Origin of the sequence: Pseudoxanthobacter sp. (assembly GCF_036822375.1) — a bacterium.
Classification (GTDB): Bacteria; Pseudomonadota; Alphaproteobacteria; order Rhizobiales; family Segnochrobactraceae; genus Pseudoxanthobacter.
The window spans coordinates 6,429-51,642 of sequence record NZ_DAISHT010000004.1 but is presented as its reverse complement, the minus strand read 5'-3'; the positions used below and the strand labels follow the sequence as shown (position 1 = coordinate 51,642).

Annotated in this window: 35 protein-coding genes, 1 tRNA gene and 1 CRISPR repeat array; of the genes, 4 read left to right on the top strand and 32 right to left on the bottom strand. The window is 67.5% G+C overall.

The window, feature by feature from the left end; genetic code table 11:
- Positions 1 to 337: 337 nt before the first annotated feature.
- The 4 genes from purU to V7067_RS01260 all read right to left on the bottom strand — a co-directional run bounded on the left by purU (position 338) and on the right by V7067_RS01260 (position 5,234).
- Positions 338 to 1,285, bottom strand: coding sequence for a formyltetrahydrofolate deformylase (gene purU, locus V7067_RS01275; RefSeq protein ID WP_334174052.1), 948 nt, complete (start codon positions 1,283 to 1,285; stop codon positions 338 to 340).
- 137 nt (positions 1,286 to 1,422) lie between these two features.
- Positions 1,423 to 2,889 (bottom strand): undecaprenyl-phosphate glucose phosphotransferase, encoded by a 1,467-nt coding sequence (locus tag V7067_RS01270; RefSeq protein ID WP_334174051.1) that lies wholly within the window; start codon positions 2,887 to 2,889, stop codon positions 1,423 to 1,425.
- Positions 2,890 to 3,550: 661 nt separating this feature from the next.
- Complete coding sequence (locus V7067_RS01265) at positions 3,551 to 4,819, bottom strand: Hsp70 family protein (protein ID WP_334174055.1); 1,269 nt, start codon at positions 4,817 to 4,819, stop codon at positions 3,551 to 3,553.
- 166 nt (positions 4,820 to 4,985) lie between these two features.
- Positions 4,986 to 5,234 (bottom strand): hypothetical protein, encoded by a 249-nt coding sequence (locus V7067_RS01260; protein WP_334174050.1) that lies wholly within the window; start codon positions 5,232 to 5,234, stop codon positions 4,986 to 4,988.
- A gap of 560 nt (positions 5,235 to 5,794) precedes the next feature.
- Here V7067_RS01260 and V7067_RS01255 point away from each other — a divergent pair.
- Positions 5,795 to 7,615 carry a potassium/proton antiporter gene (locus V7067_RS01255; RefSeq protein WP_334174049.1) on the top strand — a complete coding sequence of 607 codons (1,821 nt, stop codon included), beginning with the start codon at positions 5,795 to 5,797 and terminating at the stop codon, positions 7,613 to 7,615.
- A gap of 242 nt (positions 7,616 to 7,857) precedes the next feature.
- Here V7067_RS01255 and V7067_RS01250 read toward each other — a convergent pair whose 3' ends face one another.
- The 6 genes from V7067_RS01250 to V7067_RS01225 all read right to left on the bottom strand — a co-directional run bounded on the left by V7067_RS01250 (position 7,858) and on the right by V7067_RS01225 (position 13,766).
- Positions 7,858 to 8,838 (bottom strand): phosphotransferase, encoded by a 981-nt coding sequence (locus tag V7067_RS01250; protein ID WP_334174048.1) that lies wholly within the window; start codon positions 8,836 to 8,838, stop codon positions 7,858 to 7,860.
- 88 nt (positions 8,839 to 8,926) lie between these two features.
- A complete protein-coding gene (locus V7067_RS01245; RefSeq protein WP_334174047.1) occupies positions 8,927 to 9,433 on the bottom strand; it encodes a DUF1543 domain-containing protein in 507 nt (168 codons plus the stop codon).
- Positions 9,434 to 9,472: 39 nt separating this feature from the next.
- Positions 9,473 to 9,835, bottom strand: coding sequence for a gamma-glutamylcyclotransferase family protein (locus V7067_RS01240; protein ID WP_334174046.1), 363 nt, complete (start codon positions 9,833 to 9,835; stop codon positions 9,473 to 9,475).
- A 265-nt stretch (positions 9,836 to 10,100) separates the two neighbouring features.
- Complete coding sequence (locus V7067_RS01235; RefSeq protein WP_334174045.1) at positions 10,101 to 10,754, bottom strand: DUF1214 domain-containing protein; 654 nt, start codon at positions 10,752 to 10,754, stop codon at positions 10,101 to 10,103.
- A gap of 316 nt (positions 10,755 to 11,070) precedes the next feature.
- On the bottom strand, positions 11,071 to 12,741 hold the full coding sequence (locus V7067_RS01230; protein ID WP_334174044.1) for an arylsulfatase: 1,671 nt from the start codon (positions 12,739 to 12,741) through the stop codon (positions 11,071 to 11,073).
- Between the two features lie 62 nt (positions 12,742 to 12,803).
- The gene (locus tag V7067_RS01225; protein WP_334174054.1) at positions 12,804 to 13,766 is read right to left on the bottom strand and encodes an HAD family hydrolase; all 963 of its coding nucleotides are present in this window, start codon (positions 13,764 to 13,766) and stop codon (positions 12,804 to 12,806) included.
- 274 nt (positions 13,767 to 14,040) lie between these two features.
- Here V7067_RS01225 and V7067_RS01220 point away from each other — a divergent pair, with 274 nt between their 5' ends.
- On the top strand, positions 14,041 to 15,078 hold the full coding sequence (locus tag V7067_RS01220) for a helix-turn-helix domain-containing protein (protein WP_334174043.1): 1,038 nt from the start codon (positions 14,041 to 14,043) through the stop codon (positions 15,076 to 15,078).
- A gap of 118 nt (positions 15,079 to 15,196) precedes the next feature.
- Here the strand turns inward: V7067_RS01220 and V7067_RS01215 are convergent, their stop codons facing one another.
- From V7067_RS01215 to V7067_RS01205, 3 genes are all read right to left on the bottom strand, one after another.
- On the bottom strand, positions 15,197 to 15,520 hold the full coding sequence (locus V7067_RS01215; protein WP_334174042.1) for a hypothetical protein: 324 nt from the start codon (positions 15,518 to 15,520) through the stop codon (positions 15,197 to 15,199).
- A gap of 51 nt (positions 15,521 to 15,571) precedes the next feature.
- A complete protein-coding gene (locus tag V7067_RS01210; protein WP_334174041.1) occupies positions 15,572 to 16,339 on the bottom strand; it encodes a YoaK family protein in 768 nt (255 codons plus the stop codon).
- A gap of 214 nt (positions 16,340 to 16,553) precedes the next feature.
- Positions 16,554 to 17,687, bottom strand: a complete 1,134-nt coding sequence (locus V7067_RS01205; protein ID WP_334174040.1) for a cupin domain-containing protein — start codon at positions 17,685 to 17,687, stop codon at positions 16,554 to 16,556.
- Between the two features lie 394 nt (positions 17,688 to 18,081).
- Between V7067_RS01205 and V7067_RS01200 the strand changes: the two genes are divergently transcribed.
- Positions 18,082 to 19,248 (top strand): hypothetical protein, encoded by a 1,167-nt coding sequence (locus tag V7067_RS01200; RefSeq protein WP_334174039.1) that lies wholly within the window; start codon positions 18,082 to 18,084, stop codon positions 19,246 to 19,248.
- Positions 19,249 to 19,274: 26 nt separating this feature from the next.
- On the opposite strand, the gene V7067_RS01195 is transcribed toward V7067_RS01200, so the two are convergent.
- From V7067_RS01195 to V7067_RS01145, 11 genes are all read right to left on the bottom strand, one after another.
- Entirely contained in the window at positions 19,275 to 20,333 is a 1,059-nt protein-coding gene (locus tag V7067_RS01195; RefSeq protein WP_334174038.1) for a tartrate dehydrogenase, read from the bottom strand.
- 29 nt (positions 20,334 to 20,362) lie between these two features.
- The gene (locus tag V7067_RS01190; RefSeq protein ID WP_334174037.1) at positions 20,363 to 21,886 is read right to left on the bottom strand and encodes an NAD-dependent succinate-semialdehyde dehydrogenase; all 1,524 of its coding nucleotides are present in this window, start codon (positions 21,884 to 21,886) and stop codon (positions 20,363 to 20,365) included.
- Positions 21,887 to 21,920: 34 nt separating this feature from the next.
- Entirely contained in the window at positions 21,921 to 22,877 is a 957-nt protein-coding gene (locus V7067_RS01185) for a glyoxylate/hydroxypyruvate reductase A (protein WP_334174036.1), read from the bottom strand.
- Entirely contained in the window at positions 22,874 to 24,310 is a 1,437-nt protein-coding gene (locus V7067_RS01180) for an aldehyde dehydrogenase family protein (RefSeq protein ID WP_334174035.1), read from the bottom strand. The genes V7067_RS01185 and V7067_RS01180 overlap by 4 nt, the downstream gene beginning before the upstream one ends.
- Before the next feature lie 25 nt (positions 24,311 to 24,335).
- A complete protein-coding gene (locus V7067_RS01175; protein WP_334174034.1) occupies positions 24,336 to 26,045 on the bottom strand; it encodes a GMC family oxidoreductase N-terminal domain-containing protein in 1,710 nt (569 codons plus the stop codon).
- A gap of 26 nt (positions 26,046 to 26,071) precedes the next feature.
- The gene (locus V7067_RS01170; protein ID WP_334174033.1) at positions 26,072 to 26,872 is read right to left on the bottom strand and encodes an ABC transporter permease; all 801 of its coding nucleotides are present in this window, start codon (positions 26,870 to 26,872) and stop codon (positions 26,072 to 26,074) included.
- A gap of 4 nt (positions 26,873 to 26,876) precedes the next feature.
- Complete coding sequence (locus V7067_RS01165; protein WP_334174053.1) at positions 26,877 to 27,689, bottom strand: ABC transporter permease; 813 nt, start codon at positions 27,687 to 27,689, stop codon at positions 26,877 to 26,879.
- Between the two features lie 138 nt (positions 27,690 to 27,827).
- Positions 27,828 to 28,907, bottom strand: a complete 1,080-nt coding sequence (locus V7067_RS01160) for an ABC transporter substrate-binding protein (protein ID WP_334174032.1) — start codon at positions 28,905 to 28,907, stop codon at positions 27,828 to 27,830.
- Between the two features lie 166 nt (positions 28,908 to 29,073).
- Positions 29,074 to 30,378, bottom strand: coding sequence for an FAD-binding oxidoreductase (locus V7067_RS01155; protein WP_334174031.1), 1,305 nt, complete (start codon positions 30,376 to 30,378; stop codon positions 29,074 to 29,076).
- Between the two features lie 63 nt (positions 30,379 to 30,441).
- A complete protein-coding gene (locus tag V7067_RS01150; RefSeq protein WP_334174030.1) occupies positions 30,442 to 31,170 on the bottom strand; it encodes an HAD-IA family hydrolase in 729 nt (242 codons plus the stop codon).
- 130 nt (positions 31,171 to 31,300) lie between these two features.
- Positions 31,301 to 32,398, bottom strand: a complete 1,098-nt coding sequence (locus V7067_RS01145; RefSeq protein ID WP_334174029.1) for an ABC transporter ATP-binding protein — start codon at positions 32,396 to 32,398, stop codon at positions 31,301 to 31,303.
- 210 nt (positions 32,399 to 32,608) lie between these two features.
- On the opposite strand from V7067_RS01145, the gene V7067_RS01140 reads away from it, so the two are divergent.
- A complete protein-coding gene (locus tag V7067_RS01140; protein ID WP_334174028.1) occupies positions 32,609 to 33,565 on the top strand; it encodes a LysR family transcriptional regulator in 957 nt (318 codons plus the stop codon).
- A gap of 33 nt (positions 33,566 to 33,598) precedes the next feature.
- Positions 33,599 to 35,006: a CRISPR direct-repeat array (repeat unit 28 nt; unit sequence TCTCTCAGCCGCCTACCCGGCGGGGAGC).
- Positions 35,007 to 35,114: 108 nt separating this feature from the next.
- On the opposite strand, the gene V7067_RS01135 is transcribed toward V7067_RS01140, so the two are convergent.
- From V7067_RS01135 to ftsY, 8 genes are all read right to left on the bottom strand, one after another.
- Complete coding sequence (locus V7067_RS01135; RefSeq protein WP_334174027.1) at positions 35,115 to 38,453, bottom strand: HD domain-containing protein; 3,339 nt, start codon at positions 38,451 to 38,453, stop codon at positions 35,115 to 35,117.
- Entirely contained in the window at positions 38,446 to 39,459 is a 1,014-nt protein-coding gene (gene cas1f, locus V7067_RS01130) for a type I-F CRISPR-associated endonuclease Cas1f (RefSeq protein WP_334174026.1), read from the bottom strand. The genes V7067_RS01135 and cas1f overlap by 8 nt, the downstream gene beginning before the upstream one ends.
- A complete protein-coding gene (locus V7067_RS01125; protein ID WP_334174025.1) occupies positions 39,422 to 40,081 on the bottom strand; it encodes a hypothetical protein in 660 nt (219 codons plus the stop codon). Before V7067_RS01125 ends, cas1f begins: the two co-directional genes overlap by 38 nt.
- Entirely contained in the window at positions 40,078 to 41,154 is a 1,077-nt protein-coding gene (gene csy3 / locus V7067_RS01120) for a type I-F CRISPR-associated protein Csy3 (protein ID WP_334174024.1), read from the bottom strand. The genes V7067_RS01125 and csy3 overlap by 4 nt, the downstream gene beginning before the upstream one ends.
- Positions 41,135 to 41,971 (bottom strand): type I-F CRISPR-associated protein Csy2, encoded by an 837-nt coding sequence (locus V7067_RS01115; protein ID WP_334174023.1) that lies wholly within the window; start codon positions 41,969 to 41,971, stop codon positions 41,135 to 41,137. The genes csy3 and V7067_RS01115 overlap by 20 nt, the downstream gene beginning before the upstream one ends.
- Position 41,972: 1 nt before the next feature.
- A complete protein-coding gene (locus tag V7067_RS01110) occupies positions 41,973 to 43,307 on the bottom strand; it encodes a hypothetical protein (protein ID WP_334174022.1) in 1,335 nt (444 codons plus the stop codon).
- A 411-nt stretch (positions 43,308 to 43,718) separates the two neighbouring features.
- Positions 43,719 to 43,794: transfer RNA gene (locus tag V7067_RS01105), tRNA-Glu, on the bottom strand.
- A 330-nt stretch (positions 43,795 to 44,124) separates the two neighbouring features.
- A partial coding sequence (gene ftsY / locus V7067_RS01100) for a signal recognition particle-docking protein FtsY (protein ID WP_334174021.1) occupies positions 44,125 to 45,214 on the bottom strand: 1,090 nt, incomplete at its 5' end.

Sequence of the window (45,214 nt, the reverse complement as noted above, 5' to 3'; positions counted from 1 at the left end):
CCGACGACCTCTTGAATGCCATTCAAGCGCTCTCCCAACTGAGCTATGGCCCCACGTCTTCCGTTCTCCGTCGGTGCCGCTGCGCCGGGCTGGCTTTCGCCACAACCTGCCGCCGGGGCTCTCGGCCGCTGGGGGGCCGACGTCGCCGGGAACGAGGCGGAACCTATGCGGGGAGCGCCCCGGAATCAAGGGGCTTTTTGCGCTTTTCACCGCTCTGCCAGCGAATTTGATTTTCTCTTTTATTTCCGCTGGTTAGCCTGTGGATGCAAACCGGCCGTCTGAAGCGTGCCGCCGCGCGGCCGCCCCCGGTCGCCCGGGCGCGGCCGCAAATCACCCCTCAGTCGGAGAACACCACGGTGCGCTTGCCGTTGAGCAGCACCCGGTCTTCCAGATGCCATGCCAGCGCGCGGGCCAGCACGCGGCGCTCGATGTCGCGCCCCTTGCGCACCAGATCTTCCGGCGTTGCATGGTGCGAGACGCGCTCCACGTCCTGCTCGATGATCGGGCCTTCGTCGAGATCGGACGTGACATAGTGCGCCGTGGCACCGATCAGCTTCACCCCGCGCTCGAACGCCTGATGATAGGGCTTCGCGCCCTTGAAGCCCGGCAGGAACGAGTGGTGGATGTTGATGCAGCGCCCGGAGAGCTTTGCCGCCAGCCCCTCCGACAGCACCTGCATGTAGCGGGCGAGCACCACGACCTCGCTGCGGCTTTCCTGCACGATCTGCCAGACGCGCGCTTCCTGCTCCATCTTGGTTTCGCGCGTCACCGGCAGGTGGTGGAACGGCGTATCGCCGAAGTCGAGGTGGGCATAGACCTCGCGCGGGTGGTTGGAAACGATTGCCGCAATCTCCATCGGAATCTCGCCGATGCGGCCGCGATAGAGAAGGTCGGCAAGGCAGTGGTCGGATTTGGAGGCCAGCAGCATCACGCGCCGCCGCTCGGCGCGCGCGCGCAGCGACCAGTTCATGCCGAACGGGCCGGCAATGGCCGCAAAGCCGTCCTTCAGCGATGCCAGCCCCACGCCCTCGCGCACGGGGTTGAGGGCCACGCGCATGAAGAAGCGGCCGGTTTCGCGATCGTCATACTGGTTGGCATCGAGGATGTTGCAGCCGCTCTCGAACAGGAACGTGGCAACGGCGGCCACGATGCCCGGCCGGTTGGTGCACGACAGGGTGAGGATCAGCGCCTCGCCCCTGGCCTCGCCGCGGTCCGGCGGCGGCAGCGCTCCGGCGGGGCCGGTCTGCCCCTGTGCTGCGGCCTGCCGCTCCAGCTCGGTGATCATTCTGCTTCGCTCCGCCCGTGCCCCGGCGCACCGTGCGCCGGACCTGGCTGCCGGTGCGGCAGCCGTCCCTGCTTGTCTGGCGGCTGTCTATAGCGGCAGAAGGCGGCGCGGGCGAGACGAAACAGCCGGCGGCCGGCTCAATAGGCGTTGGAGCGCTTCAGCACCACGAGAACGGTGGCGAACAGCACCCAGATGTCGAGCCAGATCGACCAGTTGTCGATGTACCAGAGATCGTACTGCACGCGGCGTTCGATCTGGTCGCGGGTGCGCGTTTCGCCCCGCAGGCCGTGGCACTGCGCCCAGCCGGTAATGCCGGGCTTCACGTGGTGGCGGAACGCATAGTTGGAAATGAACTGGGAGAACTCGTCGTCGTGGGCCAGCGCATGGGGCCGCGGCCCCACCAGCGACATCGAGCCGAACAGCACGTTGAAGAGCTGCGGCAGCTCGTCAAGGCTCGTGGCACGCAGCACGCGGCCGACGGCGGTGATGCGCTTGTCGTTGCGGGTCGCCTGCGTCACCTTGTGGCCATCCTCCATCACCGTCATGGAGCGGAACTTGTAAATGGCGAACTTGCGGCCGCCGAAGCCGGAGCGGCGCTGGCGGAAGATGACGGGCCCGGGCGAGGACAGGCGGACGGCAAGGGCGCAGGCCAGCAGCACCGGCGACAGGAAGGCGATGGCCATGGCCGACAGCAGCACATCCAGCGCCCGCTTCTGCGCCCGCTCGAACCGCGTCAGCGGCTCGCGCTGCAGCTCATAGGCAGTCGACTGGCCGATGGTGACCCGCGGGCAGTCGCGCGTGATGCGGTGCAGGGCGGCATCGGGCATCAGCTGGACCGGGATCGGCAGGATGCGCAACTGCTCGCGCAGCCAGGCGAGCCGCTCCTCGTGGGCCCACGACATGGCCAGCAACACCTGATCGGCGCCGTGCTGCTGCACGCAGGCCACCACATCGGCCACCACCGCGGCATCGGCCACGGCGCGCATCGGCGCGTTGAAGGGCGTCGAGAACTCGAACCGCGCCACCTCGTTCAGGCCCGAGCGCAGCAGCACCCGGCGGCCGCTGAGCGCAGCCAGCTCGCGCGGTTCGCCCAGCACCACCGTGCGCGGACCGAGAATGTAGCCGGCGATGAACAGCCGCAGAATGGAGCGCGCCACCAGCGAGCGTTCCAGAAAGACGAGCCCGATGGCCACCGCCGTGAACGCGATCAGGCCGCCGCGGGACATGGTGTCGCTGACTTTGACCAGAAACAGCAGGCACAGATAGAACAGCACCGCCGCCAGCACGCCCCGCACCACGAGGCTGAGCTGCGAGCCGCGACGCAGAATGGGGGCGATGTTGTAACCGCCATTGGCGTGCGCAACGAACACGAAGATGAGACCGCCGATGATGCCGGCGCTCGCCAGCTCCGTCAGGCGGCTGCCGGCCATCACGTCGTCGCCGATGAAATGCAGGTAGAGACCGTTGCCGAGGACGCTGCTGAGCACCATCACGGCGAAATCCAGCACGGCAAGGCTGATCCGCACCGTATCGAGCGGCAGGTGAACGCGGTGGGCAGCCGTGCGCCCATGAGGCGCTGTCCGGGAATAGGGTTCCGTCACCATGCTTGTTCTTCCCCCCGCCACCAGGCCGGCAGGCCCCTCTCAGCGTCCACCGGCATCACCGGCCATGCGCCGGAACAACATGACAGCCGGTGAAAAAACCGGCCCCGGATCGAAAAAAGCCCGCCGGCAACCCCGTGCCCCTCTGGCGGGCCGCTCTGCAGAAAAACCGCAGATCTGCCTGACAATAAGCCGCCGTGCCCGCCCGCCGTGCCCCTGCGCCGCTGCATCCCACCCCTCAGGAATTACCAGCGCCCGGAAATTATCAATGCCCGGATGACACCCGGAAGACGGCTGAACCGCACCACGTCCCCGCCGCTGACGACGGGATCTGATCACACAATATCGTGATCATAGCGAACGATGAGCTTTGTTTCAAGAATGCACAGACGATTTCAAGTCAACGAAAACGGCACTCATTCTGATCTGTTCTAAAAAACGCTTAATATGTTATCATTTAACAATATATAATGCTAATTTCATGCGCATTAGCTTATAATATTGAGTATTATTTTGCTTTCAATGTTACATGAACGCTTAAAAATTCTGCGCATCAAATAAAATTCGCGCCGGCCTGAACAGCATCGCTCTGTTTCTGCTGACAGGATCTCGCGCTGCATTTTTTGTAACGTACCGGACGCTGCCGCGACCGCCGCCCGGCCGCTCAGCCGAAGCGGCGGCGGGCATCAAGACCGAGGCCAAGGCCGACGGCGCCGAACCGGTCGCCGTCCATGGCCCGCGCTCCCGGCACGCAGGCGAGGATCGCCCGCCGCACATGAGGCAGCGAAGTCGAACCGCCGGTCAGAAAAACGGCATCGATCTGGTCGGCGGTCGTTCCGGCGGCGGTCAGGCAGTCGGCGATGCGCGCGGCAATGCCATCGGCCAGCGCCTGCGTGGCCGACACGAAACGGTCGCGGCCGACCGTTTCCGTCAGGCCGCGCTCGATGGCATCGAGCGCCATGGTGGCGGTCAGGGCGTCCGACAAGGTGATCTTGGCCTGCTCGACGATCATCAGCAGACCATGGCCGGCATGTTCGTGCAGAACGTGAATGAGCCGCTCGATCAGCTCCGGCTGGCGCGCCTGCCGCCGCACCCCGGCAAGGCCGGCGATGACGTTCGGCTGATAGAGCAGGTTGATGCGCGACCACGTCGCCAGATCGAAATAATACCAGCTCGGCACATCGAGCCCCTCGCGCAGCAGCGGCGTGCGATAGCCGAGCAGCGGCATCACCGTCGCCAGCGACAGCTTGCTGTCGAAGTCCGTGCCGCCGATGCGCACGCCTTCGTTGGCCAGCACGTCGGCGCCCCGCTCCTCGCGCGCCGCCCGCTGCGGCCCGAGGCGGATCACGGTGAAATCGGAGGTGCCGCCGCCGATGTCGGCCACCAGCGCCAGTTCCTCCCGGTCGAGGCTGCGCTCGTATTCCAGCGCTGCGGCGACCGGCTCGAACTGGAAGGCGATGTTGCGGAAGCCGACCGAGCGGGCGATATCGCCCAGCGCCGCCTCGGCCCGGTCATTGGCCGCCGCATCGTCGGTGACGAACTGCACCGGCCGCCCCAGCACCACATCGCCGAGATCACGCCCGAGATCGGCCTCGGCCCGGCGGCGCACTTCGGCCAGAAAACGGGCGATGACATCGCGGAAGCCGACGCGGTTGCGGCCGATCAGCGTCGTCTCGTCGATCAGTGCCGTGCCCAGCACCGATTTCAGAGCACGCATCAGGCGGCCGTCTTCGCCGTCGAGATAGGCAGCAATGGCCGCGCGGCCGATCCGCGGCGCCGGGTCGGACGGGCGCACGCCATCGCGGGGCCCGAAGAAGGCCGCGCTCGGCAGGGTGACATGGCTGCCTTCAAGGGCTGCAAGGCGCGGGGCGCCATCCGTCACAACGCCGAGGGTCGTGTTCGACGTACCGAAGTCCAGTCCGCAATGCATGATGCCGCTTCGCACCGGCAAAGCCAGCCCTCCCCGCCGATGGTGGGGGCCTGCCGGAAACGATGGGAAGAAGGGGAACGGCGGGGGCGACGCAGATAGCAGCGCCCATCCGGCGCCGCAAGCCCCAAAAAGCCGGCTGCAACCGCGCCGCGGCCGCCGGCCACCGCTTTCAGGACATCTCGTCGATCATCGTCTCGGTGGCCACGATCGCCTGCTCAAGCTCGGCGATGCGGCGGATCAGGCTTTCGCCGGGAAGCATCCGGAGACCCGCAGCCGACAGAATCAGCTGCTGCTGGGCATCCTTGAGCCGCTGGGACAGGGCTTCCAGATCCGCTTTGACCGACTTTTCTGTTTCCATCATCACACGCTTGGCCGAGCCGGCCGGGCGGAGGCGATTCGACCCGCCGTCACCAGCCACTTCCGCAGACCCTGCACGAACCCGCTGCCCCGGCGCTGCCAGGGCAGGCACAGGCCGGCCGGTTCCACATTCAAAATTCCCGATTTACGCCGTGCCGGAGGCAAAAATTGCAGCGGCTACCGTTCAGCAGGAGCACAAAGCCTCATAATCAGCATTTGCAACTCGAAAGCAACCATTGTTAAGTTTTAGCGGCCTCAGATCAGCTCTGTCCCCGGCCGCACGCCCTCGCCGCACCTCCCGGTCCCGTGCGATGCGCCCGTTACGCCCGCGGCCCGCCCCGCCTGTCTTGCCCGTCTGTCTCGCCCGTCTGTCTTGCCAGCCCCGCTTTGCCCGGCTTTTGCCGGCGTGCCCGGCGGCCGGCCGGCAAAAATCGCCGGCGCGGCAAAATGCAGCCCCCGGACCGGGCGCCGGCTGCCGCAGGGAAGGCGTTTTTGTAACCGACAGCAGTCTAATCTGTTCCAACCGGCGCGGCCGCGCCGGCCGGGCATCCCGTTCCGCCCGCCGCCCGCACGGCCCCTTCGCCGCTGCCGTCCGTTCCGCCGCCACGCCGAGAGCCGCCCATGTCCAGCATCAGCTTCATCGATACCGTTCTGATGCTGGCCTCGCTGCTGGTGGCCATCGGCATCCTGTCGTCGCTGGTGGCAACCCGCTTCGGTGCGCCGCTGATTCTGGTGTTCCTCGGCCTCGGCATGCTGATGGGCGAGGACGGGCCCGGCGGCATCCATTTCAGCGACTATCACCTGACTTATCTCATCGGCTCGACCGCGCTGGCGATCATCCTGTTCGACGGCGGCCTGCACACCCGGCTGCGCGCGGCGCGCGGCGCCTTCGCCCCGGCGCTGCTGCTTTCCACCGGCGGCGTTCTGGTCACCGCGGCGCTGACCGGCACGCTGGCTCACTTCCTGCTCGGCATCGGCTGGACGGAGGGCCTGCTGCTGGGCGCCGCCGTTGCTTCCACCGATGCCGCGGCGGTGTTTTTCCTGCTGCGCGCCGGCGGTCTGCAACTGCGCCGCCGCGTCGGGGCCACGCTGGAAATCGAATCCGGCACCAACGATCCGGTCGCCGTGTTCCTCGTCATCCTGCTCGTCGGGCTCATCGCCCGCGACGGCGGGGCATGGGAATGGTCGATTCTCAGCGATCTGGCCCGGCAGGCGGTGCTGGGCACCGGGCTCGGCATCACCGGCGGCTTTGCCATCGTGCTCGCGCTCAACCGGCTCGCCCTGCCGCCCGGCCTGCACGGCGCGCTGGCGGTGACGCTGGCGGTGCTGATCTACAGCCTCACCGCCGCTGCCGGCGGCAGCGGCTTTCTGGCGGTTTATCTCGCCGGTCTGGTCACCGGCAACCGCCCGGTGCGCGGGCTGCCGAACACCATGGTGTTTCTCTCCACCACCACATGGCTCTGCCAGATCGGCATGTTTCTGGTGCTGGGGCTGCTCATCAGCCCGTCGGCACTGGTCGGGGTGTGGCTGCCGGGGCTCACCATCGCGCTGTTCCTCATCGTGGTCGGCCGCCCGGTGGCGGTGTGGCTGTGCCTCACCCCGTTCGGCTTCACCACGCGCGAGAAGTCGTTCGTCGCCTGGGTCGGCCTGCGCGGCGCCGTCAGCATCTTCATGGCGTCCATTCCGATGCTCGCCGGCCTGCCGAATGCCCAGCTCTATTTCAACATCGCGTTCTGCGTGGTGCTGGTGTCGCTGCTGGTTCAGGGCTGGACCATCACCTCCGCCGCCCGCCGGCTGGACATTGCGCTCGCCCGCACCACCCGGCCCGTGACCCGCACGGAACTCGACCTGCCCGGACAGGCCGACCGCGAACTCGTCGGCTATCCGCTGCTGGCCGACAGCCCGGCAGCGGCCGGCGACACCGTGCTGCCCGGCTGGGCCACGCTGGTGCTGGTGGTGCGCGGCGAGGATATCTTCAACCCCATCGATGCCGGCCGTCTGGTGCCGGGCGATTATGCCTATCTGGTCGCTCCGACCACGCGGGTTGCCGAACTCGACCGCCTGTTCCGCCCGTTCGGCGAAACCTCGCTGCGCGAGGCCGCGGCGGTGGGCGAGTTCCGCTTCAACGGCGGCGCGCTGCTCGGCGTGCTGGCCGAGCTTTACGGACTGCCGCTGACGGGCGCACAGATGAGCATGACCGTCGCCGACCTGTTTGCCAGCCGCTTCGACGACGAGCCGGAGGAAAACGATTCCATCGCCTTCGGCGAAGCCACACTGGTCGCCCGCAAGGTTACCAACGGACGTGTGGCCATCGCCGGCCTGCGCCTGCCGCCGGAAGAAGCCAGCCCGGCCCTGCCGCGCACGCTGCGGCAGGCGCTGGCCGCCCGCGTGCCGCTTCACCTCGTCGCCCGCTATCTCGACCGGCTGTCAGCCCGTCGCTGAAGCGGCCGCTCGGACCGGCGCGCGGGCGCACCGGCAAAGAATTCCGCCTCCGGGCGGGAAAGGCCCGGTGGCCGGCATCGCCCCCGACAAGGCGTTCCGCCATCCGGCGGCATCGTTCCGAAGCCGCGGCCGGACCGGCGCCAACGGGAAAGCGGGGCCGGACCGGAGCGGCCGGACCAGCGGAGCCCCGCCGGCACGCTCTTCGTCCGTGCGCTTCCGGCCCGTCCGTTATCGCCCGTGCGTTATGGCCGCCCCTCCAGCCAGCGCCGCCCTTCGGCAACTGTCGCAGCCGTGAAGCCGGCGCCCAGCGCCTGCGGTTCCGGGGCATCGGCGTGGCTGGCGATCCAGCCGACGAGCTGCAGCCGGCGCAGCAGCACGAACATCGGCAGCAGCGCCTCGTCTTCTGCCGGCAGCGGCGCAACCCGGCGATAGCCGGCCACCCAGTGCGGCTGCAGCACCCGCACCGTCTCCGCATCCATGAAGCTGGTGGCGGCGGCAAAATCATAGAGCAGCCAGCCGAAACCGCAGTCGTCGAAGTCGATGACCGCCAGCCGGTCGCCGTCGACCAGCAGGTTGGCGGCGCGCATGTCGCCATGGATCAGGCCGAAACGCGCCGGCCCGCGGCCGCAGCCGTCGCAGGCGGCCGCAAGACCGGTCTCCACCGCCTCCAGAACGGCCCGGCCGGCGGCATCGAGGCCGATGCCGGCGCGCCAGTCGCCCCAGTCGGCCCGCGGGCCGCAGATGGCCTCGAAATCCCACGTCCGCCGCGTGAAGCCCTCCGGCCGCACCCAGTCGCGGGCATGGGCGTGAAGCCGTGCGGTGATTTCACCAAGCCGGCCATACCACAGCGTCCGGTCGCAGCCCTCGTCCGGGGCGGTGCCGGCGATGAAGGCAAACCCGACCGCGCGCAGTTGCAGCCCCCGGCAGGCGAGAGGCACGATGGCGCGCCCGTCGCGGGCGGCAATGTGGACCGGCGTTTCCGCCACCCCGGCCGCGCGCAGCGCCCCCATCCACAGCAGTTCGGAGGCGATGGCCGCATCGCTGTTGTAGCCCGGCCGGTGCACGCGCACGACAAGGCCGCCGGGGGCCGCGCCGGCCAGCCAGGTGGCATTTTCGGAAATATTGAGCAGCCGCAGCGCCGCCGTCTCCGGCACGCCCCAGCACGGCAGGGCGGACCGCAGCGCCGCTTCCATGGCGGCAAGAAAGGCATCGGTATAAAGCATGGCCCCTCAGGCTGCCGCAGGCGCTGCCGGTCGCAGCTCTCAAGCCCGCTTAACCGCCTGCGGCGCGCCGCGAAAGAGGGGGCGGCCGTTATTCCCCAATGGGCACGTAGGTGCAGGTGAACGAGAAGGCCACCGTCGCGGCTGCGGGAACGAGGTGGATATACCAGCCCCGGCCCTCCACCGCGGACGCCACGTCCACCGCCTTCTCGATGGCGAACAGGTTGTCCCGGTGGGGCAGGCTCCAGTGCTGAACGGTGGAAAGCGCGCGGGCCTTGGCGGTGGCGGCATCCGGGGCGACCAGCAGCACGTTGCGGTGCAGCTCGGCAAACTCGTCCGGATCGTAGCCGCCGAGATTGACGAAGAACAGCCGGTCCCCGCCCGCCGGCGGCTCGCGCCGCAGCACGATGTCGTGGCCGTCGGCCTGCCGCAGTTCGCCCCAGCAATCGAGATGCAGGCTGGCCGGTTCGCCCCACCACTGCGCGCGCAGATCGGGATAGCAGTCCTCGGCGCATTCGCCGGCCGAGAAGCGGACATCGTGCAGCTCGATGTTCGCATTCCTGAAGTCGCCGCCGATGCTGAACATGAAGAGTTTCATGATGCCCTTCCGGAAAACAGGTCTGCCGCCGGCACGCCCTCAGGCGCCGACATAGACGAAGGCGCGCAGGCCCGAGCGCAGAGTGACCTCAATGCGCCGGTAGTCCGACACTTCATAGCGGTCGGCCGCCGCCAGTTCCTCCGGCGTGATGCTGAACACCCGGCCCTCGACGGCATCGGACGGATTGCCGGAGGGCACCACCACCGGATGAAAGCGCGCGCCGGAGGCGGCCAGCACATCGGGATCGGTAATCTCCAGCCACTCCTGCCGGTAGCCGGGCATGGCATCGGCCTCGCCTTCCAGCAGCCGGCCGAAGGACGAAAGCTGCACACTCTCAAGCTGCAGCGTGCCATAGGAAAAAAGACGGATCGTCGCCTGTGCGGACGTCGCCTGTGCGGACATGGACGGCACCTTGCGAAGCAGAAACCGGGCGGGACAAAGCGGGCGGAGCGGGAATCGGGCGCCGGCAGAACAGCAACCGCCATTCTTGCTACCGCGCGCCGGCCGGCCGCGCCAGCCTCGCCGCGCCGGAGTACGGGCGGTCGGGCTCAGACGGACGGGCACCGGCGGGCGCCGCTCCGGTGCGCTGCCGCCCCGCCCTCCCGCACTTTGCCGGCGAGCGGACGATCAGGGCGGCTGCGTGATCTCGCCCGGCCGCCAGCGACCGTTAAACCACGGCGCCAGCAGGCCATAGAGCCCGACGGATGGTGAACCAGCCCCGGCCGGGCAGAGAGTTGTGCTCCCGACCGGCCGGCGCCGCGGGGCCGAACCACACGTCGACCGCCCCGGCGGCGTTGACCTTCACGTCCCTGCTCTGACCGGAGACGCCCGGTGCACTCCGGCTGGTCTGCAGCATCAAGCGGGTCTGCGTGTCGCAGACGATGACCGACCAGAGGTCCTTCACCGGGATATCCGGCGGCAGGCGGAGCCGGCAGGTATTGCCGCCGTCGAACGGCCTGCCGGTGGAATCGAGCGCCGTCCACGGATATTGCGACCCCTGACCGACCATCTTCTCGGCCATTGCCGGGGTCACGCCCGTTGCGATCTCACAGAAGAAGATCGCCCCGCCGGGATTGCTCACCCCCGGTGCCGTCTCGAATTTGTATCCGCCGAAGAATGGCTTGCGCCAGTCGCTGCCGGCACAGAGGAAGGCATCGTCGTCGCGGATCCTGCAGGCGATCGCGCCCACCGTCACAGCGCCGATATCGGCGGCATCGGTCAGGATCGCCTTCGTCCGCGCATCGGCGGCAGGATCAGATATCTGCCGCCCTTGCCGCCGTCCGCACCGGGGAGGCCGATATCGGCCACCCAGCGATACCACACGTCGTCGATGAGCCCGGGCACCCGCGGCGGCCGGAGCCGGATCGTCGGCCGCAGCCGGACAGGGCGCACAGAACCAGCGCCGCGGCGATGGGAGACCTGTTCATGCAGCCCTCCTCCGCAGGGCCTTCATCCGTGCCGCGTGCCCGGTTGCCGCGGCCGGCGGCACCGCGCAACAGATGGCAGCCGGAAGATCTCCCCGGAAGAAGACGTTCCCGTGAAGAAGAACATGGCGACGGGGCAGATCGCCGCTGCGCCCCGCCCCGTCACCGTCCTTGCCGCAGTTAACCGGCCTTGCTCAGTCAGCCGGCCTTGCCTCAGTTGCCGCTCGGCAGCGACAGCGTGAAGCCCTGCTCCTCCAGCGCATCGCGGACGAACTTGAAGCGCTCGTACTGCGACAGCGTGATGGGGCCGGAATAGGACTCGCTCTGCACCTTGCGCGGCGGATACTTCACATAGGTCTTCATCAGGCTGTGCACCGCCTCGTTGGCCGGCACCAGCGCCCACGTGCTCTCCGTGAAGTTGTTCATGAAGATGTCGTAGCGCTCCTGCGGATCGCTCATCAGGTCGAACACCTGCGGCACGGTCGCCGCATATTTCTCGGCGCCCTTCCAGCCAAGGTTGGTATCCACCGAAAGGCCGCCGGTGGGCGCACCGTCATCGCCGCGCAGGTTGAAGACATACTTGAAGTTGCCGACGCGGACGGCGCCGGGGGTCAGCTCGTTCTCGGTGAAATAGAACCAGTCCGGGCGCGGGTCCTCGCCCTTGCCGAGCCACACCGGCGTCATGTCATAGCTGTCGAAGATGATCGGCTTGCCCTCGCGGTCATTCGCCGGCAGCTTGACGCCGGCAACGGATGCGAACGTGGCCATCAGATCGAGGCCGCCCATGATGTCGTCGCTCTTGCTGGCCGGCTTGATCCTGCCGGGCCAGCGCGCCATCGAGGGCACGAGATTGCCGCCCTCGCGCACGGTGCCCTTGGTGCCGCGGAACGGCGTATAGCCGGCATCCGGATAGACATCCTGCCAGGCGCCGTTATCGACCGTGTAGACCACCAGCGTGTTGTCGGCGAAGCCGAGCTGATCGAGCTTCTTCAGCACATTGCCGATGCGGGCATCGAGTTCCACCACCGAGTCGGCATATTTGGACTTGGAGGTGGACTTGCCGATGAACTCCGGCGCCGGCAGATTCGGCTGGTGGTTCTTCATGAAGTTCACACTGATGAAGAACGGCGTATCGGGCGTCTTGGCCGCATCTTCCAGGAACTCCTCGGCGGCCTTCTCGACATATTTGTCGAGGAAGGGAATGCCGACGACGCCCTTGTCCGGCGTATCGACATATTCGCCGTTGACCTTGAAGTCTTCCTTCGCCGCTTCACCGGCCTTGCCGGACAAAGCACCCTTGGTCGCGGCCGCGAACATCTTCCGCAGCTCGGGGCTCATGGCCGGGAACCACTTCGGATCGCCGTAGGTGTAGGCGTTCAGGTGGTAGAGGAAGGTGTATTTCATCACGTCGTAGCCCTGAGCGTTGGGCAGCGCGTAATCTGCCTCGCCAAGATGCCACTTGCCGGTGAAATAGGTCTTGTAGCCACCCTGCTTGAGCACGGAGGCGAGCGTCCATTCCGCCTTCGGCAGACCGCCGCCCTGCCCCTGGAAGGCCACCGTGGTCATGCCCGACCGGTTGGGGATGCGCCCGGTCTGGATGGCGGCGCGGCCGGGCGTGCAGCTCGGCTGGCCATAGAAATTGGTGAACACCATGCCGCCGCCCGCCAGCTCATCGAGATTGGGGGTGGGCATGCCCCGGCGCTTGCCGCCGAGAAAGGCACCGAGATCGCCCCAGCCGGTATCGTCGGAGACGATCAGCAGGATGTTCGGCTTCTTTGCCGGCACCGCGGCGGGGGCATCGCTCTGGGCGAAGGCCGTACCGCCCCAGCCCAGCAATGTCACCGTGACGGCAGCGGTCAGCGTGGTCGAAAGAGCCGCTTTCATCGTCTTCTCCAGTGCATTCGGAGACATCAAAAAGAACCGGGGTGCGCTCCGCAGAAACGCGCTCATCCGGCCGGTGGGAAAATGGTCTTCCAGTCGTTCTTCATGTCCACCACGGTCCACCCGTTCGCGGGGGCCGCGTCCAGCGCCTTGTCGAGGCGGCCGAAGGACGATTGGCGGTCATAGGCGTATTCACGCTCGCCATCGGTGTGATGCACGATCAGCCCGAGGCGGGCGCCCTCGCCGGCGGTGGTCCACTCCAGCATCTGCAGGTCGCCGTCGGAATTGCCGAAGGCGGCGATCGGACGCTGCCCGATGTGCTGGTTGATGCCCACCGGCTTGCCGGCGCCGTCGTCGATGAAGTTCAGGGCCGGCTGGCGCACCAGCACCGGCTTGCCGTCCACCATCTCGAACTTCGTCACGATGCTTGAGCCGACCACCTGTGCCGGCAGCACACCATAGACTTTCTCCGACCATGGCCGCATGAATTCGATGCCGCCGCCGGAAACGATATAAGTCGTGAAGCCGTTTTCGCGCAGATAAGCCATCAGCTCCAGCATCGGCTGATAGACGAGTTCGGTATAGGGCTTGCGGAAACGCGGATGTTCGGCCCGGGCCAGCCAGTCGGTGACGATCTGCTGAAATTCGTCCGGCGTCATGCCGGCATGGGTGACCATCACCAGTTCCAGAAGCCCCTTGTCGCCGGCGGCGGCCAGGGTCTTCAGGTCGCCGTCGATGGCGGCCTTAAGCGTCGGGTTCGCCTGCCATTCGGGGTGCGACGGCGCCAGTTCCCTCACCCGGTCCAGCGCAAAGGCAAGCTGGGTGTACATGGGCTGCTCGACCCACAGGGTGCCGTCATTGTCGAAGACGGCAATGCGCTCTTCCGGCCGAACGAAGTCCGCGCTCGCCGGATCGGTCACACGGGCAACAAAAGTCTCGATGCTCGATTTCGCAGCCCCGTCGTTCCACGATGGCAGCGGGTCTGCCAGTCCTGCTGCAGGCAAAAGCAGGGAAAGAAAGCTGAGCATCAGGGCACGAACGATGAAGCGCATCCCGGATCCGCCTTTTCTTTTTAGCCGGAGAATCTATACAAGAAAGCGTGGACATCATCTGAGAAGCGAAACGATAACCTCTCCGGCCAGCCCCGCGCAGCCTTGGCGCTCAACAATTCCCCGCGGCGCTCCCTTCTTCGTGAAGCGCCGGTCGCTCTGTCCGGTCTGTCAAAAAAAACAGTCCGTCCGCTTGATTTAGACGATCCGATGGCGATGCTCTTATCACTTTACGTCACCCGGCGAGGTTTCGATGGGCGTTTCCGCTGCAACCGTCCTCGTGCGTGCAAAGGGCTTCGGCGCCCTGCCTGAGATGATCGAGGAACAGGCCGGCGAACGGGTGCTCGCGGACATCTTCGCGCGCGAGCACCTGCCGCTGGCGCTGCGGGAGACCCCGGGCCTGCCCATGCCGCTGCGGGCCATGACGGGCCTGTTTGCCCGCGGCGCCGCCGCGCTGGAGAGCCGCACGTTCGGGCTGGATGTCGGCGAGCGCATGACCTGCCGCGGCTACGGGCTGTGGGTGGAGCATGCCGTTGGCGCCGCCACGTTCGGCGAAGCGCTCCGCCGCACGGTGAGCACGAGCTGGGCCCACCAGAGCGGCGCGCGGCTGGAACTGGTGCGCGACGGCGATCACCGGGTTCTGCGCTTTGCCACGCCGGCGTTCGATGTGAGCCGGACCCAGCACTGCGACCACCTGCTGCCCCCCATGCTCTCCCTTGCCCGGCTTTTTCTCGGCGCTGCGTGGCGACCCGACTGGATGGAGGCGGAATATCCCCGCGACCCCGGCGCATCGCAGGTGGAGGACAGGCTGCAGGCGGACCTGCACTGCGGCCGGCCGGGAACCGGCATTGCCGTGAAAGAAACCGAACTCAGCCGGAGGCGGAGCAGCGAAGCCATGGAGACCGCTCGTGTCGTCACCCTGCGGGACGTGCTGGCCGACGTGATCCTGGCCGATGCACCGGAGCCCGCCCGCGCCCTTTCCGCCATTGTGGCGCTGCGCCTTCTCGATGGCCGGAGCGACATCGAAGGCGCCGCCTGCCTCATCGGCCTCAGCGTTCAGGGATTGCAGCGCCGGCTGCGCCAGAAGGGGTTCACCTATCGCGAGATCGTCGAGGAGGCCCGCCGCGCCCGCGCCATCCGCCTGCTCATCGAAACGCCGATGTCGATTCTGGCGATCTCGCTGTCGCTGGGCTACGAAACCCACGCCAGTTTCACCCGCGCCTTCGTCCGCTGGGAGGGGTGCACCCCGTCGGAATACCGGCGCGGACGCGAGGCCGGCCGGCTGTCCTAGGCTGCGCCGCGCCCTTCCGCCACCGCGGGCAAACCGGCACGAAAAAGGCCACCGCCCGCAAGCGGACGGTGGCCGGCTGCGGCCTGCGGGGCCGCCGGTGGAGTTGGCGCAGACGGTCTCAGACCTTCAGGCGGCAGCTGTCGGCGACGACCTGTCCGTCGCCGCCATAGTCGTTCGCCTTGGCGAGCCAGTTGTGGCACGCCTGCCGGGTGGGGAAGCAGGCTTCGACATTGCGGCCCGTTTCACCGAAGCCGTCGCCCGATTTGGCGACGTAGACCCCATGCCACTTATTCGCGGGCTTTCCGCACGACTTCTCGTCACGCACCGTCTCATAATTGGCGTTGATGAGGCTTTCGGCGGAGGCCACCTTCTGCTGGCTGACGCAGCCGGCAGTCAGCAGGGCGGCCGGCAGGATTGCGATCAGAACGGCTTTGCGGATCATTCCCATTTCTCCTCGATGATTCCGGATTGCGGACAGGCTTTGCGGAACCGGTTACGCGAACGAACCGCCGGCAGTGGGGTCGACCGCGCCGTTCTGACGGGCATCCCGGAGCGCCACGATGCCGATGATGAGCGCGATGACCGCCGGCAGCAGGACAGCGCCGCTTTCCAGCACATAGTCACCGATGATGAAGCCGATGCCGCCGCCCGAGGCGAAGCCGAGCAGGACGAGGAAGAACAGCCCCGACCAGTAGAGGTTCGGCTCGCCGTTGATCCCCTGCTTCCTGAAAAGCCCCTGAATCAGGAAGTTGAAAGCCATCTGCACGACAAACGTCACGGCAACATTGCCGTAGAGCATTCCGTGATCTTTATGGAACGCATTACCCTGCATGCCGGCCACAAAGCTGATCGCATAGGCCAGATAATGAGGATTGATGGCTGCGGTCGGGTCCTGAACCTTCAGATGCGCGAGATACCACAGCACCACGAGCATCGCCGCCTGCAGGAACAGGATGAACGGCGTGAAGACGACGCGCCGGCGCAGCAGGGTGGTCATCAGAATGCCGCAGAAGGCAGAACCGAGGCCGAAGGCAATGACCGACAGGAAGGGGAACGTAAATTTCTCCCAGTCGCCCTGCGCCAGCCAGTAACCGCTCTGAACGACGTTACCGGACTGGACAGTCGCAAAGGTTTGCGCATTCGGCAACGTCCAGGCATTCATCGATCCCGCCATGAAAGCCAGCAGGAAGCCGATAAAAGGACGCTCGACAAGCGGATAGCGGATCTTTTCCGGATGGTCGTTGATAACACTGGACGCCATAATTCACTCCCTCGTTGAATGTTCCGAAGGGCACCAGATCTGGAAATGTGTGCGTGTGGTCCGGGGCCCGGAGCGGAGGAGACCGCGGCTCTGCGGGACAGGGATCGCAGATGGCTGACAGCGCTATCGGGTCAGCGCGCGGCGCGCGCGGGGGGCCGCGCTCCGCGGGGGAACCGGCCGGAAGCCCGCAAAAGGGCCCCCGGCCGGCATCGGATCAGCCCTTGACGACGGGCTGGCGCGTCTTGCGAAGGGAGGACAGCAGCGGATCACCGACATCGAGGTGACCTTCGACCAGATGGCGCGGCGTCAGCGCCAGCCACTGGTTGAGCGAAATGTCCTTGTATTCAGCGGTGTGGAAGACGTTCAGCACCCGCACCGGCTCGTCGCCGATATTCTCGATATAATGCGCAAGGGTCTTGGGAACATACCCGACATCGCCCGCCACGAAATCGAAGGTGCGCGCGTTGCTGACCGCGTCGAACACGGTCATGCGGGCCTTGCCGCTGATATAATACTGCAATTCATCGGCATCGGGATGCCAGTGAATTTCACGCATACCGCCCGGCTCAAGGTCGATGAAGAGCGCTGCGAGGTTCGTCACCTCGAAGTTCTTCGCATCGACCACCTGCGTGGCGCCGCCCGGATACTTCGTCGGCGCGATCCGGGAGGCCCGGAAGACATATTTGTCGGTGAAGTTCACGGCGCCCAGATCGCGGCGCACCTCCTCCAGCGGCGGCGGAACCGGCTGGCGGAAGATGTACTTCTCGGAAGCCGGAATGCCGGCAAAGGCGCTTTCCGGCACGCCGAAATTCTTCGCCAGAACCTCGACCGGGGTATGGGCGAACAGTTCCGTCACCAGAAGGGTCTGGTTTTCGGAAAAATTGCCGTCATTGAAGACGAGAACGAATTCCGTTCCTTCCTCAAGACCCTGAATTGCATGGGGAAAGCCCGCCGGCGCCAGCCAGAGGTCGCCCGGCTCCAGATCCTCGATCAGCGTCTGGCGCTGGTCGTCGATCAGATAGAAGCGCACCCGGCCCTTCAGCACGTAGGCCCATTCGGCTTCCTTGTGCCAGTGCATTTCACGCACCACGCCGGACGGCAGGCGCATGTTGACGATGGCCAGTTCCTTGAGTGCGCCGAGTTCGCGCGTGGTGACTTCGCGGGCCCATCCGCCGTCTTCAAGACGGTTATGGGCCATCGCGAAGGGGAACTTGAGGTTCGGAATACCGCCATTGTCGGTCGCCGGCGGGATCAGGATATCGGGGTTCTGCGCCTCGACCTCCGGATTGCGCGGACCGACAATGTCCGCTCCCCGGGTGCCGACAATGGGCTGCTTCAACGCGGCCATCAATTTTTCCCTTTTCCGATAGAGGCAGTCTTGTTTGCCCGCAGGTCAAACCACGGCAGACTAGCTTTCATCGGCCACCTCATCAAGGTACGCCAAATTATTACGCAGTTGTCGTTCATTTATTTTTATTCAGAATGAATGCCCATAACAGGCGCTCACCGGTCGAAAAACACCGTTTCAGAAAACGTTCAGGGCCTCAATATCCCAAACGGGATAAAAGGACAGCCTGTCTGATCTGTCCATGTTCAGCATTTATTGATATGGCGGACCGGTCATCCGGTGGCATTCTGCCTGGCCGGAAGACGCGCAGGGCGTCTGCAACCGCGACAGGCAGGCCTGCTGGCACGGCCGGCGGATCGCCTGAGCGCGCGGGATTTCAGGAACGCAGGATTTCATGCAGGTTTTCAGCGAGACGGTCAGCGCCATCTACGAGGCTGCGGTCCGGCCGGAAAACTGGCCGGCCGCTCTGGAAAAAGTCGGCGCCTGTTTCGATGCCGAAGGCGCCGTGATCATTTTCTACAGCGGCAATTCGGAAACCGATTTCATCCATTCACCGGGACTGCATGACGCGGTAAAGCTCTATCAGGCCGAAGACTGGCACCGGAAAGACCTGCACGCCTTGCGTGCGATGGAACTACACCTGACCGCCGGGGATATCTTCGACGATTTCAGCGTCGCAACCCGGGAGGAAATTGGCCGCCACCCGATCTACACAGATTTTTTCCGGCGTGTCGGCTTTGGCTGGCTGATGTCCTGTGTCGTCCTGCCCGACAGCGACAAGCTGGTCGCCCTCTCCGTGCCGCGGGCCAGCGCAAAGGGCCCGTTCAGCGCCGCGGAAATGGAAACGCTGCGCCTGATCGGCAGCCATGTGGAACAGGCGCTGCGGATCTCGTTGCGGATTGCGGATCTGGATGTGACGACGGCGGCCCTGCACGCGGTGCTCGACAAGATCGATACCGGCGTTCTGCTGCTCGATGCAAAGCGCCGGCTGCTGTTTGCCAATGCCTGCGGTCAGCAAAGCCGCGCGGCCCTTTTCGAAGCGGCCGCCGGGCCGCTGGTCCCCCGCACGCGGAGCGAACGGGCGGTGTTTGCCGCAATGGTCGGGGCGGCCGGCGGGGACGCGGGCGGAATGGAACCGCCCCGCGCCACCGTCCTCACCGCGGCCGACGGCCGCCGGTTCGCCACCCGGGTGCTGCCCGCCTCGGCCGCGCCGCAATGGCAGATCGGCGCGCACGACACCGCCCGCACGTTCATTCTGACCACCCCGCTGGAACAGAACAACGCCACAGACCCGGCCCTTGTGCGCGACCTGTTTCACCTGACGCTGGGCGAAGCGCGGCTGGCGGTTCTGATCGGCAGCGGCGTCGAGGTCCGGGGCGCGGCAAGCCGGCTCGGCATCGCGGAAGGCACGGCGCGCATCGTGCTGAAGCGCATCTTCCGCAAGCTCGGCATCAACCGTCAGGCCGAACTGGTGCTGAAGCTGTCGCGGGTCGCCGGCATCGCGCCGCCCTCCCCCGCGCCGGCACAGGCCGTGACGCGGAACCCGGCGGCGGACCAATAGAGCCGCCGCGCGGGGTGCGGAGGCGGCTAGCGGCCGAGGGCGGCGATCACCGCGCCGGCCACCGCCGCGGTGGTGGCGTTGCCGCCCATGTCGGGCGTCAGCACCGCGGCCGCGGCCGTCACCTGCTCCATGGCGGCGATCACCGCGGCGGCGGCCTCCGCCTCGCCCAGATGCTCCAGCATCAGCGCGCCCGCCCAGATGGTGGCGAGCGGATTGGCGATGCCGCGGCCGGCGATATCCGGCGCCGAACCGTGCACCGGCTCGAACATCGACGGCACGCCGCCGGCCGGATTGACGTTGGCGGAGGCCGCAAAGCCAAGACCGCCCTGCAGGGCGGCGCCGAGATCGGTCAGGATATCGCCGAACAGGTTGGAGGCCACCACCACGTCGAGCGTTTCCGGATGCGTCACGAACCGGGCCGCCATCGCATCGACATGGAAGCGCGTCACCGCCACGTCGGGATATTCGGCCGCAAGCGCCTCCGTCACCTCGTCCCAGAACACCATCGAATATTTCTGGGCATTGGATTTCGTCACCGAGGCCAGCCGGCCGCGCCGCCGCCGCGCCGCCTCGAACCCGTAGCGCAGGATGCGCTCCACGCCGCGGCGGGTGAAGATGGAGGTTTCCACCGCCACCTCGTCCGGCGTGCCCTGATGCACCCGGCCGCCGGCACCGCTGTATTCGCCCTCGGTGTTCTCGCGGATGCAGAGAATGTCGAAGGCCTTGTCGCCGAGCGGGCCCTTCACGCCGGCCAGCAGGCGGTGCGGGCGGGCGTTGACATAAAGGTCGAACGCCTTGCGGATCGGCAGCAGCAGGCCGTGCAGGGAGACGGAATCCGGCACCCGCGCCGGCCAGCCGACCGCCCCGAGATAAATGGCATCGAACGCCGCCAGCGTGGCGATGCCGTCGGCCGGCATCATCGCACCATGGGCCAGATACCAGTCGCACGACCACGGAAACTCCGTGCCCTCCAGCGCAAAGCCGAAGCGGCCGGCCGCCGCCTGCAGCACCGACCAGCTTGCGGCAACGACATCCGCGCCGATGCCGTCGCCCGGCAGCAGGGCAATCCTGTGGGTTCGCGTCATGGCTGTTTCCTCGCTTTTCCCTGCGCCGTTCAGGCCGTCAGGCCGACGTGCATCGTCTTCAGCGCCAGATATTCGTCGATGCCGGTCGGCCCGCCCTCGCGCCCGAGGCCGGATTGCTTGATGCCGCCGAAGGGGGCCACCTCCAGCGAGACCGACCCGGTGTTGAGGCCCACCATGCCGAACGCGAGCTTCTCGCCGACGCGGAACCCGCGGCTCAGGGAGCCCGTGTAATAATAGGCGGCGAGGCCGAACGGCGTGTCGTTGGCAGCCGCGACCGCCTCGTCTTCATCGTCGAAGCGGAACACCGGCGCAACGGGACCGAAAGTCTCTTCCCGCGCGACCCGCATCGCCGCCGTCGCCCCGGTCAGCACCACCGGGCTGACGAAGCGCTGCGGATCGACATCGTCGTTGCGGCCGGTCACGTTCTCGGCCCCGAGGGCCAGCGCATCGGCAATGTGGCCGCCGACCTTCTGCACCGCCGCCGGCGAAATCAGCGGGCCGATGGCAACGCCGGGGGTGAAGCCGTTGCCGATGGTCAGCCCGCGCACCGCCGCCGCCAGCCGCTCCACGAAGCGGTCGTGAATGCCGGCCTGCACGAAGATGCGGTTGGCGCACACGCAGGTCTGCCCGGCATTGCGGAACTTGGAGGCCATGACGCCGGCAATGGCCGCATCGAGATCGGCGTCGTCGAACACGATGAAGGGGGCGTTGCCGCCGAGTTCCAGACTGAGGCGCTTGATGGTGGCCGCGCTTTCGCGCATCAGCAGCGCGCCGACCGCCGTGGAGCCGGTGAACGACAGCTTGCGCACCACCGGACTGGCCGTGAGCGCGGCGCCGATGGCCGGTGCCAGCCCGGTGACGATGTTGATCACCCCGTGCGGAATGCCAGCCCGTTCGGCCAGCGCCACCAGCGCCAGCGCCGAATAGGGCGTCAGCTCCGAAGGCTTGATGACCACGGTGCAGCCGGCGGCCAGAGCCGGCGCCACCTTGCGGGTGATCATGGCGTTGGGGAAGTTCCACGGTGTGATGATGGCACAGACGCCGACCGGCTCCTTCTGCACCAGAATGCGCCGGTCGGCGGTGGGCGCCGGCAGCAGCAGGCCGTCAATGCGCCGCGCCTCGCCGGCGAACCAGCGGATGAAGCCGGCGCCATACGTGATCTCGCCCATGGCCTCGGCCAGCGGCTTGCCCTGCTCGGCCGTCATCAGGCGCGCCAGATCGGCGGCATTCTCCATCATCAGCGCATACCAGCGCTCCAGAAGGTCGGCGCGCTCGGCCGCCGGCCGTGCCCGCCATGCCGGCCAGGCGGCTTCGGCGGCGGCAATGGCGGCTTCCGTTTCCGCCGTGCCGCAGGCCGGAACGGTGCCGATGGCCGCACCGGTCGCCGGATCGTCCACGCTCAGCGTGGCGCCGTTTTCCGCACCGACCCACGCCCCGCCGATGAAGGCCCGCTCGATGAAGAGGCCGGGATCGGCGAGGCGATCGGCAAGGCCGCCGGCGAGCCGGCTGGCAGGAGGTGTCGCGGAGGAGACGGCAGGAGACGGCGCAGACATGACGGGAAACCCTGATTTCGGCAGCGGAATCGGCTCAGTAACCGCGGGCGGGATCGACCCGGCCCTCAACGGGCAGGCCGGCCTCGTGGCGGGCGATGGCCTCCAGAACCTGACGGACGGCAGCTTCCGGATCGGTCTGGGTGGCGATGTGCGGCGTCAGCCACACCGCGGGGTGGCGCCAGAAGGGGTGATCGGGCGGCAGCGGCTCGGGCTCGGTCACATCCAGCACCGCGGCGCGGATGTGACCGGCATCGAGGGCCGCCAGCAGCGCCGGCTGGTCGAGATGGGCGCCGCGGCCGGCATTGACGAGGGCCGCACCGCGCGGCAGGCCGGCGAGAAGGCGATCGTCGATCAGGCCGCGCGTTTCCGGCGTCAGCGGCAGCAGGCAGACGAGAATGTCGGTGCGGGCGAGAAAGGCGGCGCGCCCGGCCTCGCCGGCGAAGGTCTCGATGCCGTCGAGGGCGCGCGGCGTGCGGCTCCAGCCGGCGAGCGGAAAGCCGAACGGCCGCAGCCGCTCCAGCGCCGCCTGCCCGAGACGGCCGAGCCCCATGATGCCGACGCGGCGGCCGGCCGCCGGCACCACGCGGTGTTCCTGCCATTCCGCGCGCCGCTGCTGGGCACCGTAGCGGATGAAATCGCGGTGCAGCGCCAGAACCGCCAGCGTCACATAATCGGCCATTGCCGCGGCAAGGCCGGCTTCCGTCATGCGGATGAGCGGCAGGCCGGCCGGCAGGGCGGCAAGATCGAAATGATCGACGCCGGCGCCGAGCGAGAACACCAGCCGCAGATTGGGAAACTGCGCGGCGAAGTCCGCCGGCGGCTGCCAGACGGCGAGCCACCGCACCTCCTGCGGGCACACATCCTGCGGCAAGCCGGCCTGCGGCCACTGACGGAAGGTGATCTGCGGCGCGGCGCGCTGCAGGCACTGCGCCCAGAGGGCGCCGCGCTCCGGGTCGCCCCTGTAGAGCAGGGTTCCGGTCAGCGCGGTCACGCCGGCTCTCCCTCGTCCCAGCCGACGACGCCCTTCACTTCCAGAAAGGCCTCCAGCCCGAAGGCACCGTATTCGCGCCCGTTGCCGGACTGCTTGTAGCCGCCGAACGGGGCGGCCCCGTCCCATGCCGAGCGGTTGAGGCGCACGGTGCCGGCCCGGAGGCGGCCGGAGAGCGCGCGGGCCTCGGCCGGGTCGCCCTGAATATAGGCCGCCAGACCATAGGGCGTGTCGTTGGCGATGGTCACGGCCTCGTCAAGGCTGTCGTAGCCCATGATGACCAGCACCGGGCCGAACACTTCCTCACGCGCAATGCGCATCGTGCCGGTGACCGGGCCGAACACGGTCGGGCGCACATAATAGCCGCGGCTCAGGCCGTCCGGCCGGCCCGGCCCGCCGGCCACCAGCGGCGCGCCTTCGGCAATGGCGGCTTCGATGAGGCTCTGGATGCGGTTGAACTGCAGCTCGCTCACCACCGGGCCGATATCGGTATCGGCGGCATCGGGCGGGCCGACGCGCACGGCATCCGCCGTTGCGCGGGCAATGGCCAGCGCCTCGGCCATGCGGCCGGCCGGCACCAGCATCCGCGTCGGCGCGTTGCACGACTGGCCGGAATTGTCGACGACCGCACGCACGCCGCGTGCGACCGCTTCCTCAAGACAAGCGCCGGGCAGAATGATGTTCGGCGACTTGCCGCCCAGTTCCTGATGAACCCGCTTCACCGTGTCGGCCGCCGCCCTGGCGACGATCACACCGGCACGGGTGGAGCCGGTGAACGACACCATGTCGACCTCCGGATGGGCGGCCAGCACCTGCCCGACCGCAGGGCCATCGCCCTGCACGAGGTTGAACACCCCCGGCGGCACGCCGGCCTCGTGCAGCAGCTCGGCGAAGAGAACGGCATCGAGGGGGGCGATTTCGGAGGGCTTCAGCACCATGGTGCAGCCGACCGCCAGCGCCGGCGCCACCTTGCAGGCGATCTGGTTCAGCGGCCAGTTCCACGGCGTGATCATGGCGACGACGCCGATGGGCTCGTGCACGATGCGGGTCGTGCCCTGCATCCGCGCAAAGGGAAATTCCTTCAGCGCCCGGATGGTCTGGCGGAAATGGGCCACGCCGATGCCCGCCTGCTCGCGGCAGGCCATGGCCAGCGGCGCCCCCATCTCGCGCGAGATCGTCGCCCCGAACAGGTCGAGACGCTGCGCCAGAAGGGCCTCGATGCGGCAGAGCAGCGCCAGCCGCTCTTCGGGGCTGGTGGCGGCAAAGGCCGGAAAAGCCGCGCGTGCGGCGGCAACCGCCTTGTCCACATCCGCCGCCGATCCCATGGCGATGGTGGCGAACGGGGCCTCGGTAGCCGGATCGATGACGGCGCGCGTCGCCGGAACGGCCGGGTCCACCCATTCGCCGCCGATATAGAACTGAAGCGCGTGATCCATTGGGGGCTCCTGACCGGGCCGGGGCTCAGCGGCCCTGCCGGATGAAATCGGCGATGCGTTCGGCGATCATGATGGTGGGAATGTTGGTGTTGGCGCAGGGAATGGACGGCATCAGCGAGGCATCGCACACCCGCAGCCCGTCCACCCCGCGCACCCGGCCGGTGGGTGTGGTGACCGCCATGGGGTTGTCGTCGGCCCCCATGCGGCAGGTGCCGCTGGCGTGCCAGGTGCCGCCGACATGGCGCTCCACGAACGCGCTCAGCGCCGCATCATCGGCCAGCAGACCGTCGAGCGTGGTGCCGAGGGTGATGGCGCTGTGCACCAGCGCCCCGCGCAGCGGGCCGGCGATATCGAGCAGGCCGGAGAGCAGGCCGCGCTGCACGGCATTGGCCGTGCCCGGCACCGCGATCTTCGCCACACGCGGCGAGTAGCTCGACGGAAACGCGCTCCGTGCAAACGGCGCCATCATCGGATCGCGCAGCACGGCCGCCCCGCGCCGCACGGCCAGTTTCAGCCGCTCAAGGTCGCGGCTGTCGGACAGCATGCGGAAATCGACCGCCGGCTCGGTGCGGGACCCCGCCCCCGCCAGTTCCACGAAGCCGCGGGAATAGGACTTGTTCACCCAGAAGAAGATGGTGCCCAGCCGCAGCCCCACCGAATGCCACCCGGAGCGCGACAGGATCGCACCGTGCATATCGCCCTGCGGCGTGCCGGGCAGGCCGGAGGAAAAGCGCCAGACGCCCTGCTCGTGGTGCTCGGCCGGGTCGCGCACGCGGGCGGCCGGCGGCAGGAAGGCGGCAACCGCAATCGAGGGATGCTCCATGAGATTGCGGCCGACGCCGGGGCTGTCGAACACCGGCACGATGCCGAACGACCGCAGATGCGCCGCCGGCCCGATGCCGGAGCGCATCAGCAGCGCCGGGGAATGGATGCCGCCGGCCGACACGATGACCTCGCCGGCCTCAAGACGCTGCGCGGGCGCCCCGTCCTGCGCGGCGAGCAGCGCGCCGGTCGCCCGCCGGCCGTCGAACAGCACGCGCTCCACCTGCCGGCCGGTCAGAATGGTGAGGTTCGGCCGCGCGCGCACCTGCGGCGTCAGCCAGGCAACCGACGTCGGCATGCGCTCGCCCCGGTCGCTGACACCGATGGTGCCGGCGAACACGCCGTCCTGCCAAGGTCCGTTCTGGTCCGGCAGCCGGGCAAAGCCATGCGCCTCCAGCGTGCGCGACACGGCGTCGACGAACGGCGACATCCGCTCGCGGCTGATGCGGCGCACCGGCAGCGGCCCCTCCCGGCCATGCAGCGGGCCGTCCATTTCGCGGTCGGCCTCAAGGCGGATGAACCACGGCAGGCATTCCGCCCACGACCAGCCGGTCGCGCCCAGCGCCTCCCATTCGTCCCAGTCCGACGGCGCGCCGCGATTGGCCATCAGCGCGTTGATGGCCGAGCCGCCGCCAAGCAGGCGTGCCTGTTCATAGCGCCGCACCGGGCGCGGCGCGTTCTGCCGGCTGCCGCCCATCATCGCCTGCAGCGACGACCAGATGTTGCTGACATCGAGATAGGCGCGGCCGGGATAGCGGCTGCGGATATCGGCCGGCATGGTGGCGGCGGTGATATCGCGGCCGGCTTCCACCAGCACCACGCGGCGCGCCGGGTCTTCCGAAAGCCGGGCGGCCAGAACGCAGCCGGCCGAACCGCCGCCGAGAATGAGATGATCGGTCGGGGGGGCTGTCATCGTGTCGGTCATCGGGGCTGGTGCCTTCAGCGTGCGGATGCGTCGCCGTTCCGGCCGCCTTCGCGGGCATTGAGCGCAATGAGGATGACGAGCAGGAACGACACCGCCGTCAGCAGCGACGAGATCGCGGCAATGGTCGGGTCGATCTCGTCGCGCAGCGCCGTGAACATGCGCTTGGTCAGCGTCTGGTTCTCGCCGCCGGAGATGAACAGCGCCACCACCGTTTCATCGAGGGCGCAGATGAAGGCGAACAGCGCCCCGGAAATGACGCTCGGCCGGATCTGCGGCAGCGTGACGGCAAAGAAGGTGCGCACCCGGTTCATGCCGAGGCTGCGCGAGACCATCTCCTGCGTCGGGTCGAATTTGCGCAGCCCCACCAGAACGGCGGTGATGACATAGGGCATGCCGAGCATGACATCGGCCAGCACCAGCCCCGGCATCGTCGCCAGCAGCCCGGCCTGCGCATAGACGAAGAACACGCCGACCGCAACGATGACGATGGGCGTCACCAGCGGCAGCAGCAGCACCGCCTGCAGCGCCTTCACCGCGCCGGCGGTGGAGTTGTGCAGCCCGTAGGCCGCCGCCGTGCCGATGACGGTGGCGATGGCCGCGCTGATGAACGACACCGTGAGGCTGATGCGCGTGGCATTCATCCACGCCGCGGAGCCGAGATAGGATTCGTACCAGCGCAGCGAATAGCCCGGCGGCGGGAAGGTGAGAAACCGCGCGCTTGAGAACGACATCGGCACGATGATGATGACGGGAACGATCAGGTAGATCAGAACCAGCGCCACGAAGACATAAAGCAGGATGCGGCCGGCCTTCATCGCTTCACCTCATGCCCATCAGTTTTTCGGTCGGGATGATGCGGCTGCCAACCCAGAAGATGGCCGCCACGCACAGGAGAAGAACGACGCTGATCGAGCTTGCCGCGCCCCACTCGTTGTAGACTTCGACATTGCGGCTCACCAGCATGGAGACCATGAAGGCGCGCCCGCCGCCCAGCAGTTCCGGTGTGATGTAGAAGCCGAGCGCGAGCACGAACACCAGCACGGTGCCGGCCACGATGCCGGGCATGGAAAGCGGCAGGAAGACGCGCCGGAACACATGCAGCGGCGCGCCGCCGAGGCTGGCGCCGGCCATGGTGAGTTCGGCCGGAATCTTCTGCATGGTGGCATAGAGAGGCAGCACCATGAACGGCAGCAGGATGTGCACCGTGGCGATGATGGTGCCAAGCTCGTTGTTGGCGAGCGCCAGCGGCGCATCGATGATGCCCAGCCGGCGCAGGCCGGTGTTGATGAGGCCGGTGCGCTGCAACAGGATCATCCACGCATAGGCCCGCACCAGCACGCTGGTCCAGAACGGCAGCACGACGAGCGCCAGCACGCACAGGCTCCAGCGCCGCGGCAGCTGCGCGGCGACGAACGCCACCGGATAGCCGAGTACGAGCGTGACCGCAGTGACGATGACGGCAATGCGGAAGGTCTGCAGGAAGGTGAGAAAATAGACGCTGTCGGTGAAGAAGCGCCGGTAATTTTCCAGCGTGAAGCCGTCATGCCAGATCGACTGCCACGAAAGCCATGCCATCGGCATGACCAGCAGGCAGACGACCACGGCAAGCGCCGGCAGCAGCAGCACCAGCATCAGCGCCTGTTCGCGCGCTTCGTGCTGCCGCACGGTTTGCGATTGCGATGACGACAAGACGGCCTCCTTGCGGAAAACGGAACGGCAGGGAGAAAAGGGGACCGCAGGCGGGAGAGGCCCCGCGATCCCCTTCCGGTCTCAGTTCGACTGAAGGAACGAAGCCCAGCGCTTCAGCGCCTCTTCGCCTTCCGGGCCGCTCCACCAGGCGGTGGAAATCAGCACCTGCTTTGCGGCGTTCTCCGGCGAGCTCGGCAGTTCCGCGGCGCGCTCGGCCGAGATCTTGCCGGTCTTGAAGGCCTCCGGGTTACCCGGGCCATAATCGATATAGCTGGGGAAATTCGCCTGAATCTCCGGCGAGATGGCCGCGTTGACGAACTTCACCGCCGTTTCCAGGTTCGGCGCGTTCTTCAGGATGCAGAGCGAAGTTTCCTGCAGGAAGCCCTGATTGTAGGTGAAGCCGACATCGGCGCCCTCTTTCATCACGGAAGAGACGCGGCCGTTCCACGCCATTTCCATGTCCACCTCGCCATCGCTCAGCAGCTGGGCCGACTGGCCGCCGGAGGTCCACCACACGGCGATGTGCGGCTTGATCTCCTCCAGCTTGCGGAAGGCGCGGTCGACATCGAGCGGATAGAGCTTGTCGGGCGCCACGCCATCGGCCAGCAGGGCGGCCTCAAGGGTTGCCAGCGGGTGGTTGCGCAGCGCGCGGGCGCCGGGGAATTTCTTCACATCCCAGAAATCCGCCCAGCTCTTCGGCGGATTGTCGCCGAACTTCGTCTTGTTGTAGGCGAGAACGCTGGAATAAAACTCGTACGGCACCGAATAGGGCGTCTTGTAGGCCGCCGGAATACCGGCGGCATTGGGGATCTTCGCGAAGTCGAGCTTCTCGATAAGGCCCTGTTCGCCGCCCCGGATGCAGTCCTTGGTGGGGGTGTCGACCACGTCCCACACCGGCTTGCCGGTGGCGCCCTGCGTCTTGATCACCGGCCAGGCATCGGGCGAGGAATCCTGATGAACGGTGATGCCGAGCAGTTCGGCGGCGGGGTCGAGAATCGCCTTGGTCTGGGCTTCCTGATAGGCGCCGCCCTGCGAGACGAAGGTGATCTCGCCGGCCGCGCGGGCCTGACCGGTGAAGACGGCAGCAGCCGTCAGCGCCAGTGCCGCGGCAAGGCCGGAGCGGGTAACGGACAGGCGGACAAGTCGTTCGGGCACGCGCATCTTTCGTTCTCCTCTGGGTCTTCGGGTCGGCGTCTGGTCGGCTTCGCTGTTATGGGGGTCGCGGTTGCGCCCGTTTGCCCGGCCGGTTCCCGTGCGGGAAGCCGGCCGGGGTCGTTGGTCCGCCGGCGCGGTGGCCGGCGGCAGCGGATTTCGGCACCGGCCGTCCTCAGCGCCCGATGGCGTCGAGGAACTGGTACCAGCCGGCGACGAGACGAACGGCCGGCTCACGCACGGCATAGAACGGAACGGTTTTCAGGCGCGCCGTCGCCATGAGGCCGATGTCCGGGGTCTCGCCCAGCGCGATGTCGGCCACATATCGCCCCATCAAAGTCGACATCGCAACGCCGGTGCCGTTGTAGCCCGCGGCATAGCAGAGGCGCTCGTCGATGCGCCCGACATGGGGCAGGCTGTCGAGGGTGAGCGCCACCAGACCCGACCAGCGGTGGGTGATGGCGGTGCCCGCCAGCTCCGGGAACTGCGCCACCAGTGCCTTGTGGAGCGCAGCGAAGGCGGCCTCCGAATCCTCGCGTCCGAAGGCGCCGCGACCGCCGAACAGCATCCGGTCGCCGGCCTTGCGGAACCAGCGCATCATGCGCCGGGTCTCGGTATAGCTGCGGCCGGTGGGGATCAGCTTTTCGCCGGCCGTGCCGGTCAGCGGCGCGGTTGCGATCATGGCGCTGCGGAACGGGATCAGCGTGCGCGGCAGGGCGCCGGTCACGGGCGACAGATCGGAATAGGCATTGGTGGCCAGAATGACCTGCCGGGCCCGCACCGCACCCGAGGCCGTTGCAACCACCACGTCCGCCCCGTCGCGGCGGATGCCGGTCACCGGGCTCTGCTCATGAACGGCGGCCCCGGCGGCGGCCACGCCGCGGGCGATGCCGCGCACGAAATTCAGCGGATGAATAACACCGCCGTGGGTGTTGAGCAGACCGCCGGTGAAGGCGGAAGATCCGGTTTCCGCCTGCATTTCGGCGGCATCGAGAATGCGGGTTGCCGTGTCGCCGAGCGTGCCGTGAAGCCACGCGCTTTCTGCCTTCAGCCCGTCGAGCGACACGGCATTGTGCGCGCAGCGCAGATTGCCGCTCTCCCGCCAGCCGGCATCGGCGATGCCACAGGTTTCAACCAGTTCGGCCACATTGGCGATGGCCTCACAGCCGATGTCGTGCATCCGCCGCGCGGTATCGAGGCCGAAGCGGCGGGCGATATCGGAAAAAGTCAGCCGGTATTTGCCGGAAACGACGCCGCCGTTGCGCCCGCTGGCACCCCAGCCGATGCGGCTCGCCTCCAGCACCACGGCATCGACGCCGCGCTGCCCCAGCCGCCGCGCGGCGTTGAGGCCGGTGTAGCCGCCGCCGACGATGACCACATCCGCACGCCGCTCGCCGGTCAGCGCGGCGAAGCGCTGCGGCGGGCTGGCCGTGTCGCGCCAGAGCGAGGCGATTTCAGGCCGTGGAGTGAGGCGAGCCATGGCGGCATCCGATCGGTGGTTCCGGAGGAAAAGGCCCGGCCGGCGGCCGGCCGGGCCGGCAGATCAGGCCGCCACCGGCAGCCCTTCGGCCCGCCGCGCCACATCGATGGCATCGGCCAGACCCTTGAGGGTGGAGAAGTGATAATCCGGCTTCGTCACCTGCTTCGGCTCCGGCGTGCCGCCGAAACCGGTCAGGCCCTGGCGACGCTCGATCCAGCACACGGTGTAGCCCAGTTCGCGGGCCACGCCGATGTCGTGATACTGGCTCTGCGCAACGTGCAGGATCTCGTTCTGCCGGAAACCGTGGGCCGACTGCCGGCCGCAGTTGAAGGCGAAGAAGCGCGGGTCGGGCTTGGCAACGCCGGTCTCGTCGCACGTCACGCTGTCGTGGAACGGATTGCCCAGCGTGTGGGAATAGGCCGAGAAGGCCGTGCGGTCGGCATTCGTCATGGCGACGAGGCGATAGTTGCGGCGCAGGCGCTTCAGCGCATCGACCGAGTCGGCAAAGGCCGGCCAGCGCAGCACCGCAAGCTGGAAGGCATCGGCAGTGGCCTCGTCGCTGCGGAAGTCCAGTTCGGCGGCCAGCGACAGATAGACATCCTTCATGGCGAAGGAGGAGCGGCCGTAGAAGTTGTCGCGGCCGCGCTTGTAGGCCGCAAAGATCGTATCTTCGTCGGCTGCTTCTGCCTTCGGGCCGCCAAGGCTGCGGATGGCGGAGATGACGCCGGTCTCGAAATCGATCAGCGTGCCGACCACGTCGAAGGTGAGAACCTTGAAGGAAGTGAGGGACATCGTGTTGCTCTCTGGTGGGCTCTTGAAAGGGGCTGGCAAGTAAGACCGGGCAAGGGGCGCCCGTTCGCCGGAGAGCAGGTCTCCGGCGGCGGGCCGTGCGGCGGGGTGAGATCGGGCGCGAACCGGGCCGTCAGACGGCCTTCGGCACGATGATGGTATCCTCCGGGTGCAGCGCGAGGGTCAGCGGATTGCCCGGCGGGGGAATGAGCTGCCGGCCCAGATGGTTGGCCGGCTGGCGGAAACTGAGGCTGTCGCCGTTCTCAAGGGTGAGAAACACGCGGATGCTCTCGCCCTGATAGACGATCTCGGTCACGGTGCCGGAAAGCCGGTTCATGCCGGCGGCGGTTTCCGGGCCGGCGATGACCAGCTTTTCGGCGTGAAGCACGAGGAAGATCTCGTTGCTGACCGGCACCGGCCGCGCCGATTGCAGAACCGTGCCGCCGAGCCGCACCGCATGGCCGCCGATGGCCACGTTCTGCACCCGCAGCAAGGTCGCCTCGCCGATGAAGCCGGCGACGAAGGAATCGGCCGGATGATCGTGCAGCACCTCCGGCGCGTCGATCTGCACGATGCGGCCGCGGTTCATGATGGCGATGCGGTCACTCATGGTCAGCGCCTCGCGCTGGTCGTGGGTGACATAGATGATGGTGGCGCCGAGCTTGCGGTGCAGGTGGCGCAGTTCGATCTGCATCGTCTCGCGCAACTGCTTGTCGAGCGCCGACAGCGGCTCGTCCATCAGGATCAGACGCGGCTCGAAGATCATGGCGCGGGCCAGTGCCACCCGCTGGCGCTGGCCGCCGGAAAGCGCGCTGATGCGCCGGTTTTCGAAGCCGGAGAGTTCCACCATGGCCAGCGCCGCCTTCACCCGCTCCGGCCAGTCTGCCTTCGGCAGCCGGCGGGCGCGCAGCGGAAAGGCGACGTTCTCGCCCACGCTCATATGCGGAAACAGCGCGTAGTTCTGGAAGACGATGCCGATGTCGCGCTTATGGGGCGGCGCAAATGTAATATCGCGGTCGCCCAGCCAGACCGACCCGGAGGTCGGCTGGACGAACCCGCCGAGGATGCCGAGCAGGGTCGTCTTGCCCGATCCGGACGGGCCGAGAACCGAGACGAACTCACCCGGCGCCACCTCCAGACTGACATTGTCGAGGGCGCGGAAGGCGCCGTAATGCTTCTCCGCCGAACGGATGGAAACGCCGACGCTGCTGGATTTGGCCGTACTGCTCATTCGTCCCACGCTGCTTTCGGCTCAACTGGATGGCTGCCACGACCGGACAGGCCCCGGGCCGGACCGTGCACCGGGAGCCGGCACGCTGCAACCCGCTGTCCCGGTGTTGCGGCTGTGCGGCCCGGCGAAACCGTCTGCCCGCCCCAAGAAAACCGCAGCATTCCTGATCCGGCAATTGAAAAAAGGTTGGCGGAGGTTTTACATGATGTAATGACAATGCTGCGCCGCTCCCTGCCCTCCATGAATGCGCTGTTCACGTTCGAGGCGGCCGCCCGGTGCGGGAGTTTCTCGCGGGCGGCCGACGAGCTGAACGTGACCCCGGCCGCCGTGAGCCGCATGGTGGCCCGCTTGGAAGACCGCCTCGGCACGCCGCTGTTCGTGCGCCTGCCCAACGGCGTGCTGACCACGGAGGCCGGCAAGCTGCTGTTCGATGCCACGGCCCGCGGCTTTTCGGGCATCGAGGCGGCCATCCGCGAGATTCAGGACCGCAGCGCCGGCACAGAGACGGTGTCGCTGTCGGTCTCCACCGGCTTCACCACCCACTGGATGATGCCGCGCATGGAGCGCTTCAAGGCCGCCTTTCCGGGGGTGGATCTGCGCTTCCAGCTGATCATGAGCGCGCTTTCCGGGCCGGTCAGCGATGTCGATCTCGGCATGCGCTTCGTGGAAGGGGCCGACGACCGCCACGAGGCGACGCTCGTCATGCCGGAGATTCTGCTGCCGATCTGCAGCCCGGCCTATCTGGAGCGCCACGGCGACGGCCATGGCACCCTGAAGGCAACGGCCACCACCATCGTCAACCTCAGCGACAGCAACACCGGGTGGGGCGACGCCATCGCCCGCTCGTTCGGCGACGGCTCCAACACGCTGGTGTTTTCCGATTACGCCATCGTGGTGCAGGCCGCGCTTCTCGGGCAGGGCGTGGCGCTCGGCTGGCTCAATGTGGTGTCGCACTGGCTGGTGACGGGCGATCTCGTTCCCGCCCGCAACGATCTCATCGCCACCGGGCGGCGCTGCCATCTGGTGCGCCAGCGCGACAAGCCGTTCCGCCCCGTGGTGATGCAGATCCGCGACTGGATCGTCGCCGAACTCGCCGACGATCTGGCCCGCCTCGATGCCCGCTATCCCGCCCTCGGCCTCGCCGCCGCGCTGGCACAATTCCCCTGAGCACCGGAAAACGTCGCCACAAACCGCCGCAGGCCTCACAGCCGCCTACCCGGCGGGGAGCTTCCGGCGCCCGTGCAGATCGGCCATGGCGGTTCTCTCAGCCGCCTACCCGGCGGGGAGCGACATAATCACCGATTTGCACTCCCTTCCACGTCTCTCAGCCGCCTACCCGGCGGGGAGCTGGCCCTCGTAGACCGGCAGGCCGGTTTTTTCTCTCTCCGCCGCCTACCCGGCGGGGAGCCTGGACGCAGAGTCGGTGGATGCGGCTGTTATTCTCTCAGCCGCCTACCCGGCGGGGAGCGGCCGCGCGCAGCATCTCCGGACTGAGACGCTTCTCTCAGCCGCCTACCCGGCGGGGAGCCGGCTGTCTACGCCGAGCCCTCGCGCAAGATCTCTCTCAGCCGCCTACCCGGCGGGGAGCTAACTACCAGCGGCCGTCAGATCGCGGGGTTGTCTCTCAGCCGCCTACCCGGCGGGGAGCGCAATCTGAGTCCGCGCTCGGCAGTCTGCTGTTCTCTCAGCCGCCTACCCGGCGGGGAGCCGCATTTCCGGCGCTACCACCTGAATCAGTGGTCTCTCAGCCGCCTACCCGGCGGGGAGCGGCCGCCCGCTGGAAGGGCAAGACACGCGACTTCTCTCAGCCGCCTACCCGGCGGGGAGCTGCCCCGCACCAGAATCTGCGCGGCAATATCCTCTCTCAGCCGCCTACCCGGCGGGGAGCGTGACCTTTGAGGGGCTGCTCGCGGCGCTGGATCTCTCAGCCGCCTACCCGGCGGGGAGCGCCACCGTGGCGCGATACGCGCCGAAGTCATCTCTCTCAGCCGCCTACCCGGCGGGGAGCTCTTTAACGTCGACTCGAAAAGCTATGTCCGCTCTCTCAGCCGCCTACCCGGCGGGGAGCCTCAGCGCCCGGTCATTGATCGTCTGATTCCGTCTCTCAGCCGCCTACCCGGCGGGGAGCGCCACACGCGGACATCGGCCGGGCCGAGCGGTTCTCTCAGCCGCCTACCCGGCGGGGAGCCCGTCGCCGGACGTTATGGGGCACCTGCTTACTCTCTCAGCCGCCTACCCGGCGGGGAGCACAAGAATAAGACGTTCAAAGGCCGCCAGCAATCTCTCAGCCGCCTACCCGGCGGGGAGCCAGATCGATCCCGCGCTTGTGCGCCTCTACAATCTCTCAGCCGCCTACCCGGCGGGGAGCTTAAAACCCTTAATCGCTTTGATGGTTTCTTCTCTCTCAGCCGCCTACCCGGCGGGGAGCTCCGGGGGGATAATACCCGAATACCTCAAGCGTCTCTCAGCCGCCTACCCGGCGGGGAGCAAGCCGGGCTGCCCGCCGGACCCAAGCCCCTTTCTCTCAGCCGCCTACCCGGCGGGGAGCTTGGATATATTGCCGTGAGGACAAGGCCTTAGTCTCTCAGCCGCCTACCCGGCGGGGAGCTCTGGCATCAGGGGCACGACAACAGTCGTGATAATGGGTTATCGCAAGCCATGCACCGGGACAATCGGCAAACTGCCCTCTTATAAAACACTGTTTTATAAGAGGATTTCAGGGCGCCTCGGAAAGATCGTCCCGTCCGGCGCGCACAATCCCCGCCAGATCGCTCCAGCGCACGGCCGGAAAGGTTGTGTCGGCCAGTTCGCCGGCATGCATCTCGAAGCTGACAGATGCAAGCCGCTCCAGGGCCGCACGCGCCTGCCCGTCGCCCGCGGGTGCCACCAGCCGCCAGGCCCGCAGCAATGCCTCGGGAAAGAGAGCGATGTCCGCGCGCCCGTCCACCCGCAAGCACTCCTCCGGCTCCAGTCGGCGCGCGGGGACCATGTGCCCCCCCAGAGCGATTTCGCCCCAGCATTCCGCTGTTTCCGGCCCCTCGCCCCGCAGGAAGAGCCGGAACTCCCCTCCCGTGGCGCGGCGGAAACGGCGGATGCGCGCGGACCGGCGGCTAACGCGGGCCATCAGGTGCGTCAGATAGCGCCCCAGAGGGGCCTGCCCGCCTTCCAGCTTCAGCATCGCCGCCCGAAGGGCCGCCTCGGCCGCCCGCAAAGGCACGTCCGGCTGCGGATCGAGGACCAGCGTTGCCGAAATCGCCGACACATCCGCAGAGCCGAGGAGGCAGGACAGATCGCGACTGTCAGAGCCGACATGATCGCAAAGGTCCGGTGTGGACACCTGCGTTTCGCTCGCAAGAGCGGTCTCAACCCCCGGCCAGGCCAGCTTGCGATGCTTCATCACGATGGGACTGCGGCCGAACAGCACAATGTTCGGCCCGTGCCCTGTCGTGCGGCGATGACGGCGCACGCGCCCGGCCGTCTGCACGATGGCGCGCAGCGAGGAAGGGTCCACGACCGCATAGTCGAAATCGAGATCGTTGCCCGTTTCGATCACCGGTGAAGTGACCGCGACGATCTCGATATCGCGGCAGCCCGCCGCCTGCGCGCGCGCAAACAGCCCCTCGTCCTGACACAGGTGGCGCAGGCCGGCGTCCGGATCGGCGCCCTTGCGGGTCAGCGCCCGACGCAGGCGGTGCTCGATCCATTCACGCTGCAGACGCAGGAAGCCTGAATGCAGGCCGATGATCAGGCGCAGCCGCCCCTCCGCCGCCCCGGCGGGAAGCTGGCGGATCATGGTCTCTGTCTGGGAGATGGTCGTCATCCGCACGAGACCGAACGACACCCTGCAATCCCCGATCAGGCTGCCGTGCAGGTCATGCATTCGCGATACGGCGGCATGGACCTGCGCGACAAGCGCCGCCCAGTCCGCTGCCACGGGCAGAATTTCGCCGCGCCGCTGGGGCGCCGCGCGGGAAAGATGAGAGAGGACCGCATCGCGGCACCGATCGAAGACCGTCCCGAACGCGGCGCCGTCTGCGTTGTCGGCAACCGCGCCCGGCGCATCGGCACAGCAGAGCAGATGAACATGCCCGGCCATTCCCGCGGCATCGGCGTGAACGCGCCAGCCGGCGCGGTAGGCGGAATGGAACGCACCGGCGATATCGGCGGTCAGCGTTGCCGACAGGATCACGACCCGCCGCCCGGCCGCACCGGCCTGATAGACGAGCCGTGCCAGAGCTGCGAGACTTTCGGCGTCGTACTGGTCGATCTCGTCGAGGATCAGATCAGAAGTGACGACCCGGAGCGCCGCGATCCTGTGGCGCGCCCGCTCCGGCGAAGCCACGGGCATCAGATGATCGACCGTGCCGACCATGATCGGCGGCGCAACAAGCCGGCGCGCATCCGCCGCCTTTGTGCCGGACGCGCGGATCACCTCCTCGCAGAAGGCCGGCAGCGCGCGACCGGTATCGAGCGAGAGCCCTCTCAGCCAGTCGGCCTCCTTCTCCGCTCCCTCTCCCGGCACCGGCCCTTCCGCCATTTCCACCCGCAGCCAGTCGGGCAGATCGATCAGGCTTTCCGAGCCGGCAGCCTCGCCTTCTTCCGCCGCCGCCCGGTCCCCGGTCCCGAAAAAGATCGGTTCCTGACCGACGACGACAGACATATCCTGTGCTGAAAATCCGAGGTCGTCGACATATTCGCGGGCCGACTGCGTCGCCAGAACGCGCAGGCCGAGCCCCAGCGAAAAGCGCAGATATCGCCGTTCGGGCCGGGCATCGGCGAAGGCTGCCGCGGCAAGAACCGTGGGGGCGGCCCGGGTCTTGCCGGTGCCGGTTCCCGCCAGCAGACAGGCAAAGAAACCGCCTTCGCCGCGGCCCGCAAGCGACCGGGCCGCCGCAGCAGCACCGGCCTGCCAGGCAAAACGCGGATCGGACGAGCGCAGAGGCCGGGCGATATCCCGCGGCACCCGATCTTCCGGCAGGGCCGGAAAGCGGTCGCGCGCCTGCAGCAGAGTGTCGAAGGCCGCACGGCAATGCGCCCACACACGCCGGATGTGGAGCGTGAGGGAATCGGCCGGGGCCCCTTCGATCAGGTTCGCCAGATGCTCCGGGCGGGCCGGCGAAAGCACCTTCTTGGCCGACCCCAGATGATCGGCCAGCATCAGCGCCGTGCGCAGGCCGATATCGAGCGAGGGGCAGGCGATGCCCGCCACCAGCCGCGAAGCGTCCCGCGCGAGCTGGCCGCACCACCATTCATCGTGCCAGAACGGACAGCCGGGCGCAGGCGCCAGATCCGCACGCAGAAGAGCCGCCGTGCGGTTCAGGTGCGCCTCCGGCAGAAGCTGCGTCATCGGCGTGTTCGCCTCAGGCAGGCGGTGGTGGGTCAGGATCAGCAGGCCGATGCGCTGTGCCAGCGTGTCCTCGCGCGAGGCAAAGGCCAGATCCAGCGGCAGCCCCTCTGTTGCGTGGAGCCGCAGGAGCCGCTCCGCCGCGCGCCGGCAGGCCTCGTCGATGCTCCCGGGCGCGGGCGCGGACAGCCGGGCGATGAGCGCCTGATCGTCGAGTTCGCCACAGAGTTCATCCCAGACCATGGCCGAGAAGAGATCATGACGAACGGCATCGGCTTCGGGCTTTTTGCTCCCGGCGGCCCGGTCGAGCTTGGACTGGAAAAGACGGGTCACCTTTCCGAGGTCGTGGAACAACGCGGCGATCCGCAATACCGCCAGAGCCGAGGCCTGCGCCTGCGGCAGCGCGATCCGCGCGGTCGCTGCCGGATGAGAGGCAACCGGTGCCAGACCGTCTTCGGAAAAGGCGGCTTTCGAACCGATCCGGATGATTGGCCGGCGGCTCTCGTGGGCAGATCGGATCTCATGGATCACCACCGCCGTCGCGCGGCTGGCGCGGCGTCTCAGATCCCGCGAAACCCTGTCGAGACAGGCATTGGAGGCCCGGCCGCGCCAGGCACGATCGCCGACGCGCCAGAAGTACTGATCCAGAACCCGCGCCACCTCGTCGCGCGCTTTCTTCCGCGAACGACAAAGGACGATGACCTCACGCATCCCGCCCGGCCTGCGGCGTATCGCTCTGGCCGACAGCCAGCATTTCGTTCACCGTCAAAATCGCAGCCGCGAGGATGGCATGGTCGTTGAATGCATCAATCATGCGATCGCGGAACCGTCCTTCCGCCTCTGACCTGTCACGCGAGCGCGCCTCGGCAAAGGCCAGCGGCAGCACGAGTGCATCCTTGAAACTGTCTGCGAGATCGAAGACCAGCCCGCCGGCCCGTGTCTTGCCATGGAAGACCGACAGGTGCGGCGGAATGCCAAGCGCCCAGAGCGCGGCGCCGGCGATGCCGTAACAGAGATAATTTCCATGATCGATCAGCCGGTTGACCAGCCGGATCGGATCAATCGCCCCGCCCGGCTCGCCCGCGCCCGCCTCGCGGATGAAGGTCGTGTCCTTACCGAAGCCGGCCATCCGGGCGAAACAGGCATAGCACTGCTTTGAATATTGCCCCTCATATCCGAGCAGGGCTGCATTGTCCGCAGCCGCTGCCACATCGTCTTTCAGCCTGCGCCCCAGACGCGACAGTTCATCGGTCTGCCGCACACGCAGGAACTTCATCGCAAGCTTGCCGCCAATGCCGGACACCCGGTCGGCGCGATGCCCCATGACCACCCGGGCGGCCGCAAGAGAAAGCGCCGGGTCCAGATAGATGGGCAGGAGTTCGCGGAAATGCCGCGTGGCCACATAGGTGGTCAGCGCGCCCATGTGCAGCGGTGTCCCGCCGGTGCCGGTAAAAGCCACATGCACGCCCTCATCGCCCAGCATCCGCATTGCTTCCTGCGTGATTGACGTGCCCTGCCCGAGAAAGAGCACAGCCAGGTTCGCGTGCGGAATGTTGAACTCGCGCTGACGGTCGTCATCGGCTGCATGATAAAGAATCCGGCCGTTTTCGACGTGCACGCGGGCGCGCTCAAGCAGGAGCGCCCCCTCGCGATCGGTAATCAGCAGGCGCGGCCCGCCCTTAGGCTGCATCGAATCCGGCCTGCGCCAGCGCGGCATCGGGCAGCACAGGCAGCACCACCGGCGCCCCCGCCGGCGAGAACCCGTAGGTGCCGACCAGCATCGGCGCCTCGCCGATCACACCGTGCTGCATCCGCACATGGAGGATGGTCGACCCGATGTGGAGGGTCAGTGCCGCCGGGTCATGCCCGCGCGGCGTAACCGGCTGGCCCGGATCCTTGCCCCGCCGTGCGGCCCGCGCCTGGCTGCGGCGGATCCAGCCGGGGGTGTGCTTCTCACTGGCGCGGTCGCGGCTCCAGGAGGCGCCCGTCTCGCCGGGCGCGGCAAAGACCGCGCCGATTTCAGGGGCCGGAATCATCCCCCGGCGCAGGAGCCGCTCAACCGGCTCAGCCCGCAACAGCCGTGCCAGCGCTGCTTCCGAGCCGATCAGTTCGACCTCGCGCCCCGGCAGCATGCAGTTGCGCCCCATCGTCATACCCGGCAAGGCCGTGGCGATGTAGTCGTCAGCCGGTCCGCTCCGGTTGGCCTGATGGACGGCTGTCAGCGCGGCCATCATGACATCGCCGGCCGCACCAAGTTCGATCACCGCCTGCACCGGCCGCAACAGCAAACGCGCGCCGCCCCGGCAAAGGCCGGGCCCGCTGTTCAGGCCCGTGCTCATCCGCTCGCCTCCGCCTTCTTGGAACTCGAACCGAAAACGCCGCCGCGCACCAGATTCGCCATGACAAAGTGAACCTCCGGCGTCAGGGCGCCGTTGCCCTCCGCCGCAGCCTCCACCACCGAAATCAGTGCGGCGGCCTTTTTTCGCAGTTCGTAGAAACTCTTCTTCGTGTCCGGCGTACGCAGCACATCGCCGGTCTGCTGCACCCCGCCATAAGGGTTAACCGCTATCGCGTCGTGATCCGGGTCGCCATGCCAGATATCGATGTGCCGCAGCGCAGCGCCGATCTTCTGCGAGTGCATCGAGGCCTGCTGGACCTCGCTTCCGCGCACAGGAAGCTTTGCGTAGACACGGCTGACATCTTTGACCTTGCGATCCTCGCGGACATATTCCTGCGACGGAAAGATCTCCTGCCCCGGGTTCATGCGGGCCGTCCAGTCAACCGCGCAGGAAAAGGCTTTGTCCGCGAGTCCCCCGGCAAAGCCGTCGATCAGCCGCCCGAGCCCTTCCGCGTCACCGCCGGTCAGCGCATCGGCCAGAGCGGATCTGTCTGCCGGCGCGTCCAGCGACAGACGCAGCGGATCGAAGATCAGACAATCGGCGCCGAACCGCACCGTCACGGACATCTCGTCGGACTGGAAGCGGTTCCGCCAGGCAAAACGACCGTTCGCGATGTTCCAGACGTAAAGCTCCGCCAGCGTGCGGAATCCCCCGGCGGCGGCGTACCCGCTGGCCAGACGGCGCCACGCGAGGTCCACGTCAGGGGCGCCGCAGGCATATGGCTTCATGGCGAAGGGCAGGATGCGAAGCGAAAAGCCCAGCATGACCCGGTCACAGCCATTGGGCACCACGGCTGCCTCGACAACCTGCGGGTTGCTGAGGCCGGGGTTTTTCGCATTGTCTTCCGATGACTGCCCCCGCACGCCCTTTTCCAGCACCGGAATCGGAATCCGCCTCAACTGGTCGCCTTCTTCCGCCAGACCGAAAAACAGGCCCTCTGAAATCTGGATCGACCGCGCGAAAGCGAGCATCCCCGTATCGAGCGAGATGACATCAGTCTTGTTCTTGGCCATAGGATGTCTCGTCCTCTGTCGGAAGGGCGGTATGAGGGTGATAATTTTCGTGCCCGGCCAGTACATCGCCGGCAGCATGCCAGCGCCACAGCGCCTGTCGCAGTTCGGTTTCTCCCATACTGGTCATGGCGCGGCTGCGTACCGAAACAAGCTCGGCAATACCGAGCAAGGGCTCGGCAAACACATGCGGAACCGTGCGGCTGCGTGTGCCGCTGCGCTTTGGTGCCCTGTCAGGATCCTCAAGCAACCGATAGCCGACGGCGACCGGCACCGGCCAGCCAAAGCCCGGCCCCCGTTCCGACGGGTTCAGTGCCGCCGCGACCCGCATCAGGCTTTCCTGCGAACCTGCCGATGTCACGCGGCGCCCGGCGCGGCGTGCGGGCATCACGGCCCAGCCCCGCGGCAGCTGCCGCAGGGCCGCACCGTCTCCGGCGATGGGCAGGACACGGATCATCTCGTTGGCGATGGTCCCGCCGGCGATCCGGCGCCCGACCAGTTCGCGGGCCACGGCGATTTCATCCTCCGCACCCGGCAGGTCGAGCACGAGTGAGACCGCAACCGTGCCGACCATGTCTTCAATCGTCTCGATCGGCTGGAAGACGGCTCCGTTGGGCTCCATTTCCGGCTTCGTTCGTCCGTCCGAAACGGAGACCTCATGCAGAATCGGGAGGCATCCGGCCGCCCACGGCTCCAGCCCCAGGGCCCGCATCAGGGTGTCGGCGAGGCCCAGAAACGCGAGCGGGCTCGGCAGACCAGCGGCATAATCGTTCATCATCAGGTTGACGCGGCTGGCCCGCAGGTCTTTGACGAGAAACATCTCAGCCCCCCTCCCCATCGGCACGCCGGGCCAGACGCCCCCGAAAATGTGCCGATGCCAGAATCTGCGTGCGGCGCAGCTCGTCCTGCCGGCTCCAGCCCCGCCAGTGGCCGATGATCGCCACCGGTTCCGGTGCCCGCAGGATATCGGCCGGCAGCCCGAGACCGGCGGCATAGTCCCGCGCCTCGGCCAGCGTCTCCGTGGCGAAGTCCATCGCATCGGCGATAAGACGGTCGGCCATGCGATCGCAGGCAAGGCGCAATGGACGGATCGTGGTGAGCTCGGCCGCCTGCGCGAGCATGTCGCCATAGCGCCAGAGCCACAGATCGACATCCGGCTGCTGCCAGCGCGGAAAGTGCCCGCCGTGCACAAAACGGTAGAGTTCCGCATCGGACTGCCGGAGGGGCGGCGGCATGCGGGCAAAAAAGCGGTTTCGGCTTTGCAAGATCGCGCCGGAGATGTTCTGCGGCTTGGCGCTGACATGCTGCCGCACCCAGTTGCCTCTGGAGAGTCCCGGCCCGCCCTCGGCATCGCTGAAATGGCGATTGCGCACCCCGGCCATGTCGGAGAAGGCCCCGGCTGGCGACAGCGGCGTGACCTGCAGGTCTCCGCCGCCCGGCCGTGGCAGAAAGACGATGGGACATTCCCGCGCCGGCAGCACCCGGATCGGCGGCAGCTCCTCCGTCAGCGCCACGCGCAGCACCGTCAGAACGGCCCGGCCGATCCGCCGGGCCAGCACATCGTCGGCAACCGTGCCGGTCAGGCTTACCCCGGCCAGCTCTCCGCAAGCGGCCAGAATCTCGTCCCGCATCCGGCCCGCCGCCGCATCATCGGCCTCGGCACGGAGTTCCAGCCAGCGGCGGCCATAGGCCAGAGAAAAGGCGTCCTCCACAACGGGCGAAATCGCATCGGGCTCGCGCAGGTGCGCAACCAGACCGCGGGGCTCTGCACCCGTCACCTCCAGCGGCCGGTAGACCAGCTTTGCGACAGGCGTGTCCGGCGCGTTCAGAGACGGCAGAAGGCGCCTCGGCCTGTTGCCTTCGGTCTTGTCGCTGCGCAGAACGACCGTCTTCCCGCCCGAACCGTCGGCCCGGGGCGAGACCAGTTTCAGCAGGTGGCTCCCGCTTCCCGCCCCGACACGCTGCAGAACGCCGGGCCCGGGAAAATGCTCCAGCGCGGCCAGCATCGCGGCAAACTCAGCCGGCAGATCTTCAGGCCCGATCAGCTGCCCTGTCAAACCGAACCTCAGCAGATCGGCAGCCTTGCGCGTCGTCGGGTCCGCCATGATGATGCCCCAGATCCCCTCTCGCACAGTTGTAGCGATCTTCAGGTTCAATGGGTACTGGCATTGGCCGGGAGAGCCACAACCACAAGGGGATTGCGGTGTTCATCCCCCAAACTCATCCGGGTCAGCCGCCGGTGGCCGCAACAACAGGCGGGAGATAGGGGTGGCTCCATCGGGCGCGGATCCATCCCGGCCAGACCCTGCGCTCTCTGGCCTGATGGCCGCGCTCACGGATGTGTCGTCCTGCTGCTCCGGGACGTTCTCGCCGCCGCGCCCGGCCGGGGCGGGCCCGGCCGAAAGGCCCTGCAACCCGCGCTTCAGACGCCGCGCGCTGAATGCACCAGATGCACCGGCCTGACCGGTTCGGAGAAAAGGGAAAACGCCGGCAAAGCCACATTTCCTGTCCCCGGTGCCAAGGTTGCCGGGAAAACATCCATAATTTCAAGATGTCAGGAAATAGAGTGGCGCTCCCTAGGGGAATCGAACCCCTGTTTTCGCCGTGAGAGGGCGACGTCCTGGACCGCTAGACGAAGGGAGCGTGTCGAACGAGTGCGTATGTAGCCGCTCGCCCCGGCGATTGCAACAGCCGTTTTCGGGCGCAGCGGCATTCATCCACACCGCGTGTCGCTGCAAGCCGGCAAAGCGGATGGTTATCCACACCTTCCGGTGCCGGGCCGGAAAACCGCCGCGGACGGACCGGCCGCGGACCCGATGCGCAGGCCGGCGACAGCCGGTGGCGCGACAAAAAACGGCCCCGGCAGGGCGCTGCCGGGGCCGCAAAAAGCGGGGCATGTGTCGGAGGCGGGTGCCGGAGGGCGTCCGGGCCGTCCTGTCGCGTCGTCTTGCCGGGCCGTCTTGCCGGGCAGTGTCAGTCGTCCAGACCGGCGATGGCGCGGGCGAAGTCGCGGGCATCGAACGGTTCGAGGTCGTCGATGCCCTCGCCCACGCCGATGAAGTGCACCGGCAGGCCGTATCGGGCGGCGATGGCCACCAGAATGCCGCCGCGGGCCGTTCCGTCGAGCTTGGTCATCACCAGCCCGGTCACGCCGGCGGTCTTGCCGAAAATCTCCACCTGCCGCATGGCGTTCTGGCCGGTCGTGGCATCGAGCGTCAGAATCACGTCGTGAGGGGCGCTCGGGTCATGCTTGCGAATGACGCGGATCACCTTTTCCAGCTCGGCCATCAGTTCGGCACGGTTCTGCAGGCGACCGGCGGTATCGATCAGCAGCACGTCGGCGCCGGCCTCCCGAGCCTCCTTCATGGCATCGAACGCCAGGCTGGCGGCATCGCTGCCCTCGGCACGGGCGATCACCTTTGCGCCGGTGCGCTCGCCCCAGATCGTCAGCTGAGCGATCGCCGCAGCGCGGAAGGTGTCGCCGGCGGCCAGCATCACCGAGCGGCCATGGGCGCGAAGCTGGGCGGAGATCTTGCCGATGGTCGTCGTCTTGCCGGTGCCGTTGACCCCGACCACCAGCACGACATGCGGCTTCAGCCCCTTATCGAGCAGCAGCGGCCGGGCCACCGGCGCAAGGCGCAGTTCGATTTCCTCGGCAAGAATGCGGCGCACCTCGTCATCGGAAATGCCCTTGGCATAACGCTTGTCGGAAATGCGGTCGGCAATGGCCGTGGCGGTTTCCACGCCGAGATCGGCCTGAATCAGCAGATCTTCCAGATCCTGCAGGGTGCCGACATCAAGCTTGCGCTTGGTGAAAAGCCCGGTGATGCCGCCGGCGAGCGACTGGGTGGTGCGCGACAGGCCGCGGCGCAGGCGCTGCAGCCACGAGGCCTTCGGGCCTTCGGCTGGCGGCGCAGCCGGCGCGTCGTCCGCCTCGGCGAAAAAACGGCGGTCGTCGCCTCCGCCCGCCGGCGGGGTCTCGCCGGCCGGCGGGACCGCCTCTGCACTGTCCGCCGGAGAGGCGGGGCCGGCCTCCGGCAGCGCAGCGCCTTCCGGCTCCGGC

What these genes read in the sequence shown, in the direction of transcription:
- purU (WP_334174052.1), bottom strand. Translation starts at nt 1,285, where the DNA reads ATGATCACCGAGCTGGAGCGGCAGGCCGCAGCACAGGGGCAGACCGGC.
- V7067_RS01270 (WP_334174051.1), bottom strand. Translation starts at nt 2,889, where the DNA reads ATGGTGACGGAACCCTATTCCCGGACAGCGCCTCATGGGCGCACGGCT.
- V7067_RS01255 (WP_334174049.1), top strand. Translation starts at nt 5,795, where the DNA reads ATGTCCAGCATCAGCTTCATCGATACCGTTCTGATGCTGGCCTCGCTG.
- V7067_RS01250 (WP_334174048.1), bottom strand. Translation starts at nt 8,838, where the DNA reads ATGCTTTATACCGATGCCTTTCTTGCCGCCATGGAAGCGGCGCTGCGG.
- V7067_RS01245 (WP_334174047.1), bottom strand. Translation starts at nt 9,433, where the DNA reads ATGAAACTCTTCATGTTCAGCATCGGCGGCGACTTCAGGAATGCGAAC.
- V7067_RS01240 (WP_334174046.1), bottom strand. Translation starts at nt 9,835, where the DNA reads ATGTCCGCACAGGCGACGTCCGCACAGGCGACGATCCGTCTTTTTTCC.
- V7067_RS01230 (WP_334174044.1), bottom strand. Translation starts at nt 12,741, where the DNA reads ATGAAAGCGGCTCTTTCGACCACGCTGACCGCTGCCGTCACGGTGACA.
- V7067_RS01225 (WP_334174054.1), bottom strand. Translation starts at nt 13,766, where the DNA reads ATGCTCAGCTTTCTTTCCCTGCTTTTGCCTGCAGCAGGACTGGCAGAC.
- V7067_RS01220 (WP_334174043.1), top strand. Translation starts at nt 14,041, where the DNA reads ATGGGCGTTTCCGCTGCAACCGTCCTCGTGCGTGCAAAGGGCTTCGGC.
- V7067_RS01215 (WP_334174042.1), bottom strand. Translation starts at nt 15,520, where the DNA reads ATGATCCGCAAAGCCGTTCTGATCGCAATCCTGCCGGCCGCCCTGCTG.
- V7067_RS01210 (WP_334174041.1), bottom strand. Translation starts at nt 16,339, where the DNA reads ATGGCGTCCAGTGTTATCAACGACCATCCGGAAAAGATCCGCTATCCG.
- V7067_RS01205 (WP_334174040.1), bottom strand. Translation starts at nt 17,687, where the DNA reads ATGGCCGCGTTGAAGCAGCCCATTGTCGGCACCCGGGGAGCGGACATT.
- V7067_RS01200 (WP_334174039.1), top strand. Translation starts at nt 18,082, where the DNA reads ATGCAGGTTTTCAGCGAGACGGTCAGCGCCATCTACGAGGCTGCGGTC.
- V7067_RS01195 (WP_334174038.1), bottom strand. Translation starts at nt 20,333, where the DNA reads ATGACGCGAACCCACAGGATTGCCCTGCTGCCGGGCGACGGCATCGGC.
- V7067_RS01190 (WP_334174037.1), bottom strand. Translation starts at nt 21,886, where the DNA reads ATGTCTGCGCCGTCTCCTGCCGTCTCCTCCGCGACACCTCCTGCCAGC.
- V7067_RS01180 (WP_334174035.1), bottom strand. Translation starts at nt 24,310, where the DNA reads ATGGATCACGCGCTTCAGTTCTATATCGGCGGCGAATGGGTGGACCCG.
- V7067_RS01175 (WP_334174034.1), bottom strand. Translation starts at nt 26,045, where the DNA reads ATGACAGCCCCCCCGACCGATCATCTCATTCTCGGCGGCGGTTCGGCC.
- V7067_RS01170 (WP_334174033.1), bottom strand. Translation starts at nt 26,872, where the DNA reads ATGAAGGCCGGCCGCATCCTGCTTTATGTCTTCGTGGCGCTGGTTCTG.
- V7067_RS01165 (WP_334174053.1), bottom strand. Translation starts at nt 27,689, where the DNA reads ATGCTGGTGCTGCTGCTGCCGGCGCTTGCCGTGGTCGTCTGCCTGCTG.
- V7067_RS01160 (WP_334174032.1), bottom strand. Translation starts at nt 28,907, where the DNA reads ATGCGCGTGCCCGAACGACTTGTCCGCCTGTCCGTTACCCGCTCCGGC.
- V7067_RS01155 (WP_334174031.1), bottom strand. Translation starts at nt 30,378, where the DNA reads ATGGCTCGCCTCACTCCACGGCCTGAAATCGCCTCGCTCTGGCGCGAC.
- V7067_RS01150 (WP_334174030.1), bottom strand. Translation starts at nt 31,170, where the DNA reads ATGTCCCTCACTTCCTTCAAGGTTCTCACCTTCGACGTGGTCGGCACG.
- V7067_RS01145 (WP_334174029.1), bottom strand. Translation starts at nt 32,398, where the DNA reads ATGAGCAGTACGGCCAAATCCAGCAGCGTCGGCGTTTCCATCCGTTCG.
- V7067_RS01140 (WP_334174028.1), top strand. Translation starts at nt 32,609, where the DNA reads ATGACAATGCTGCGCCGCTCCCTGCCCTCCATGAATGCGCTGTTCACG.
- V7067_RS01135 (WP_334174027.1), bottom strand. Translation starts at nt 38,453, where the DNA reads ATGCGTGAGGTCATCGTCCTTTGTCGTTCGCGGAAGAAAGCGCGCGAC.
- cas1f (WP_334174026.1), bottom strand. Translation starts at nt 39,459, where the DNA reads ATGCCGCGCTGGCGCAGGCCGGATTCGATGCAGCCTAAGGGCGGGCCG.
- V7067_RS01125 (WP_334174025.1), bottom strand. Translation starts at nt 40,081, where the DNA reads ATGAGCACGGGCCTGAACAGCGGGCCCGGCCTTTGCCGGGGCGGCGCG.
- csy3 (WP_334174024.1), bottom strand. Translation starts at nt 41,154, where the DNA reads ATGGCCAAGAACAAGACTGATGTCATCTCGCTCGATACGGGGATGCTC.
- V7067_RS01115 (WP_334174023.1), bottom strand. Translation starts at nt 41,971, where the DNA reads ATGTTTCTCGTCAAAGACCTGCGGGCCAGCCGCGTCAACCTGATGATG.